General features: G+C 65.7%; 52 protein-coding genes, 1 other RNA gene and 1 riboswitch. Of the genes, 14 read left to right on the top strand and 39 right to left on the bottom strand.

Annotated features, from left to right (window positions below; genetic code table 11):
• Window positions 1-67 precede the first annotated feature (67 nt).
• From KBW95_RS18475 to gyrA, 14 genes are all read right to left on the bottom strand, one after another.
• Entirely contained in the window at window positions 68-418 is a 351-nt protein-coding gene (locus KBW95_RS18475) for a helix-hairpin-helix domain-containing protein (RefSeq protein WP_211526847.1), read from the bottom strand.
• A gap of 97 nt (window positions 419-515) precedes the next feature.
• On the bottom strand, window positions 516-1,493 hold the full coding sequence (gene rfaE1 / locus KBW95_RS18480; RefSeq protein ID WP_267875481.1) for a D-glycero-beta-D-manno-heptose-7-phosphate kinase: 978 nt from the start codon (window positions 1,491-1,493) through the stop codon (window positions 516-518).
• Between the two features lie 12 nt (window positions 1,494-1,505).
• Window positions 1,506-2,681: a lipopolysaccharide assembly protein LapB gene (gene lapB / locus KBW95_RS18485; protein WP_211526846.1), complete on the bottom strand. Its 1,176-nt coding sequence runs from the start codon at window positions 2,679-2,681 to the stop codon at window positions 1,506-1,508.
• A gap of 25 nt (window positions 2,682-2,706) precedes the next feature.
• Window positions 2,707-3,012: a lipopolysaccharide assembly LapA domain-containing protein gene (locus KBW95_RS18490; protein WP_211526845.1), complete on the bottom strand. Its 306-nt coding sequence runs from the start codon at window positions 3,010-3,012 to the stop codon at window positions 2,707-2,709.
• Between the two features lie 240 nt (window positions 3,013-3,252).
• Window positions 3,253-3,558 (bottom strand): integration host factor subunit beta, encoded by a 306-nt coding sequence (locus KBW95_RS18495; protein ID WP_036237327.1) that lies wholly within the window; start codon window positions 3,556-3,558, stop codon window positions 3,253-3,255.
• Window positions 3,559-3,579: 21 nt separating this feature from the next.
• On the bottom strand, window positions 3,580-5,286 hold the full coding sequence (rpsA, locus tag KBW95_RS18500) for a 30S ribosomal protein S1 (protein ID WP_267875482.1): 1,707 nt from the start codon (window positions 5,284-5,286) through the stop codon (window positions 3,580-3,582).
• 266 nt (window positions 5,287-5,552) lie between these two features.
• On the bottom strand, window positions 5,553-6,215 hold the full coding sequence (gene cmk / locus KBW95_RS18505) for a (d)CMP kinase (RefSeq protein ID WP_211526844.1): 663 nt from the start codon (window positions 6,213-6,215) through the stop codon (window positions 5,553-5,555).
• Window positions 6,216-6,221: 6 nt separating this feature from the next.
• A complete protein-coding gene (gene aroA, locus KBW95_RS18510; protein WP_211526843.1) occupies window positions 6,222-7,553 on the bottom strand; it encodes a 3-phosphoshikimate 1-carboxyvinyltransferase in 1,332 nt (443 codons plus the stop codon).
• On the bottom strand, window positions 7,550-8,452 hold the full coding sequence (locus tag KBW95_RS18515) for a prephenate dehydrogenase/arogenate dehydrogenase family protein (RefSeq protein ID WP_211526842.1): 903 nt from the start codon (window positions 8,450-8,452) through the stop codon (window positions 7,550-7,552). Before KBW95_RS18515 ends, aroA begins: the two co-directional genes overlap by 4 nt.
• Window positions 8,453-9,559 carry a histidinol-phosphate transaminase gene (gene hisC / locus KBW95_RS18520; protein WP_211529000.1) on the bottom strand — a complete coding sequence of 369 codons (1,107 nt, stop codon included), beginning with the start codon at window positions 9,557-9,559 and terminating at the stop codon, window positions 8,453-8,455.
• Between the two features lie 20 nt (window positions 9,560-9,579).
• Complete coding sequence (pheA, locus tag KBW95_RS18525; protein ID WP_211526840.1) at window positions 9,580-10,650, bottom strand: prephenate dehydratase; 1,071 nt, start codon at window positions 10,648-10,650, stop codon at window positions 9,580-9,582.
• Window positions 10,651-10,731: 81 nt separating this feature from the next.
• Entirely contained in the window at window positions 10,732-11,820 is a 1,089-nt protein-coding gene (gene serC, locus KBW95_RS18530) for a 3-phosphoserine/phosphohydroxythreonine transaminase (RefSeq protein ID WP_211526839.1), read from the bottom strand.
• Between the two features lie 18 nt (window positions 11,821-11,838).
• Window positions 11,839-12,378: a DUF2059 domain-containing protein gene (locus KBW95_RS18535; RefSeq protein ID WP_211529001.1), complete on the bottom strand. Its 540-nt coding sequence runs from the start codon at window positions 12,376-12,378 to the stop codon at window positions 11,839-11,841.
• Window positions 12,379-12,488: 110 nt separating this feature from the next.
• Complete coding sequence (gene gyrA, locus KBW95_RS18540; protein WP_211526837.1) at window positions 12,489-15,104, bottom strand: DNA gyrase subunit A; 2,616 nt, start codon at window positions 15,102-15,104, stop codon at window positions 12,489-12,491.
• Window positions 15,105-15,480: 376 nt separating this feature from the next.
• Here gyrA and ompA point away from each other — a divergent pair, with 376 nt between their 5' ends.
• The 4 genes from ompA (at window position 15,481) to KBW95_RS24825 (ending at window position 18,587) form a co-directional block, all read left to right on the top strand.
• Entirely contained in the window at window positions 15,481-16,197 is a 717-nt protein-coding gene (ompA, locus tag KBW95_RS18545; RefSeq protein WP_211526836.1) for an outer membrane protein OmpA, read from the top strand.
• A 197-nt stretch (window positions 16,198-16,394) separates the two neighbouring features.
• Complete coding sequence (gene ubiG / locus KBW95_RS18550) at window positions 16,395-17,099, top strand: bifunctional 2-polyprenyl-6-hydroxyphenol methylase/3-demethylubiquinol 3-O-methyltransferase UbiG (RefSeq protein ID WP_211526835.1); 705 nt, start codon at window positions 16,395-16,397, stop codon at window positions 17,097-17,099.
• A 19-nt stretch (window positions 17,100-17,118) separates the two neighbouring features.
• Window positions 17,119-17,826 carry an HAD family hydrolase gene (locus KBW95_RS18555; RefSeq protein WP_211526834.1) on the top strand — a complete coding sequence of 236 codons (708 nt, stop codon included), beginning with the start codon at window positions 17,119-17,121 and terminating at the stop codon, window positions 17,824-17,826.
• Window positions 17,827-17,945: 119 nt separating this feature from the next.
• Entirely contained in the window at window positions 17,946-18,587 is a 642-nt protein-coding gene (locus KBW95_RS24825) for a glycine zipper 2TM domain-containing protein (RefSeq protein ID WP_211529002.1), read from the top strand.
• 37 nt (window positions 18,588-18,624) lie between these two features.
• On the opposite strand, the gene KBW95_RS18565 is transcribed toward KBW95_RS24825, so the two are convergent.
• Both KBW95_RS18565 and KBW95_RS18570 read right to left on the bottom strand, forming a co-directional pair.
• On the bottom strand, window positions 18,625-19,452 hold the full coding sequence (locus KBW95_RS18565) for a bifunctional 2-polyprenyl-6-hydroxyphenol methylase/3-demethylubiquinol 3-O-methyltransferase UbiG (protein WP_229429869.1): 828 nt from the start codon (window positions 19,450-19,452) through the stop codon (window positions 18,625-18,627).
• Between the two features lie 168 nt (window positions 19,453-19,620).
• Window positions 19,621-20,217 (bottom strand): CHRD domain-containing protein, encoded by a 597-nt coding sequence (locus tag KBW95_RS18570; protein WP_211529004.1) that lies wholly within the window; start codon window positions 20,215-20,217, stop codon window positions 19,621-19,623.
• Window positions 20,218-20,584: 367 nt separating this feature from the next.
• Between KBW95_RS18570 and ssrA the strand changes: the two genes are divergently transcribed.
• Window positions 20,585-20,943, top strand: a transfer-messenger RNA (tmRNA) gene (gene ssrA / locus KBW95_RS18575).
• A 234-nt stretch (window positions 20,944-21,177) separates the two neighbouring features.
• On the opposite strand, the gene KBW95_RS18580 is transcribed toward ssrA, so the two are convergent.
• Complete coding sequence (locus KBW95_RS18580) at window positions 21,178-21,876, bottom strand: hypothetical protein (RefSeq protein WP_211529005.1); 699 nt, start codon at window positions 21,874-21,876, stop codon at window positions 21,178-21,180.
• Window positions 21,877-22,162: 286 nt separating this feature from the next.
• A riboswitch (yybP-ykoY riboswitch) is annotated at window positions 22,163-22,333 on the top strand.
• Between KBW95_RS18580 and KBW95_RS18585 the strand changes: the two genes are divergently transcribed.
• Complete coding sequence (locus KBW95_RS18585; protein WP_211529006.1) at window positions 22,334-22,891, top strand: manganese efflux pump MntP family protein; 558 nt, start codon at window positions 22,334-22,336, stop codon at window positions 22,889-22,891.
• A gap of 80 nt (window positions 22,892-22,971) precedes the next feature.
• Here the strand turns inward: KBW95_RS18585 and KBW95_RS18590 are convergent, their stop codons facing one another.
• The 5 genes from KBW95_RS18590 to KBW95_RS18610 form a co-directional block, all read right to left on the bottom strand.
• Window positions 22,972-23,577: a type 1 glutamine amidotransferase domain-containing protein gene (locus KBW95_RS18590; RefSeq protein ID WP_229429870.1), complete on the bottom strand. Its 606-nt coding sequence runs from the start codon at window positions 23,575-23,577 to the stop codon at window positions 22,972-22,974.
• Window positions 23,578-23,659: 82 nt separating this feature from the next.
• Window positions 23,660-24,622: a type VI secretion system baseplate subunit TssG gene (tssG, locus tag KBW95_RS18595; RefSeq protein WP_373888821.1), complete on the bottom strand. Its 963-nt coding sequence runs from the start codon at window positions 24,620-24,622 to the stop codon at window positions 23,660-23,662.
• Window positions 24,619-26,457, bottom strand: coding sequence for a type VI secretion system baseplate subunit TssF (gene tssF / locus KBW95_RS18600; protein ID WP_211529008.1), 1,839 nt, complete (start codon window positions 26,455-26,457; stop codon window positions 24,619-24,621). The genes tssG and tssF overlap by 4 nt, the downstream gene beginning before the upstream one ends.
• A 100-nt stretch (window positions 26,458-26,557) precedes the next feature.
• Entirely contained in the window at window positions 26,558-26,869 is a 312-nt protein-coding gene (locus KBW95_RS18605; protein ID WP_211529009.1) for a chaperone modulator CbpM, read from the bottom strand.
• Window positions 26,870-26,881: 12 nt separating this feature from the next.
• On the bottom strand, window positions 26,882-27,793 hold the full coding sequence (locus KBW95_RS18610; RefSeq protein ID WP_211526855.1) for a DnaJ C-terminal domain-containing protein: 912 nt from the start codon (window positions 27,791-27,793) through the stop codon (window positions 26,882-26,884).
• Window positions 27,794-27,955: 162 nt separating this feature from the next.
• On the opposite strand from KBW95_RS18610, the gene KBW95_RS18615 reads away from it, so the two are divergent.
• Together KBW95_RS18615 and KBW95_RS18620 are read left to right on the top strand one after the other, a co-directional pair.
• Entirely contained in the window at window positions 27,956-29,356 is a 1,401-nt protein-coding gene (locus KBW95_RS18615; RefSeq protein WP_211526856.1) for an MATE family efflux transporter, read from the top strand.
• 76 nt (window positions 29,357-29,432) lie between these two features.
• Window positions 29,433-31,652: a S9 family peptidase gene (locus KBW95_RS18620; RefSeq protein WP_211529010.1), complete on the top strand. Its 2,220-nt coding sequence runs from the start codon at window positions 29,433-29,435 to the stop codon at window positions 31,650-31,652.
• Between the two features lie 145 nt (window positions 31,653-31,797).
• Here KBW95_RS18620 and KBW95_RS18625 read toward each other — a convergent pair whose 3' ends face one another.
• Window positions 31,798-31,983, bottom strand: coding sequence for a CsbD family protein (locus KBW95_RS18625; RefSeq protein WP_211526858.1), 186 nt, complete (start codon window positions 31,981-31,983; stop codon window positions 31,798-31,800).
• 164 nt (window positions 31,984-32,147) lie between these two features.
• On the opposite strand from KBW95_RS18625, the gene KBW95_RS18630 reads away from it, so the two are divergent.
• Window positions 32,148-33,245: an AI-2E family transporter gene (locus KBW95_RS18630; protein ID WP_211526859.1), complete on the top strand. Its 1,098-nt coding sequence runs from the start codon at window positions 32,148-32,150 to the stop codon at window positions 33,243-33,245.
• A gap of 44 nt (window positions 33,246-33,289) precedes the next feature.
• Here the strand turns inward: KBW95_RS18630 and KBW95_RS18635 are convergent, their stop codons facing one another.
• The 4 genes from KBW95_RS18635 to KBW95_RS18650 form a co-directional block, all read right to left on the bottom strand.
• A complete protein-coding gene (locus KBW95_RS18635; RefSeq protein WP_211526860.1) occupies window positions 33,290-33,466 on the bottom strand; it encodes a CsbD family protein in 177 nt (58 codons plus the stop codon).
• 72 nt (window positions 33,467-33,538) lie between these two features.
• Window positions 33,539-34,156 (bottom strand): bifunctional 2-polyprenyl-6-hydroxyphenol methylase/3-demethylubiquinol 3-O-methyltransferase UbiG, encoded by a 618-nt coding sequence (locus KBW95_RS18640; RefSeq protein ID WP_211526861.1) that lies wholly within the window; start codon window positions 34,154-34,156, stop codon window positions 33,539-33,541.
• A 203-nt stretch (window positions 34,157-34,359) separates the two neighbouring features.
• Window positions 34,360-36,414: a M13 family metallopeptidase gene (locus KBW95_RS18645; RefSeq protein WP_211529011.1), complete on the bottom strand. Its 2,055-nt coding sequence runs from the start codon at window positions 36,412-36,414 to the stop codon at window positions 34,360-34,362.
• 32 nt (window positions 36,415-36,446) lie between these two features.
• On the bottom strand, window positions 36,447-39,071 hold the full coding sequence (locus tag KBW95_RS18650; protein WP_211526863.1) for a M1 family metallopeptidase: 2,625 nt from the start codon (window positions 39,069-39,071) through the stop codon (window positions 36,447-36,449).
• A 333-nt stretch (window positions 39,072-39,404) separates the two neighbouring features.
• Here KBW95_RS18650 and KBW95_RS18655 point away from each other — a divergent pair, with 333 nt between their 5' ends.
• Complete coding sequence (locus KBW95_RS18655) at window positions 39,405-39,686, top strand: flagellar protein FliT (protein WP_211526864.1); 282 nt, start codon at window positions 39,405-39,407, stop codon at window positions 39,684-39,686.
• A gap of 348 nt (window positions 39,687-40,034) precedes the next feature.
• On the opposite strand, the gene KBW95_RS18660 is transcribed toward KBW95_RS18655, so the two are convergent.
• On the bottom strand, window positions 40,035-41,018 hold the full coding sequence (locus KBW95_RS18660) for a hypothetical protein (RefSeq protein WP_211529012.1): 984 nt from the start codon (window positions 41,016-41,018) through the stop codon (window positions 40,035-40,037).
• A gap of 204 nt (window positions 41,019-41,222) precedes the next feature.
• Between KBW95_RS18660 and fumC the strand changes: the two genes are divergently transcribed.
• From fumC to KBW95_RS18675, 3 genes are all read left to right on the top strand, one after another.
• Window positions 41,223-42,617 (top strand): class II fumarate hydratase, encoded by a 1,395-nt coding sequence (fumC, locus tag KBW95_RS18665; protein ID WP_211526731.1) that lies wholly within the window; start codon window positions 41,223-41,225, stop codon window positions 42,615-42,617.
• Between the two features lie 55 nt (window positions 42,618-42,672).
• Window positions 42,673-42,885, top strand: a complete 213-nt coding sequence (locus tag KBW95_RS18670) for an RNA-binding S4 domain-containing protein (protein WP_211526732.1) — start codon at window positions 42,673-42,675, stop codon at window positions 42,883-42,885.
• Between the two features lie 126 nt (window positions 42,886-43,011).
• Window positions 43,012-43,296 carry a DUF883 family protein gene (locus tag KBW95_RS18675; protein WP_211526733.1) on the top strand — a complete coding sequence of 95 codons (285 nt, stop codon included), beginning with the start codon at window positions 43,012-43,014 and terminating at the stop codon, window positions 43,294-43,296.
• A gap of 40 nt (window positions 43,297-43,336) precedes the next feature.
• On the opposite strand, the gene KBW95_RS18680 is transcribed toward KBW95_RS18675, so the two are convergent.
• The 7 genes from KBW95_RS18680 to KBW95_RS18710 all read right to left on the bottom strand — a co-directional run bounded on the left by KBW95_RS18680 (window position 43,337) and on the right by KBW95_RS18710 (window position 48,886).
• Window positions 43,337-44,980 (bottom strand): DUF692 family multinuclear iron-containing protein, encoded by a 1,644-nt coding sequence (locus tag KBW95_RS18680; protein ID WP_211529013.1) that lies wholly within the window; start codon window positions 44,978-44,980, stop codon window positions 43,337-43,339.
• A gap of 2 nt (window positions 44,981-44,982) precedes the next feature.
• A complete protein-coding gene (locus KBW95_RS18685) occupies window positions 44,983-45,279 on the bottom strand; it encodes a DUF2282 domain-containing protein (protein WP_211526735.1) in 297 nt (98 codons plus the stop codon).
• 61 nt (window positions 45,280-45,340) lie between these two features.
• Window positions 45,341-45,538 (bottom strand): YjfB family protein, encoded by a 198-nt coding sequence (locus KBW95_RS18690; protein WP_211526736.1) that lies wholly within the window; start codon window positions 45,536-45,538, stop codon window positions 45,341-45,343.
• A gap of 31 nt (window positions 45,539-45,569) precedes the next feature.
• On the bottom strand, window positions 45,570-46,145 hold the full coding sequence (gene mobB / locus KBW95_RS18695; protein WP_373888822.1) for a molybdopterin-guanine dinucleotide biosynthesis protein B: 576 nt from the start codon (window positions 46,143-46,145) through the stop codon (window positions 45,570-45,572).
• Window positions 46,117-46,797: a general secretion pathway protein GspB gene (locus KBW95_RS18700; protein WP_211529014.1), complete on the bottom strand. Its 681-nt coding sequence runs from the start codon at window positions 46,795-46,797 to the stop codon at window positions 46,117-46,119. The genes mobB and KBW95_RS18700 overlap by 29 nt, the downstream gene beginning before the upstream one ends.
• A 1-nt stretch (window position 46,798) precedes the next feature.
• Window positions 46,799-48,394, bottom strand: a complete 1,596-nt coding sequence (locus KBW95_RS18705; RefSeq protein WP_211529015.1) for an ExeA family protein — start codon at window positions 48,392-48,394, stop codon at window positions 46,799-46,801.
• A 6-nt stretch (window positions 48,395-48,400) separates the two neighbouring features.
• Entirely contained in the window at window positions 48,401-48,886 is a 486-nt protein-coding gene (locus KBW95_RS18710) for a hypothetical protein (protein ID WP_373888823.1), read from the bottom strand.
• A gap of 200 nt (window positions 48,887-49,086) precedes the next feature.
• On the opposite strand from KBW95_RS18710, the gene KBW95_RS18715 reads away from it, so the two are divergent.
• Complete coding sequence (locus KBW95_RS18715) at window positions 49,087-50,439, top strand: GIN domain-containing protein (RefSeq protein ID WP_211529016.1); 1,353 nt, start codon at window positions 49,087-49,089, stop codon at window positions 50,437-50,439.
• Between the two features lie 255 nt (window positions 50,440-50,694).
• Here KBW95_RS18715 and KBW95_RS18720 read toward each other — a convergent pair whose 3' ends face one another.
• The 4 genes from KBW95_RS18720 to KBW95_RS18735 form a co-directional block, all read right to left on the bottom strand.
• Entirely contained in the window at window positions 50,695-53,226 is a 2,532-nt protein-coding gene (locus tag KBW95_RS18720; protein WP_211529017.1) for an ATP-binding protein, read from the bottom strand.
• Between the two features lie 86 nt (window positions 53,227-53,312).
• Entirely contained in the window at window positions 53,313-54,152 is an 840-nt protein-coding gene (locus KBW95_RS18725) for a helix-turn-helix domain-containing protein (protein ID WP_211529018.1), read from the bottom strand.
• Between the two features lie 10 nt (window positions 54,153-54,162).
• Window positions 54,163-55,029: an alpha/beta fold hydrolase gene (locus tag KBW95_RS18730; protein WP_211529019.1), complete on the bottom strand. Its 867-nt coding sequence runs from the start codon at window positions 55,027-55,029 to the stop codon at window positions 54,163-54,165.
• An 11-nt stretch (window positions 55,030-55,040) separates the two neighbouring features.
• Window positions 55,041-55,400: a nuclear transport factor 2 family protein gene (locus KBW95_RS18735; protein WP_211529020.1), complete on the bottom strand. Its 360-nt coding sequence runs from the start codon at window positions 55,398-55,400 to the stop codon at window positions 55,041-55,043.
• Window positions 55,401-55,455: the final 55 nt, after the last annotated feature.

Raw genomic sequence — 55,455 nt, forward strand, 5'->3', positions numbered from 1 at the left:
TGACGACAACGTTCGTGGACAGCGCGCACCCAAACAAAAACCCGCGGCACGCCGCGGGTTCGTTTGCTTACATCGCCGATTTGGACTCTTCCGGCTTGGCCTTGGCCTCCTGCTTCGCCGTCGACTTGGCAGGCTTGGCGCTCATCCCTTCCTTGCCCTTGCCATTGACCACCAGCCCCGCCTCGGTCAGCTTGACCGCCTTCTTGTCCCCGATCCCCTTCACGCGATGCTGCAGGTCGGCCCAATCCTTGAACTCCCCTTTCGCACGCTCATCCAGGATCTTCTTGGACATGCTCGGTCCCACTCCTTTCACGCCATCCAGCGCGGCGGCGTCGGCCTTGTTGACGTCGACCTGGGCGAAGGCGAAGCTGCCGGACAAGGCCAGCGTGGCGACTGCGAGCATCAGTTTCTTGATCATGTAAGTCTCCGTTGGTTGATGCTGGACGGCGGCTGCCGCCCAACGCACAACTAACGGCCCGGCCCCATCGGCGTTGACGGTCCGGGATTGACCAGGATCAACCGGGGAACAGCTCCTCGCGGGTCACGGTGGCCGTGCCCAGCTTGCCCACCACGATGCCGCCGGCGCGGTTGGCCGTGGCCAGCGCCTCGGCCATCGGCGCGCCTGCGCCCAGCATCGCGGCCAGGGTCGCGATCACGGTGTCGCCCGCGCCCGAGACGTCGAACACCTCGCGCGCATCCGCATGCACGTGCAGCACTTCGGTGGCGGTGAACAGGCTCATGCCCTCTTCCGACCGGGTCAGCAGCAGCGCTTCCAGGCCCAGTTCCTCGCGCAGGCGCTGGGCCTTCTGGAGCAGTTGCTCCTCGGTCTTCCAGCCGCCCACCACGCGCTGCAGCTCCGAGCGGTTCGGGGTCAGGATCGAGGCGCCCTTGTAGGGCGTGAAATCGTCGCCCTTCGGGTCGACCAGCACGATCTTGCCGGCTTCGCGCGCCGACTTGACCATCTCGGCCACGTTGACCAGCGCGCCCTTGTTATAGTCCGACAGGATCACCACGTCGTAGTCCGGCAGCAGGGCCTTGAACTGGTCCAGCTTGTCGCGCAGGACGGTCTCGGTCGGCGCGTCCTCGAAGTCGATGCGCACCATCTGCTGCTGGCGCCCGATGACGCGCAGCTTGATGATGGTGGAGATCGCGTCGTCGCGCTTGAGGTAGCTGTGGATGCGCGAATCGCGCAGCAGCTTCTCGACCTCGTCGCCCGCCTCGTCGTTGCCGGTCACGCCCAGCAGGCCCGTGTGGGCGCCCAGCGCGGCCGCGTTGCGCGCCACGTTGGCGGCGCCGCCCAGGCGCTCCTCGCGGCGTTCGATGCGCACCACGGGCACCGGCGCTTCCGGCGAGATGCGCGAGACGTCGCCGAACCAGTAGCGGTCGAGCATCACGTCGCCCACCACCAGCAGGCGCACGGCGGACAATTGCGGGGCCGCCTGGTGGCGGAAGCTGTCTGCCGCCAGCAGGCGGCTCGGGGTCAGGTCATTCATGGCGTTGCGAAATCAGTTCATCACGTTCAGTTCTTCGGTGCGGCGCGGCGGATAGGTCTCCCAGCGGCTGCAGCCCGGGCACTGCCAGTAGAACTGACGCGCCTTGAATCCGCAGTGGCTGCACTGGTAGCGCGCCAGCTTCTGGGTGTAGCGCTGCACCAGGTTCTTGACCATCGACAGCTCTTCCCACACGTGCGCCGGGGCGTCCATCAGGCGCGCTTCCAGCAGCTTGTCCAGGCCCAGCAGGGTCGGGTTGCGGCGCAGCTCCTCGATCACCAGCTGCTTGGCCGCTTCCACGCCGTCCAGTTCGATGACGGCCTTGAACACGACCTCGATCAAGTCGATCGACGAGGCCTCGGCCAGGTAGGCGCGCAGCAGGTTGACGCCTTCCTGCGGGCGGCCGACCTTGCGGTAGCCGTCCATCAGGCGCTGGGCCACCAGGGCCACATGCGGCACGCTCTGGTGCTCCACGCGGCGCCAGGTCACCAGGGCGCCCTCGGTGTCGCCCTGGGCCAGCAGCGCGTCGCCATGCAGGATGGTGGCGCGCACGCTGCTGCGGTCGGCCTGGAGGGCCTTGTCCAGAAGCGCCATGGCGTCGCTCGGCTGCAGGTGCACCAGGGCGTCCTGGGCCAGCTCGCAATAGAACTGGGCGATTTCCTTCTGGCGCGCGCCGGCGCCGGATTCCTGCAGGCCGGTGGCGACGTCGATGGCGCGCTTCCATTCCTTCTCGCGCTGGTAGATCTCGAGCAGCGCACGACGTGCCTGCACCGCGAACGGGGTGTCGGTCAGCAGGTTGAAGGTTTCCTCGGCGCGGTCCAGCAGGCCGGCCTTGAGGTAGTCCATGCCGAGTTCGTACTGGGCGTGGGCCTTTTGCTCGCTCGGCAGGTCCGGGCGCGCCAGCAGGTTCTGGTGGACGCGGATGGCGCGCTCGGTCTCGCCGCGGCGGCGGAACAGGTTACCGAGGGCAAAGTGCATGTCGGCCGATTCCGGGTCGAGCTTGACGATCTCGATGAAGGAATCGATGGCCTTGTCCGGCTGCTCGTTGAGCAGGTGGTTCAGGCCCTTGAAGTAGCCGCGCGGCAGGGTGCGCGATTCGGAGACCAGTTCGTTGATGTCGACGCGGGCGGCGAGCCAGCCCAGGCCGAAGAAGAATGGGATGCCGAGCAGCATCCAGAGTTCGAATTCCATATGTTCTTATTGTGTTGTGTAGCGGTTAGCGCACGGGCGGCACGCTGTCGGGCTGCGGCGGCGCGGCGCCGGTGCCGGCGGCGCTCTGCAGGGCCTGGATGGTGTTCTTGTGCTGCGAGCTCTGGCGGCGCTGGCGGAACACGGTCGGCGTCAGCGCCAGGATGCCCAGCGCCGCCCCGGCCACGAAGAAGGCCAGCAGCATGAGCACGAGCGGGCCGCGCAATTCATAGTCGAGGAAGAAATGCAGGTCGACTTCCTGTGTGTTCTTGAGGGCGAAGCCGAAGAACAGGATGAACAGGACGATGCCGGCGATGGTCGAGACGAATCTCATCGGGTGGTTCCGCTGGTGGAGTGGGCAAAGGCGCAGTGTCGCATATCCGGCATGATATTTCAAAACGGTTGAGGGTGCTCTTCGATAGGGTGATTGCTGAGCTTCGTGGTGCGCGTCGAACTTGGCTCCCCGCCAAGGGCGGCCCAAGTTTGCATGCGTACCACTACCTCAAACAGCACCGACGAAAAAAAAACGGCATCCTCACGGACGCCGTTCTTGTCTGCAAGCCAGCAGACGACTTCAGTCTTCAATGATGGGCTGCCCCACCATCGCGTCCACCCGCTCGCGCAACTGCTTGCCCGGCTTGAAGTGGGGCACCCGTTTTTCGGGCACCATCACCTTGTCGCCGGACTTCGGATTGCGTCCGATGCGCGGGGGCCGGCTGTTCAGTGCGAAGCTGCCGAAACCACGGATCTCGATGCGCTGGCCACTCGCCAGGGCGTTCGTCATCGCATCGAGGATGGTCTTGACCGCGAACTCCGCATCCTTCGCCACCAGCTGGGAATAACGCTCAGCCAGGCGATTGATCAGCTCGGACTTGGTCATCTGCTCGCTCCAGGTAAGGAATTAACCCTTGTTGTCGAACTTGGCTTTCAGCAGTGCGCCCAGGCTGGTGGTGCCCGATGCTGCGCTGTTGTCCGAAGCCAGCTTGTTCATTGCTTCCTGGGTGTCGGCGCTATCTTTCGCCTTGATCGACAGCTGGATGCTGCGAGCCTTGCGATCGATGTTGATGACCAGGGCTTCGACCTTGTCGCCCACCTTCAGGTGGGTGCCGGCGTCTTCCACGCGGTCACGCGAGATTTCCGAAGCGCGCAGGTAGCCTTCGACTTCGTCGTTCAGCGCGATCACGGCGCCTTTCGGCTCAACCGACTTCACGGTGCCGGTGACCAGGGTGCCCTTGTCGTTCAGCGAAGCGAAGTTGTTGAACGGGTCGCCTTCCAGCTGCTTCACGCCCAGCGAGACACGCTCGCGCTCGACGTCGATTGCCAGGACCACGGCTTCCAGCTCGTCGCCCTTCTTGAACTTGCGCACGGCTTCTTCGCCGGCTTCGGTCCACGACAGGTCCGACAGGTGCACCAGGCCGTCGATGTTGCCCGGCAGGCCGATGAACACGCCGAAGTCGGTGATCGACTTGATCAGGCCCTTGACCTTGTCGCCCTTCTTGTGGGTCATGCCGAAGTCGTCCCACGGATTCGCCTTGCACTGCTTCATGCCCAGCGAGATACGGCGACGCTCTTCGTCGATTTCCAGGACCATGACTTCGACTTCGTCGCCCAGCTGGACAACCTTGTTCGGAGCCACGTTCTTGTTGGTCCAGTCCATTTCCGAGACGTGCACCAGGCCTTCGATGCCCTGCTCGACTTCCACGAACGCACCGTAGTCGGTCAGGTTGGTGACCTTGCCGAACAGGCGGGTGCCTTGCGGGTAGCGACGCGACAGACCGGTCCACGGATCGTCGCCCAGCTGCTTGACGCCCAGCGAGACGCGGTTCTTTTCCTGGTCGTACTTGAGGACCTTGGCGGTGATTTCCTGGCCAACCGACAGCACTTCCGACGGGTGACGCACGCGACGCCATGCCAGGTCGGTGATGTGCAGCAGGCCGTCGATGCCGCCCAGGTCGACGAACGCACCGTAGTCGGTGATGTTCTTGACGACGCCGGTAACCACGGTGCCTTCTTTCAGGGTTTCCATCAGCTTCGCACGCTCTTCGCCCATCGATGCTTCGATGACGGCGCGGCGCGACAGCACGACGTTGTTACGCTTGCGGTCCAGCTTGATGACCTTGAATTCCAGGGTCTTGCCTTCGAACGGGGTGGTGTCCTTGACCGGACGGGTGTCGACCAGCGAACCCGGCAGGAATGCGCGGATGCCGTTGGTCAGGACGGTCAGGCCGCCTTTGACTTTACCGTTGACGGTACCGGTGACGATCTCGCCCGATTCCATTGCTTTTTCCAGAGCCAGCCACGATGCCAGGCGCTTGGCCTTGTCGCGCGACAGGATGGTGTCGCCGAAGCCGTTTTCCAGCGACTCGATGGCCACGGAAACGAAGTCGCCGATCTGGACTTCCAGTTCGCCCTGGTCATTCTTGAATTCGTCGACCGGAATGAAAGCTTCCGACTTCAGGCCGGCGTTGACGATCACGAAGTTGTGATCCAGGCGCACGACTTCAGCCGAAATGACTTCGCCCGAACGCATGTCTTGACGCGACAGCGATTCTTCGAAGAGGGCGGCGAAGCTTTCCATGCCGGTTTCGTTGGTGGTTGCAGTAGACATAAAAGAGGTTACTCAGGTTAGCCAGCAGCCCGTCGATATTGCGGACTGAACTGGGTCAGGTTGAAACACACCTGCGGCGGCGAAATTGCCGTACAGGCACCAAAGGACGACAGCCGGGAGACCGTCGTCCCCGCGAAGGCGGGGACCCAAGTTATATGCGGTCAAGCGGCGATGACTCAAGCCAACAATTACGCAAAGGACTTGGATTCCCGCCTGCGCGGGAATGACGTTTTTTAGGCTAACTAAAAAACGCCAATCAATTCTTCTTATGCATGCGCATACCAGGCCAGCACCTGTTCGATCGCCTGTTCGGCCGTCATCTCCGAGGTATCCAGGATATGCGCATCCTCCGCCGGCACCAGCGGGGCCACGGCGCGCTTGGTATCGCGCTCGTCCCTCGCCTGCAAATCCGCCAGCAGACCGTCCATATTAGCAGAAAACCCTTTGTCAATCAATTGCTTATACCGGCGCTGCGCACGCGCCTCAACACTTGCGGTCAAGAACACTTTTAGCTTGGCGGTCGGAAAAATCACGGTCCCCATGTCGCGCCCGTCCGCCACCAGGCCCGGCGCCTCGCGGAAGCCCAGTTGCAAGGCGAACAAGGCCTGGCGCACGGTCGGCAGCGCGGCGATCTTCGATGCCATGTTGCCAACCTCTTCCGCCCGGATCGCCTGGGTGACGTTCTCGCTGGCCAGGAACACGTCATGGCCCACGAAGCGCGCCGGCAGGTGCTCGGCCAGCTTGGCGATGCCGTGCTCGTCGCGCAATTCAAGGCCGCGGCGCATCGCCTGCAGCGCCGTCAGGCGGTACAGCGCGCCCGAGTCGAGCAGGTGGAAGCTCAGCCTGTCGGCGACCTTGGCCGCCACCGTGCCCTTGCCGGAAGCGGTCGGGCCGTCGATGGTGATGACTGGAACGTTGGAATTCGGCATAAGGATTTAGAACAGTTCGTTGCGGGCGATGCTGGCGAACGCCTCGAAATAATCCGGGAAGGTCTTGGCGACGCATTTCGGATCGTTGATGCGCATGGCGTTGCCGCGGCGCGCCTTGCCGTCGAGCGAGGCGAGCGAGAAGCACATGGCCATGCGGTGGTCGTCGTAGGTGTCGATGGTGGCCGGCTTGAGCTGCTCCGGCGGGGTGATGCGGATGTAGTCCGGGCCCTCTTCCACCTCGGCGCCCACCTTGCGCAGCTCGGTCGCCATGGCCGACAGGCGGTCGGTTTCCTTCACGCGCCAGCTGGCGATGTTGCGCAGCGTGGAGGTGCCGTCCGCATACAGCGCCGCCACGGCGATGGTCATGGCCGCGTCCGGAATGTGGTTGAAGTCGGCGTCGATGGCCTTCAGCACGCCGTTCGAACGCGCCTCGATCCAGTTCTCGCCGCGCGTGACGATGGCGCCCATGCGCTCCAGCGCGTCGGCGAAGCGCACGTCGCCCTGGATGCTGTTCTCCCCTACCCCTTCCACGCGCACCGGGCCGCCGGCAATCGCGCCCGCCGCCAGGAAGTAGGACGCCGACGAGGCGTCGCCTTCGACGTGGATGGTGCCCGGACTCTGGTAGCGCTGGCCCGGATGCACGGTGAACGAGGCCCAGCCGTTCTGCTCGACCGTCACGCCGAAACGGCGCATCAGGTTCAGGGTGATCTCGATGTAGGGCTTGGAAATCAGCTCGCCGACCACGTCGATGGACACCGCGTGGGTCTTGGCCATCAGCGGTGCGCTCATCAGGAGCGCGGTCAGGAACTGGCTCGACACATTGCCGCGCACCGAAATGCGGTTGGCGTGAATGTGGCCGCGCTTGACTCGCAGCGGTGGGAAGCCCTGCTCGCCTGTGTACTCGATCTGGGCGCCGACTTCGTTGAGCGCGTCGACCAGGTCGCCGATCGGGCGCTCGTGCATGCGCGACACGCCGTGCAGAGTGTAGTCGCCGCCGATCACGGCCAGGGCCGCGGTCAGCGGGCGGATCGCGGTGCCGGCGTTGCCCATGAACAGGTCGGCTTCGTGATTGGGCAGCACGCCGCCCTGGCCGTGGACGACCACGGTGCGTTCGTCGACTTCATCCCACTGGATGCCGAGCGAGCGCAGCGCGCCCAGCATCACCATGGTGTCGTCCGAGGCCAGCAGGTCGTGGATCGTGGTCGTGTCTTCCGACAGCGCAGCCAGCAGCAGGGTGCGATTCGAAATGCTTTTGGAACCCGGCAGGCGCACCGTCCCCGCCGTGTGCAGCACGGGTTCGAGGTCGATATGCTGGGGGTAGTGTTTTTGCTGCGTCATTCTGGTTCCTGGTTGGGCGGGGGCGGCGGAGAGCCGGCTTCGATGGCTTCGATCCACTCGCGCCGGGCGCGCTGCGCATTCGCGTAGACAGCTTCCAAGGCGGCGCCGTCGGACGCGGCCAATCGCGCGCGCAATGTAGTCAATTGTGCCAGATAAGCATCCAGCTCGGTGAGCAAGGCTGCCTGGTTGGCCAGGCTGATGTCGCGCCACATCTCGGGCGAGGAGCCGGCGATGCGGGTGAAGTCGCGGAAACCGCTGGCGGCGTACTGGAACAGCAGGTCGGCATGGGGCTTGGCCGCGATGTCGTCCACCAGGGCGTAGGCCAGCAGGTGCGGCAGGTGGCTGACGGCGGCGAACACGCGGTCGTGCTCAAGCGGGCTCAGCATATGGATGAGCGCCCCGCAGGCGCGCCAGGCTTCGGCCACCAGCTCGACCGCGTCGTCGGCATTCTCCGGCAGCGGCGTCAGCACCGCCTTCTTGCCGCGGTAGAGCGTGGCAATGGCCGCATCCGGGCCGTTCGATTCGCTGCCCGCGATCGGATGGCCGGGCACGAACTGGTGGATGCGTTCGCCCAGCACTTCGCGCGCCGCGGCGACCACGTCGCTCTTGGTGCTGCCGGCGTCGGTGACGACGGTGCGCGCGCCGAGATGCGGCAGCAGCGCGGCCAGGATGCGCCCGGTCTGGGCCACCGGCGCGGCCAGCAGCACCAGGTCGGCATCCCTCGCCGTGTCGAACGAGGCAGCGACTTCGTCGACGATCCCCAGCTCCAGCGCACGCGCCATCGCCTGCGGCTCGCGGCCGATGCCGACCACGCGGCGCACCGCGCCGGCGGCCTTGAGCCCCAGCGCGAACGAGCCGCCGATCAGGCCGACGCCGACGATGACGACCTTATCCAGCATTCAGCCGAGCGCCTTCTTGAGCGCCGCGATGAAGGTCGCGTTCTCTTCCGGCAAGCCGATCGAGATGCGCAGCCATTGCGGCAGGCCGTAGTTGCCGACCGGACGCACGATCACACCCTGCTTGAGCAGCGCCAGGTTGACGCGCGCGCCGGCGCCATCGTCGTTGCCGACCTTGACCAGCACGAAGTTGCCGAAGGACGGCACGTATTCCAGGCCCAGCTCATCGAAGGCGGCGATCATCTGCTGGTAGCCTTCGAAGTTGTTCTTCGCGCCCTTCTCCAGGAATTCCTTGTCGTTCAGCGCGGCCACGGCGGCCGCCTGGGCCAGCGAGTTCACGTTGAAGGGCTGGCGGATGCGGTTCATCAGGTCGGTCACTTCCGGCTGGGCGATGGCGTAGCCCACGCGCAGGCCGGCCAGGCCGTAGGCCTTGGAGAAGGTGCGCGAGACGATCAGGTTCGGGTACTTGCGCACCCACTGGCTCGACTCGAACTGGTGCTCGGGAGCCAGGTATTCGTTATAGGCCTCGTCCAGCACCACGATCACGTTGGCCGGGACTTTTTGCAGGAAGGCTTCGACTTGCGGCGCCGGGAAGAAGGTGCCGGTCGGGTTGTTCGGGTTGGCGACATAGACCAGGCGAGTCTCAAGGTCGATGGCGGCCGCCATGGCGTCGAGGTCGTGGCCGAAGTCCTTGGCCGGGACCACGATGGCGCGGCCGCCCACGCCCTGGGTGGCCAGCGCGTACACGGCGAACGAGTACTGCGAGTACACCACCGCCTCGCCCTTTTGCACGAAGGCGTGCGCGGCGATTTCCAGGATGTCGTTGCTGCCGTTGCCCAGCGTGATCCAGTCGGCCGGCACGTCGTAGCGGCTGGACAGCGCGGCCTTCAGGTCGAAGCCGTTGGCGTCCGGATAGCGGCCCAGCTCAGCGGCGGCGGCCAGCATCGCCTGGCGGCTCGATTCCGGCAGGCCGAAGGGATTCTCGTTGGAGGCCAGCTTGACGATGTCGGCTTCGTTCAGGCCGAATTCGCGCGCGACTTCCGCGATCGGTTTGCCGGCTTGATAGGGAGCGATGGCGCGAACGTACTCGGGTCCGAATTGGTGGTGCATGGTCAGTCTCTCGAAATGGATTAAAGGCTTTGCGGATAAGACCCCAGCACCTTGAAGAAGGCGGCGTTGTCTTTCAGTTCTTCGAGGGCGCGGGCGACGGCGGCGTCATGCACATGGCCCTCGATGTCGACGTAGAAGTAGTATTCCCAGGTGCCGATGCGCGCCGGGCGCGACTCGAAGCGCGTCATCGACACGCCGTGCTTGGACAGCGGCGCCAGCAGGTTGTAGACGGCGCCGGCCTTGTTCGGCACGGCCAGCACCAGCGCGGTGCGGTCGCGTCCCGACGGGCCGGTCTGCAGGGAACCGATCACCACGAAGCGGGTGCGGTTGTGCGGGTCGTCCTGGATGTGGGCCTGGACCACGCCGAGCTGGTACTGCTCGCCCGCCATCTCGCTGGCGATGGCGGCCACGCTCGGGTCCTGGCTGGCCAGCACGGCCGCCTCGGCGTTCGAGGCCACGGCGCGGCGCTCGATGCCGGGATAGTGCTGGTTGAGCCAGACCTGGCACTGGGCCAGGGCCTGCGAATGGGCGCACACGGTCTTGACGCCGTCCATCGAGCCGGTCTTGGTCATCAGGCTGTGGTGGACCGGGATCGAGACTTCGCCGCTGATGATGGTGGTGGTGGCCAACAGCAGGTCCAGGGTGCGGTTGATCGCGCCCTCGGACGAGTTCTCGACCGGGACCACGCCGAAGTCGGCGGTGCCGGCCTCGGTGGCGCGGAACACCTCGTCGATGGACACGCACGGCAGCGTTTCGATGGCGCTGCCGAACTGCTGGAACACGGCCTGCTCGCTGAAGGTGCCCGAGGGGCCGAGATAGGCGACCGTGACGCGCTTTTCCAGCGCGCGGCAGGACGACATGATTTCGCGGAAGATGGTCTGGACGTCGCGGTCCTTGAGCGGGCCGGGATTGCGCTCGGCCACGCCGCGCAGCACCTGCGCTTCGCGCTCGGGGCGGAACACCGGGGCGTCGGTCTCGGCCTTGACGTGGCCGACTTCCTGCGCGACCTTGCCGCGGCGGCTCAGGAGCTCCAGGATTTGCGCGTCGATCGCATCGATCTGTTCGCGCAGGGGTTTGAGTTTGTCTGTCATCGTTATGCTTAATCGGTCGATTTGTTCGTTGGCGCGAAGCTGCGCCGTGCACTGGATGCACGGCCACGCGCCACAGCGGCGTTAGCGGCCGGCGAACTCGTTCAAATAATCGACGAGGGCTTGTACACCCTCGATCGGCATCGCGTTGTAGATCGATGCCCGCATGCCGCCGACGGACTTGTGGCCCTTCAGTTGCAGCAGCCCGCGCGCCTTCGCGCCGGCCAGGAATTGTTCGTTCAGGGATTCGTCGCGCAGGTAGAACGGCACGTTCATGCGCGAACGGTATTCGGGCGCCACGCGATTCTGGTAGAAGTCGTCGGCATCCAGCGCGGCGTACAGCAGGCGCGCTTTCTCGATATTACGCTGCTCCATCGCCGCCACGCCGCCATTGCGCTTGAGCCAGGCGAACACCAGGCCGGCGATGTAGATCGAATAGGTCGGCGGCGTGTTGAACATCGATTCGTGCTCGGCCACGGTCTTCCAGTGGAAGGCGGACGGGCAGATGTTCAGCGCCTCGTTCAGCAGGTCGTCGCGCACGATCGCGAGCGTCAGGCCGGCCGGGCCGATGTTCTTCTGGGCGCCGGCGAAGATCACGCCGTATTTCGACACGTCGATTGAGCGCGACAGGATGTGCGAGGACATGTCGGCCACGATCGGCGTGCGGGCGTCGACCTGGGGCACGAAGTTGAACTCCAGGCCGTCGATGGTTTCGTTGGTGCAGATGTGCAGGTAGGCCGCGCCGGGGGTGAGGCGCCAGGTGTCCTGCGGCGGAATGCTGGTGAAGCCGTTGGCTTCCGCGGAGGCCGCCACGTTGGCGTTGGCGTAGCGCTTGGCTTCCTTGATCGACTTGCCCGACCACGAACCCGTGTGGACGAAATCGATGGTGCCGGGCTGCGGGCAGCAGCCGAGCATGTTCATCGGGATGATGGCGTTCTGGCCCAGTCCACCGCCCTGCATGAACAGGATCTTGTAGTTGGCCGGGACGGCCAGCAGTTCGCGCAGGTCGGCTTCGGCCTGCTTGTAGATGGAGATGAATTCCGGACCGCGGTGGCTCATCTCCATCACCGACATGCCGCTGCCATGCCAGTCGAGCATCTCGGCGGCCGCCTGCTGCAGCACTTCTTTCGGGAGGACGGCCGGGCCGGCCGAAAAGTTGAAGATCTGGGTCATGCGGTCCTTTCTTGCCGATTACTGTTTCTGAGCTTCTTGCAACGCCTGCTGCATCAGATTGCCGATGCGCGGCAGGACGATCTTCTGGCTCAGCGCCATGCTTTCCGCGGACAGCTTCGGCATCATCGTCATCATCTTGCGGCCCAGCGGCGTGGTGTAGAAGGCGGTGAGTTCCCTGATTTCGGCAGCCGTGAAATTGTTGGCGTAGATGGGCACCATCTCGGCCAGCATCTCGTCGACCAGGACCGGATCGCGGAACATCTGGTTCATTGCCTTCGCCACACCGGGGAGGACCTTGTCGACCTTCGCCATCGCATCGCGCTTCTGCTCGGCGCTCAGGCTCGTATCGCTCTGGATCATGCTGGCCGCCTGCGCACGCATCATGGCCGGCATCGCCTTTTCCATTTCAGCGAAGGAGCCGAGCATGGCCTTGCGCGCGTCCATCACCTCGAGCAGCTTCTTCGCCGCCGCGGTCGTTTGTGCATCGGCAGCGTGGGCGATGGTCGGCAGGCCGGCGAAGGCGGCGGCAGCGGCGAGGACGAGAGCGATTTTTTTCATTGAGACTCCGGGCGGGCCGGTGCGCCCGTTGAGAACTGCGTGTGGACAGCCGGCTTACCAGGCCGGCCGGCGGCGGGAGCGCCGCTCCCGCCGTGTTGCTGCTGTGCGCCTTACTGCGGCGCCGGCTCGAGCTCGACTTCTTCGAGGTCGGTCTCGACGATACGCTGCAGGCCCGACAGCTTGGTGCCGTCTTCGACCGCGATCAGGGTCACACCCTGGGTCGCGCGGCCCATCTCGCGGATCTCGGCCACGCGGGTACGGATCAGCACGCCGCCGGTCGTGATCAGCATGATCTCGTCGGTTTCGTCGACCAGGGTCGCGGCCACCACCTTGCCGTTACGCTCGGAGGTCTGGATCGCGATCATGCCCTTGGTGCCGCGGCCGTGGCGGGTGTACTCGGTGATCGGAGTACGTTTGCCGAAGCCGTTCTCGGTGGCCGTGAGCACCGACTGCTGCTCGTTCTCGGCCACCAGCAGGGCGATGACTTGCTGGCCCTCTTCCAGGTTCATGCCGCGCACGCCGCGCGCGGTACGGCCCATCGGACGCACATCGTTCTCGTCGAAGCGCACCGCCTTGCCGCCGTCCGAGAACAGCATCACGTCGTGCTTGCCGTCGGTCAGGGCGGCGCCCACCAGCACGTCGCCTTCGTCCAGGTCGACGGCGATGATGCCGGCCTTGCGCGGGTTGCTGAAGTCCTTCAGCGGGGTCTTCTTGACGGTGCCCAGCGAGGTCGACATGAACACGTAGTGGTCTTCCGGGAAGGTCCGGTTCTCGCCCGACAGCGGCAGGATCACGGTGATCTTCTCGTTCTCCTGCAGCGGGAACATGTTCACGATCGGCTTGCCGCGCGAGTTGCGCGAGCCCTGCGGCACTTCCCACACCTTCAGCCAGTACATGCGGCCGCGGTTAGAGAAGCACAGGATGTAGTCGTGGGTGTTGGCGATGAACAGCTGGTCGATCCAGTCCTCGTCCTTGGTCGCCATCGCCTGCTTGCCGCGCCCGCCGCGCTTCTGGGCGCGGTATTCCGAGATCGGCTGCGACTTCATGTAGCCGGTGTGCGACAGGGTCACCACCATGTCCTGCGGGGTGATCAGGTCTTCGGTTTCCAGGTCGCTGGCGTTGTGCTCGATGGCCGAACGGCGGGTGTCCTTGCCGTTGTCGGCGTATTCGGCCTTGATCGCCACCATCTCGTCCGAGATGATGGTGGTCACGCGCTCGGGCTTGGCCAGGATGTCGAGCAGGTCGGCGATGTGGGCCATCACTTCCTTGTACTCGTTGACGATCTTGTCCTGCTCCAGGCCGGTCAGGCGCTGCAGGCGCATCTGCAGGATTTCCTGGGCCTGCTCGTCCGACAGCTTGTACAGGCCATCAAGCTGCATGCCGTAGTGCTTCGGCAGGTGCTCCGGACGGAAGGCTTCGATGCCGCCGGCCGCGCCGGTTTCGGTACGGTTCAGCATTTCGCGCACCAGGGACGAATCCCAGGCGCGCGCCATCAGTTCGGTCTTCGCGATCGGCGGCGTCGGCGCGGCCTTGATGATCGCGATGAAGTCGTCGATGTTGGCCAATGCGACAGCCAGGCCTTCCAGCATGTGGCCGCGGTCGCGCGCCTTGCGCAGTTCGAACACGGTGCGGCGGGTGACCACTTCGCGGCGGTGCGACAGGAAGCACTCCAGCATCTGCTTGAGGTTCAGCAGCTTCGGCTGGCCGTTGACCAGCGCCACCATGTTCATGCCGAAGGTGTCTTGCAGCTGGGTCTGCTTGTACAGGTTGTTCAGCACTACTTCCGGCACTTCACCGCGCTTGAGCTCGATGACCACGCGCATGCCCGATTTGTCGGACTCGTCGCGGATGTCGGAGATGCCTTCCAGCTTCTTGTCGCGCACGTTCTCGGCGATACGCTCGAGCAGCGACTTCTTGTTCACCTGGTAGGGCAGCTCGTCGATGATGATCGCGGTGCGGCCGCCATCCTTGCCATATTCTTCGAAGTGGGTCTTGGCGCGCATCACCACGCGGCCGCGGCCGGTGCGGTAGCCGTCGCGCACGCCCGAGACGCCGTAGATGATGCCGGCGGTCGGGAAGTCCGGCGCCGGGATCAGTTCGATCAGCTCGTCGATCGTGCATTCCGGGTTGCGCAGCACGTGCAGCGCGCCGTTGATGACTTCCGACAGGTTGTGCGGCGGGATGTTGGTGGCCATGCCGACCGCGATGCCCGAGGAACCGTTGATGAGCAGGTTCGGGATGCGGGTCGGCAGGACGGTCGGTTCCTTTTCCTTGCCGTCGTAGTTCGGCTGGAAGTCGACGGTGTCCTTGTCGATATCGGCCAGGATCTCGCTCGCGATGCGGTCCAGGCGGCACTCGGTGTAACGCATCGCCGCGGCGCTGTCGCCGTCGATGGAGCCGAAGTTGCCCTGTCCGTCCACCAGGGTGTAGCGCAGGGAGAAGTCCTGCGCCATGCGCACCAGGGTGTCGTAAATGGAGGCGTCGCCGTGCGGGTGGTATTTACCCATCGTGTCGCCGACCACGCGCGCGCACTTCACGTACGGACGGTTGTGTACGTAGTTACTCTCGTGCATGGAGTACAGCACGCGGCGGTGCACCGGCTTCAGGCCGTCGCGCACGTCCGGCAGAGCTCGCCCCACGATCACGCTCATGGCGTAGTCGAGGTAGCTCTTGCGCATCTCTTCTTCGAGGGAAATTGGGACTGTTTCTTTTGCGAATTGATCCATGGGGCGGGTCGGCTGCTTTTCAGCGTTTGGTTATGAGTTGCAACGGACGATTCTACCACGCGCGCCTTAGCTGCTGCGCAATTCCTCCGAGGCTTTTCAGCGCCCGTTTCGAGGGTGAGTCAAGCGCGAAATGTCGAGGATGGTCAACGGAGCGTAAATTTGCTTGCCGAAACGTTGCATATAAACAACGTCAAGCAAATAATGCTTGAAGTTTGATTTAGGTGTAGTCGTGCGATTTTTGCGCGTATGGCAAAATGGGCAGGAAGTTAATTGCTCGTTTCACAATACGAAACAGACTGCTCGGCCGCTGTGTTATCATCCTGACTACACGGAGCCTGTCTGCTTCGCTAGGAATCTACCGAAAGGAAAAAACAACATGAATAAATTGGCCACCTTCTTGCTCGCAGCGTCGGCCGCGATCGCGGGCAACGCATTTGCGCAGAGCGCACCGCCGTACGCACCGCTGACCACCGACATCCAGGCGCGCACCCCGTACAGCGCCTACGTCCAGGACAGCCGCGGCGTGATCGCCCGTAATCCTTTCGGCCTGTGCTGGCGTACCGGCTACTGGACCCCGGCCGACGCGGTCCCGGGCTGCGACGCACCGCTGTGCGTCCCGCCTGAAAAGCTCGAAAACGGCAAGTGCGTCGCTCCGCCGCCACCGCCGGCACCTGCCCCGGCTCCGGTTGCCGAACCGGCACCTGCCCCGGCACCGGCTCCGGTCCCGACCTCGGAAAAGGTGAGCTACTCGGCTGACGCCTTCTTCGACTTCGACAAGGCTGTGCTGAAGCCGGCCGGCAAGAAGTCGCTGGACGACCTGGTCTCGAAGCTGAGCGACATGAACCTGGAAGTCATCATCGCCGTCGGCCACACCGACTCGATCGGCACCGATGCCTACAACCAGAAGCTGTCGATCCGCCGCGCCGAAGCCGTCAAGGCTTACCTGAAGGGCAAGGGCGTGGAAGAGAACCGCATCTACACCGAAGGCAAGGGCGAGAAGCAGCCTGAAGCGTCGAACAAGACCTCGGCCGGCCGCGCCAAGAACCGCCGCGTGGAAATCGAAGTCGTCGGTACCCGTACCGTCAACAAGTAATCCACGAAGTGCCCATGAACCCCGCTTCGGCGGGGTTTTTTTTCGTATGTGCATCGGGACTCGCGCAGGGTTCAAGCCGCCTACTTATCACAACGTCACTCCGGCGAAGGCCGGAATCCAAGTTTCCACGCAACACTACCGACATTTTTCCTGCCGCGAACTTGTCCCCCACCCCATTTCCGCTATTATTCCGAGCTATGACGACGACCAACGCCGACCCCTTAGAAATCCAGAAATTCAGCGAACTGGCCCACCGCTGGTGGGACCCGACTTCTGAATTCCGTCCGCTGCACGAGATCAACCCCCTGCGCCTCGAGTGGATCAACGCGCGCGCCCCCCTGGCCGGCAAGAACGTGATCGACATCGGCTGCGGCGGCGGCGTGCTGTCCGAATCCATGGCGCGCAAGGGCGCCAAGGTGACCGGCATCGACCTGTCCAAGAAGGCCCTGAAGGTGGCCGACTTGCACAGCCTGGAATCTGGCGTCGAGGTGCGCTACAAGCACATCGCCGCCGAAGAGATGGCGGCGGCCGAGGCGGGCCAGTTCGACGTCGTCACCTGCATGGAGATGCTCGAGCACGTGCCGGACCCGGCATCGATCGTCCAGGCCGCAGCAAGCCTGGTGAAACCGGGCGGCCACGTGTTCTTCTCGACCCTGAACCGCAATCCCAAGTCCTATCTGTTCGCCGTGATCGGCGCCGAATACATCCTGCGCATGCTGCCGCGCGGCACGCACGACTACGGCAAGTTCATCACGCCGTCCGAGCTGGCGCATTACGCGCGCCAGGCCGGCCTGCAGGTGGATAGCATGAAGGGCCTGACCTACAACCCGATCACCAAGATCTATTCGCTGAACAACGACACCGATGTGAACTACATGGTGGCGTGCAGCAAGCCGCTTTAAACCTGTTTCCTGATCCCTCATGACTTTCCCGACCGTTCTGCCGGCACCGCGTGCCATCCTGTTCGATCTCGACGGCACCCTGGCCGACACGGCGCCCGACCTGGCGGCGGCCGTCAACTGGCTGCGCACCGAGCGCGGCCTGTCTCCGACGCCCTACGACATCCTGCGCCCGACCGCCTCGGCCGGCGCGCGCGGCATGATCGGCGCCGCCTTCGGCCTGGCGCCGGGCGACGAGGGTTATGAGGAGTTGCGCCTGGCCTGGTTCGACCGCTACCAGTCGGCCATGTGGCTGCATACCAGCCTGTTCGAGGGCATCCAGGAACTGCTGGACGGTATCGAACAAGCCGGCATGAGCTGGGGCATCGTCACCAACAAACCGGCCCGCTTCACCGATCCGCTGGTGCCGAACATCGGCCTGGCGCACGCCGGCTGCATCGTCTCGGGCGACACCACCCCACACGCCAAGCCCCACCCTGCCCCGCTACTGGAAGGCGCGCGCCGCCTGGGCCTGGCGCCGGAGCAGTGCTGGTACGTGGGTGACGACCTGCGCGACATCGAAGCTGGCCGCGCCGCCGGCATGGTCACCGTGGCCTGCGGCTGGGGCTATTGCGGTTCGATCGAACCATCGACCTGGGGCGCCGACTACCTGCTCGACTCGCCGGCCCACCTGATGCAGACCCTGCGCGAAGTGATCGATGCCGTCCGCCAGGCCGAAGGCGTTGCCTGACCCGGCGACATTGCTGGGTTACATCTATTTACGATTGATACAGGCTACCGTCTATCTCTGAGTCAGGCCTGCCATTAATCTACTCCTGCACGACAACAAAACGTCTTAGGGAGCAGAACATGGAAACGACTCAGACCACCAACCGCATCCACCCGATCATGGCAGCCGCTGCCGCCTCGGTCATCATCGTCAGTCTGACCGGCGCCGCCGCCATCACCGGCCTGCTGCCGAGCTCGAAAAGCGCGCCTGAGCCGATGGCGAACCAGCAGCAGCTCGCCGCCATGGCAGCCGCTTCGCCCTACGCCATGCAGAGCAGCGTGACGCCGGCCGCCGGTGTCCAGGGCCAGGCGCAAGTGGCCATGCCGCAGATGGCGATGCCTGCAGCACCGCAGATGGTGCCGGCGATGGCCGCGGCGCAACCGGTTCCGGTCGCCTATGCCCAGCCGCAGCCTGCTCCTCAGCCGACCGTGATCGTCAAGGAACGCGTGGTCGAGAAGCCGGTGGTGAGGGTGGTCGAGAAGACCCGCGTGGTGCACGCCGCGCCGAAGCAGACCCACTATCACGAGCCGCGCTACCAGCCGGCCCCGGCGCCCGCTCCGGCCCAGCCGAACTATGTCGGCATCGGCACCGGCGCAGTGATCGGCGGCCTGATCGGCAACCAGATCGGCGGCGGCAACGGCAAGAAGCTGGCCACCGTGGCCGGCGTGATCGGCGGCGGCATCATCGGCAACCAGATTGCCAACGCGAACGCCAACCGCTGATTCGTCTCCAGCGCAATGAAATGAAAGCCGCAGGCACTCAGCCTGCGGCTTTTTTTCTGAATACGCCGACGATGATATCGCTCGGGAACATGCGCAGCACCGGGATGGCGGCCATGATCGCCACGTACTGCGCGTAGAGCGACAGGGTCGGCACGTTGCCGGCGCAGCGCAGCCGCTCCAGCAATCCCCTGGCGCGCAGGGCGGGCAGCTCGGCGGCCTCGGCCAGTTCGAAGCCCTGCCCCGCCACCAGCTGGCACAGGTTGCGCGCATTGAAGTAGTGGACATGCGGCGACGGCAGGTCTTTCTGCCACAGGCGCTCGAAAGGCGCGCGCCAGCCCAGGCGGGCGATCAGTTTCGACAGGCGGTAGAAGAAGCCGCGGCTGTTGGGCAGGTTGAGGATGAGGATGCCGCCCTCGTCGAGCCGCTCGCGGCAGGCGGCCAGCGCGCTGCGGATGTCGGGGATATGCTCGATGACGTCGTTGAACACGATCACGTCGAAGCGCTCTCCTTCCGCCAGCACGTCGGGGAAATAACCGGAGCGCACCGGCAGCCCGCGCGCAGCGGCACGGCTGCCGACCACGGCGTCGGGCTCGACGCCGAGCACGTCGAAATCCGCGCGCGCCGTTTCCAGGAACCAGCCATGGGCGCTGCCGACGTCCAGCAGCCGGCGCGCGTTCGGCCGCGCATGCTTCTTCGCGTAGTGGACGATGGTCTTGAAGTTCTCCAGGCGCAGCGCCTTGAGCCCCGCTTCGCGCTCGGCCTCATTGACCTCGGGCCCGGTGTGGGCGTTGATCGCGGGAGTGAGGGCGGCGCTTTCGTAGCAGCAGGCGGGACAGGTTGCGTGCCAACCGGCGAGCCCGGCCATTTGAGGATTACCACACACGATGCATGCCATACGGGGAGCCTCTCGATGTGTCATGGAGAGCCCTAGCATATTGCAATTCAGGCATGCATTGTCAACTTTCTTTAACCGTGTCGCGCCGATGTGGCGCAGGCTGCGGGAGCCTGCCGCCACACGATCGCGGCCGCCGGCCTAGCGGACGTACGCGCGCCGGCGCCGCAGCATGGCCAGGCTGGCCACGCCAATCCCGAACACCATCACGCTGCCCGGCTCCGGCACCTCGGTGAGGAAGCCGCGTATTTCCCCGGCCCGGACAGCGGAAGTATGGATGTTCAGGTAGGCCCGGCCAGAGGCGAGCCCGGCCAGCAAGGCCAGGCGGGCGCTGTCCACGCTTCCGCCGTTGGCATTGATGAAATTGATGTTGTAGGTGCTTGCGTTCAGCAGGTCGAACACCTCCGTGTAGCTCCCCGAGGTAACGCCGAGCGGGAAGGCGGGGAAGGTCGGCAGCGAGGTCGCAACGCCGGCAGTACCGTCGAATGGATCCACCGTGCAGCAATGGATGTGCGAAGCCGTTGTCGGCCCCATTAAACCGGAAAAGCTCGCGTTCACGGTCATCATGTTGGTCGCATCGTCGATGAATACCGTCGTGAAGCCGGTGGCGGGCGATGCGTTTGGCGGGTCTTCGGCCGCACCGCTCAGGGCCGCCTCGTAGCGGATGATGTCCGCGTGCGCGGCGCCGGCACACAACAGTAGCAAGGATGCACACAAGCTGAGGGCAAGACGTTTCATGACTTCTCCTTCCGCAGGGTTTGCTATTCATTCAGCATAAAGCGTGCCTGTACGTACGGCAGAGGCTAAGGCCGCAAAAACTGCTCAGCTCCTAGCGCATATGTAAAGCTGGCCGACATTGAAATCGATGCTGGCGATCAACGCATTCTCGAATGCCGCCGGGATAGAATTACTGATGAGAGTGACCGGAGTCTGGCGCGCGATGCTCTTGCTTTTGTTTATGCGACATCGACCCAATTTCGCCTGTAAAGATCGCTGACAAGGGCGAAGCCGTACGGCTGGGGAGTTCGGCTGGCGTTCTAAGCCTGATCTAAGCAAAACCGCTGTACATCCATGCAGCTTGGGGTACAATGGAGGTTCTCTCGTTGGGGGCGACCTGGTTTCGACGTGGGTTGCAAAGCAGCGCAGGGCATACCGAGGGCTGGTTACCTCGTAAATACACCCAGAAATCAATAACTGCAAACGATAACTCGTACGCACTCGCAGCTTAATTGCTGCTAGCTCCACACCACCTCGCCTCTGGGGTGTACCGCAAGGTTCGTGGAGTCATTTACAGAGGCTCGCAGTAGGCCGGGTTACTTGGTCGACTGCTAAATAATAGGTAACTCGCTTAGTCAAAGGGTGCACATCCCCGTTGCCTAAGTTAAATTAATTGATAGTGCTAAGTATGTAGAACTGTCTGTAGAGTGCTTGCGGACGCGGGTTCAATTCCCGCCGCCTCCACCAACCTCTTCCAAAAGCCGCTGATTCTTCAGCGGCTTTTCTTTTTCAACAGTTATTTCATCCTCGGTCCCGAAGTGCGAACCGAGCCGCATGACCTATCAAGTTACTTTCGTCTGCAGCGTGACTGATGAGCGAAATACCTCAACCCTGTCCTAAGCAAGCAGAAACCAAAGAGACCTGATTTCTGGATAGGTGAGGCCGTGCTCACAGCCTCATAATTTCCCGCGCTAGAGACAATTATCTAAATTTATTTTTGCAATGATTTGCCAACGCAATCATTAAATCGACGCACCCTTCACGAACCGAATGAAGATACTCGTGATCTATAGATAAAAAATCTTCCGTAGTCGGCACCACTCCCACCTCCCGCACTTTGCTCCTATAAATATCATTTACAACCCAGCCGTTATGCACTCCGAGATCCCGTCGGCATTTCGCCTCGACGAAAATAGGCCACGTTTTTTTAAAAAGTGCCTCATCAGCAGATAAAACAGTCATCAGATCTTTTTTGTAATCGTTGGGCCTTTTGAACAGCATATCACTGGCAAACCGCTCCGCAGCAAGCATCTTGACATCATCAATCGATGATAATTCGAGCAAAATTTTGAGATCAAACGAGGTTTTTCCCGCTTTCTCTGGATGTTTAAGCAATACGGCCACGATCAAATCTTGGAAGTACGCCTCCACCTCTGAAATCGTTGCAATAAGGGTTAACCCATCCAAAAAGGATACAACTCTGAACTCAGGGATGTTAATGTCCGGATGATTTTGATGACCCTCCGGGATATGTGCCGCCATTTTCTTAAACATAGGCGCAAATGGCGATTCCGAATTTTTCGAAATTTGCCCCAATCCCTCTAACGCAATTTGACTTATTTGTGAAAGGGCGACAATACGGTTCGCACGCTCGCTAAATATTTCTCTAAAAGATTTCATGCATTCAACGCAAAGAGTGGATCAAATGTGATCATTATATATCGTCTCAGCCATAGGGTAGGCAAGGCCATGGCCTAGGAAGAGCTTCGGCCAGTAATAGATGTGGCGTGGATTGTCCTAAATAGCGCTTAAGAATATTGGCATTACTTATGACGCGATTTTCCTTACGCCATCGATAACATCGCGTCGACCAAGCGATCAATAATCTGAGTCTTTAGAGTTCAATCATTTCTTGACCGCTTCAAATTTTTCGTTGCTTGCTCAGCGGTTCTCCCTACGGTACTATAAGCCACCCTTTGGGGAGTAGCCTGCTTCCGTTATGGAAGTTTCCGCATCAACATACTTGACGTTCTGACGTCATGGTGCGGAAGCCGACCGGTTGGCAAGACCATGGGCATGCATGCGTGAGGTTCGGGCCACGCTTGCGTGCCTTTGTCATGCCCGATCGGAACGCTTTATGACTCTCACCGCCATCTTCATCCTGGGCCTTGCCATGTCGACCGACGCCTTCGCCGTCGCGATTGCCATGGGCGCCCGCCGCAATCATATCCCCTTCAGCGAAGCGCTCCGCACCGGCTTGCTGTTCGGCCTGATCGAAGGCATCACGCCCGTCCTTGGGTGGATGCTCGGCAGTTTCGCCGCGTCGTATGTCGCGGCATGGGACCACTGGATTGCTTTCGTGCTGCTGTCCGGACTGGGACTGCGCATGATTCATGAAGGCATGGGCGAGCCGGAAGATGCCGAGGACGTGGCCAAGCGCCCCTTCTGGCTGCTGGTGCTGACGGGATTTGCCACCAGTATCGATGCGATGGTGGTAGGCTTCGGCCTGGCCTTCGCGGATACGAGCATCGTCACTCCTGCCGTCGCGATTGGCGTGGCGACGCTGTCGATGGTGACGCTGGGCCTCTTGATCGGGCACCGTATCGGCGCCATTGTCGGCAAGCGCGCGGAAATCTTCGGCGGCCTGGTCCTGATCGCGGTAGGCGGCCTGACCCTGTGGGAGCATTTGCGCTGACCGCGTGGACGGCAAAGCCGTCCACCCTACGGTGACCAGGCGCCGCTGAGACCGGGCTTGTATGGCTTGCGCGGCAGTACTCAGGAGGTCGGTCCCGGATCGGTCCCGGCCTGCTGGATCACCATCAGCTCTTTCATCAGCGCATTGTTGAACGCCGGAATATCATCCGGCTTGCGGCTCGTGATGAGCTTGCCGTCAACGACGACTTCCTCATCCGTCCATTCCGCTCCCGCCTTGCGCAGGTCGTCCTGGATTTCCGGCCAGCTGCTCAGGTGCTTCGATTCCGCGATCCCCGCTTCGATCAGCGCCCACGGACCGTGGCAGATGGCGGCGATCGGCTTGTCCTCATCGCCGAATTCCTTGATGAAACGGATCGCTTCCGCGTTCTTGCGCAGCTCCGCCGGATTGCGTTCGCCGCCCGGCAGCAGCAGCGCGTCGAAGTCGGCGGGCCGCGCCTCGCTCACGCTCATCTCCACCTTGAACTTGTCGCCCGGCTGGTCGTGATTGAAACCCTGGACGTCCTCGCCCGCGCGCTTGGGCGACACCAGGGTCACCTGCACGCCCAGCTGCTCCAGGTATTTGCGCGGTTCCGTGTATTCGACCTGTTCGACGCCGTCGGTCATCAGGACGGCGACCCGCCTTCCCTTCAGATCCTGCATCGTGGCCTGCTCGAGTTCTTCGCCCATATGCCCTCCTTGCTGATTCGTTTGGTTGTCCAGAACGATTGTAGGGCCGTGGCCGGCCGCACGTCGCGCGGATGGTCCGGGCTCAATCGAGCAGGTAGCAGAGGTCTTCGCGGTCGCACCGGCCGGCCGAAGTGGAAAGAAATCCGTCCAGTCCCAGCCGCGTCGTGCCGTCCAGGCTGGCGCCGTCGACGTCCTCGCGGCGCAGCACCACCTGCAGTTCGCGGTAGGGCAGCTCGATGGCGAACCGGTCCAGCAGCGCGGCCACGACACGGGCGCCGCTGCCGCCGGGCAGGAAGCGTTCGAAGTCCAGGCTGGACAAGGGGCCCAGGCGGAGTCGGATGCCGAGATCGGGCCGCACGAGGCGCGCACCGACGGTGCTGCCGGCGCCGAGCGTGCAGTTGCTCGCGGCCAGCCGGGTGCGCAGCGACGTGTCCAGCACGTCCCAGCGCCCGGTGAACTGCAGCACTTGCACCGGCACGCCAAGATACTCGGCCAGCACGCCGGCGACCATCTTCCCGGGCACGACGCGGCAGCGCAAGGGGGCCGCGAAGCGGGCCAGGCTCTCCGCAGGCAGGGCGTCTCCCTCGCGCCGCGCCGCGCCTGCGATAGCGAGCAGCAGCGGCAGGAAGCGGTCCTGCCCATCTTCCGTCCCGTAGCGCACGCGGTATTTGCACCAGGCGCGGTAGAACAGCGCCAGCTGTCGCCCCGAGAACATGTCGAAGAAGGCGCGCGCGCTGGCGTCGTCGGTCGCCGCCTCCCAGGCCGCAATGCGCTCGGTGTAGTGCAGCGGCAGCGTGCCGGCCACGCCGAGCAAGCCCATCAGCAATGGCTGCACCTCCACGGCCGTCTCGCCCTGGTCCACCCTGCACGCGATGGCTTCGATGTCGCTCGAAGGAAATCCAAGGCCGAGGCTGTTCCTGAAGCGGATCACGCCGCCCAGCGCGCGCTCCGGCGCGATGCCATGGCGAGCGAGCCAGCGCAGCAGCAGCCGGATGGCCTGGAAGAACTCGACCCGTTGCGGCGCCTTGAACAGCCGGCCGATCACACCAGGCTCAGGTCGCCATTGCGCGCTTCGCATAGCAACAATTCCTTGTCACCGTGGCTCGAGACCAACACCAGGCGCGTGAAGCTGTTCAGGTGAACGGAAAGTCCGAAAAAGCGGCTGACGACCTGGCCGAATACCGCCAGGCTGCTGCCGGCGAAGGCCTCTTCGTCGACCGTCATCGTGATCTCGGTGCCGTGCACCAGGCTGGTCCCGTAGCGGTTGCGCAGCCAGGCCGTCGCGGGATGGGCGCGCAGGGCGAGCACTCCGGCGATCTGGCGCTGGGTGGCGGCGGTGCGCGGCAGGTCGTACAGCGACAACGCTTCGCGAAAGGCATCGAGGTCGGCCAGCGAGCGGTGGTTCAGCGCCAGCTGGGTCACCAGGCGCCAATGCGTGCCGCCACGGCTGGCGAAGCGCAGCGGCGCAGTTGGTTTACGCAGCATCCGGATCGGCAGGCCGTTGGTGGCGGTCTCGCTCATCAGGTCGCCCCCGGGCGCGCCGAATCCGGCCGTGCAGGCGTGCGGACCATTGGTGCAGGTGAGGTCGATGGACGCGACGCTCGATTCGTCGTCCGGCAGCAAGGCCTCGTCGTCCGTGAAGGCGATCTTCATGCGATGCCGCCGGTCGCCGCCATCGTCGCGCCGCGCGAACCAGTAGCGCTGGCTGCGCCCTCCTCCCTCCCCGTGCCGCAAGCCGTAATAGGGCCGGTATTCGACGCTGTTCGCCTTGCCGCCTTCCGTCTTGAGCACGTGCACCGAATCGATGCTGTAGACCTCGATGCCGTCTTCATGCTTGCCCGGGATGACGTCGTACATCGTGGCGCGCTGGGTAATGCGGACCGGGCTGGCCGGCTGCGCGAACAGGTTCACGACCGGGGCACAGCCTGGCAACAAGTTCGCTGCCGACAGCGACTTGAGGATGCGGGCGGCGTTGGCGTCGGCGTGCAGTCCGGCCAATACGACATGCAGGGTGAAGCGGCGCGCCCCGGCCGGCAAGGCGCCGGCCAGGGCGGCCAGGTCGATATCGACGAAATGAAATTTCTCCGGGAAGGCGAAGTATTCGCTCAGGAGGCGGTAGGCGGCGTGCTCGTAGGGCTGGGCAGGCACGAGCGCCTCGTCGTCGTCGAGTCCGCCGAGCGCGAGCGGAAAGCGCTCCAGCTTGCGCCACGATTCCAGGCCGTCCGCCTCCACATACGCGCCCGCCGCCTGCATGAACAGCGTATCGAGCAGCGCCGAACTCAGCAGGTTATCGGCTTCCACATAGAGCCGCAGGCGCGGCAGGCCGAGCTGGTGCAGCATGCGCGCCGGCATGGCGCTCTCCAGGGTGATGCTGATGCGGGCGCTGGCCCGCGCCGGCAGGCGCATTTTCGGCGGCGCGTGCAGGGTCGGCTCGAAGCAGGCCCGCGCCACCGTGACCGGAGCGATGGCCAGAGCGCTGGTAGTGCGGAAGCGGCACAGCGTCCCCTTGCCGTGTAGCGAGCTCATCTCGGTGCCGCGCGGGACGATGTGGACGTGTTCCAGCTTGAGCTCGCGTCCCGCCGGACCGGGGCCGGTGTCCACGCGCACGATGGAGCAGGATGGAATGCCGTGCAGGAAGTGGGGATAGAGGGTGCCAAGCAGGGCCTCGGTCAGTTCGGGATAGTCGTCGTCGAGCTTCCTGGCGGTGCGGGCGTTGAGCAGCGCACAGGCCTGGATCAGGCGGCGGATGTGCGGGTCTTCGCTGCCTTCGACGCCGAGACTAAGGGCGTCGGCCAGCTTGGGATACTGCTGAGCAAGCTCGCGGCCGACCGTGTTCAGGTAGACGAGTTCGCGTTCGTAGTAAGGCAGCAGCTCTTCCATCTCGGCCCCCTCTGTGCTGACTCTTTAAGGTCGGACAGATTGGCCGTGGAAGTTTTGCGGTGACGCAAGGGTTGGTTGGGCGCGGGGGCCCATGCAAGCTTCAAGACTTCAGTCCAAGCGCATGCAGGCGTCCGCGCAGCCTCCGGATTTCATCTGCCAGGTCGAGCACCAGCGCCGCCAGTTCTTCGTTGGCGTCGAAGTCGCGTTCCAGGTGCAGCAGGCGGCGCGCCCGCGCCAGGTCATTGCTGCGAAAGCGCCATTCGGTCACCTCGACCGTCACGTCGCCCAGTACGCCCGCCTCCACATGCCGCACCACCCAGGAGGGTTCCACGTTGCAGGCGCACGCCAGCTCGTCCAGGGTCAGCGCGGTATCGTCCAGCAGCACGCCGCTCAAGGAATCATGTCGTTGCATCGTTCTCGCTCCTCACGCAGTTCTGGGATTGAACGCAAGATCCCGCGCCATGGCCTGGTACAGCTCTCGCGCGCGGTCGTTGTTCGCGGGCGGCAACACCACATCGAGGATCAGGTACAGGTCGCCCGGCTGGGCCGCCGGAATACCCCTGCCTTTCAGGCGCAGCTTGCGTCCGCTCTGCGAGCCGGGCGGCACCGTGACCTCCACCGCACCGGACGGCGTCGGCACCGACACCTTGGCGCCGAGCGCGGCTTCCCAGGGCGTCACCGGCACGTTCTCGTACACGTGCACGCCTTCGATGCGGTAGCGCGGATCGGGATTGAACTGGATCTCCAAATAGAGGTCTCCCGCCTTCGCGCCGCCGGCGCCCGGGTGCCCCTGCCCCGTCAGCCGCAGCTGCTGGCCGGGCGTGACGCCCTTCGGAATCGTGACGTTCAGCGTCTTCTCCTGCCTCGTCACGCGCCCGTGCGCGTCGTGCTGGGGCACGCGCAGGCTGACGGTGCGGCTGCCGCCCTGGTAGGCGTCGCGCAGGTCGATGGCGATCGCGGCGTGGATGTCCTCGCCGCGCATCTGGAAGCCGCCGCGCCGCGCGTGCCGGCCACGGCCCATGTGGGCGAACAGGTCGGCGAAGATGTCGTCGCCCCCGGCGCCGCCGAAGTCGAACTGCTCGCTCCAGTCGGGCGGCGGGCGGAACTGCTCGCCAGCGTGGTGGCCGCGGCCGAGCTGATCGTAGGCGGCGCGCTTCTCGGCGTCGCCCAGTACGTCGTAGGCCTCGTTGATTTCCTTGGTCCTGTGGTCGGCGTCGGCCTCCTTGCTCACGTCGGGATGGTACTTGCGCACCAGCTTGCGGTAGGCCTTCTTGATCTCGTCCGCCGAGGCGCCGCGTTCGACGCCGAGGGTCTGGTAATAATCCTTGTATTCCACGAGCTTGCTCCTGGATCAGATTGGATGGGTGAGATGCGCCATATGTGATGGTCGACGGCTTGCATTTCAACCAGAAGCGGCCGCAGCACGCTCCCCAATATCACGCGGACTTAGCAATAAGACAGTAGAATCGGAGGTTTTCCCCCGCGCACCTGAATTGCCATGACCGCCACCGTTTCCGTCGCGACCTCGTCGCCCGTCCGCACCGAAATCGCCACCCTGTGGCGCCTGTCCTGGCCGATGCTGGTCGGCCAGCTGGCGACCGTGGGCATGGGTGTGGCGGACGTGGCCATGACCGGGCACGTCAGCGCGGAAGAGCTGGCCGCCGTGTCCCTCGGCACCTCGGTCTGGTCCATCGTGCTCGTCACCGTGATGGGCACCATGATGGCGATCAATACCGTGGTCGCCCACGAGATCGGCGCCGCGCGCTACGACCAGGTCCCGCATTCGGTGCGCCAGTCGATGTGGAAAGGCCTGCTGGTCGGTATCGTCGCCTGCCTGTTCGCCAACCTGTGCACCTTGCTGTTCGACCATGTCGGCCTGGAAGCCGCCGTAGCCGACCGCGCCTCGCTGTTCTTGCACGTCATCAGCATCGGCATGCCGGCTTTCGCCTGCTACCGGGCGCTGTACGGCTACACGACCAGCATCAACCAGACCATGCCCATCATGTGGATCGCCATCTTCGGCCTGGTCTACAACGTGGTGATGAACTGGCTGCTGGTGTTCGGCAACCTGGGCTTTCCCGCGCTGGGCGCGGTCGGCTGCGCGGTGTCGACGGCGAGCGGCATGTGGCTGATGCTGGGCTTGATGGTGTGGTGGGTGAAGCTGTCGCCCGCGTATCGCATGACCTATCCCTTCGACCGCTGGGAGGGTCCCGAAAGCAAGACCATCGCTTCGATGCTGCGCCTCGGCCTGCCGATCGGCGTCACCTATTTCGCCGAGGTCAGCGCCTTTGGCCTGATCAGCCTGCTGGTGGCGCGCTTCGGCGTGGTGCAGGTGTCCTCGCACCAGGTGGCGCTCAACTTTTCCTCGCTGGTGTTCATGGTGCCGCTGAGCTTTGCGATCGGCATGCTGACCCGCGTCGGCCAGGCCATGGGCGAAGGCAATCCGGTGCGCGCCCGCTTCGTGGGCTGGGTCGGCGTGGGCATGTCGGTCGCCTTCGGTGCGCTCTCGGCCCTGGGCATTGCCATCTTCCGCTGGGAAATCGCGGCTGCCTACACTTCGGACCCGGCGGTCCAGGCCGCCACCGCCCACCTGCTGCTGTTCGCCGCCCTGTTCCAGCTGTCGGACGCCACCCAGGTGGCCACCGCCTCTGCCATCCGCGGCTACCACGTGACGCGTCCGCCCATGATCATCCAGCTGCTGGCCTTCTGGGGCGTGTCGCTGCCGGTCGGCTCCATCCTGGGCCTGGCGCCGCAATGGTTCCCGTGGGCGCCCGCCGCACCGATGGAATCGACCGGCTTCTGGATCGGCCTGGTGATGGGCCTGACGGTGGCGGCGGTGCTGCTCACCTGGTCGTTCGAGAAGCTGGCGCGCCAGCGGATCCGCGAGGGGCGTGCATAGGCATATTTACAGCGTTTCCAGCCCGACTCTGGTATCGTCTCGCCGTTGCACTAAATTAACTAGATCCAGAGACTCTATGCGCCCTCTCCTCCTTCTCCTGGCCGCTCTCGCGGCCGCTCCCGCTTCGGCCGAACGCCTGACGCTGGACCGCATCTACGGTGAACCGGCCCTGGCCGGCCCCGGCGTGCGCACGCTGCGCGTGTCGCCCGATGGCGAACGCGTGACCTTCCTGCGCGGCCGCAGCGACAACCAGTACCAGCTGGACCTGTGGGAGTACAACACCAAGAGCAAGAAAACCCAGCGCCTGATCGATTCCAAGCGCCTGGTGCCGAACGAGGAGCTGTCGCTGGAAGAGAAGGCGCGCCGCGAGCGCGCCCGTACCGCCGGCCTGTCGGGCATCCTGAACTATTTCTGGTCCCCGGACGGCCGCCAGCTGCTGGTGCCGATCGCCGGCGACCTCTACCTGGTCGATGCCGACAAGCCTGAGGCCGCGCGCAAGATCGCCTCGGGCAACGTGATCGATCCGAAGATCTCGCCGAAGGGCCGCTATGTGTCCTTCGTGCGCAACCAGAACCTGGTGGTGGTCGACCTGGGCAGCGGCGCCGAGCGCCAGCTGACCACCGACGGCAAGGGCACCGTGCACAACGGCGAGGCCGAGTTCGTGGCGCAGGAAGAGATGGACCAGCACACCGGCTACTACTGGGCGCCGGACGATTCCTTCATCGCTTACCGCCGCTATGACGAAGCACCGGTGCCGGTGGCGCGCCGCTTCGAGATCTTCGCCGACCGCACCGAAGTGATCGACCAGCACTACCCGGCCGCGGGCGACCCGAACGTCCTGATCGACCTGATGATCGTCAACCCGGTCAGCGGCGAGCAGCGCAAGATCGACCTGGGCGCCGAGAAGGACATCTACCTGGTGCGCGCCGACTTCAGCGCCGACGCCAAGACCCTGGTCTACCAGCGCCAGACGCGCGACCAGAAGCGCCTCGACCTGTTGGCCGTGGACGTCGCCACCCTGGCCCAGCGCCCGCTGTTCTCCGAGACCTCGAAGACCTGGGTCAGCATCCACAACGACCTGCGCTTCCTGAAGAAAAAGAATGCCTTCATCTGGGCGTCGGAACGCAGCGGCCGCAACCACCTCTACCTGTACGGCCTGGACGGCAAGCTGCTGCACCCGATCTCGTCCGGCGAATGGGGCGTGGACAGCGTCCTGGCGGTCGACGAGAACGCCGGCAAGGTGTACGTGGCCTCGAACCGCGACGCCGTGATCGACAAGCAGACCTATGCCCTGAACCTGGACGGCAGCAACGCCGCCAAGCCGGCGCGCATCACCACCGGCGACGGCTGGCATGACGCTTCGTTCGCGGGCAACGGCAAGATCTTCGTCGACACCTACTCGAACCCGCGCACCCCGCCGCAGGTGTCGATCCGCCGCGCCGACGGTTCGATGGTCGAGTGGCTGGAAAAGAACGAGCTGAACGCGAACCACCCGTACGCCAAGTACCTGCCGGACCACCTGCCGACCGAGTACGGCACGATCAAGGCCAAGGATGGCCAGACCCTGCACTACTCGATCATCAAGCCGGCCAACTTCGATGCGAGCAAGCGCTATCCGGTGTTCCTGTTCACCTACGGCGGCCCGCACTCGCAGCGCGTGACCCGCGCCTGGGGCAACTACTTCGACCAGTACATGGCGCAGCAGGGCTTCGTGGTGTTCCGCCTGGATAACCGCGGCTCGAGCCGCCGCGAGCGCCAGTTCACCGACGTCATCTACAACAACCTGGGCAAGCACGAAGTCGAAGACCAGCTGACCGGCATCGAATGGCTGGGCCAGCAGAGCTTCGTCGATCCGAAGCGCGTGGGCGTGTTCGGCTGGAGCTATGGCGGCTTCATGACCCTGCGCCTGCTGGCGGCGGCGTCGGACAAGATCGCAATGGGCGTGTCGGTGGCGCCGGTAACCGACTGGGCGCTGTACGACACCCACTACACCGAGCAGTTCGTGGGCGGCACGCCGAAGGGCGATCCGGAAGCCTACAAGCGCAGCGGCGTGTTCGCGCACCTGGATGGGCTGAAGTCGCCGCTGCTATTGATCCACGGCATGGCGGATGACAACGTGCTGTTCACCAACACCACCCGCCTGATCGACGAGCTGGTGAAGCGTAATGTGCAGTTCGACCTGATGACCTATCCGGGCGCCAAGCATGGCATTTCGGGCAAGGTGAACCAGCGCCATGTGTATGGGATGATCGAGGCGTTCTTCAAGAAGAACCTGGGCGGGACGCAGGCGAAGTAAACTGCGCTTTTCCCCGGAGACGGCCGCGTGATCGCGGCCGTTTCTATTTGTGCGCTTACTCATGCAAACCTGGCTTCCCCAGCACACCCCAAAATGACAACAGCCGCCTCCCGGCGGCTGTTCCCCAACTCACCCAAGCAAACGCTCAACGACGACGCGTCGCTTCATCCAGCGCTTCGCGTGCATCGCCCAGCTTCTCCTGGGTCTTGCCCTCGACCTGGTTCTTCAGGCCTTTCACCTGCTGCTCAGGGCTATCCACCAGCTTGCCGGCTTCTTCCTGAATCTTTCCGCCGATATCCTGCAGTTTGCCTTCGACTTGATCCTTGTTCATGGCTTTCTCCTTTCATTCACACGGTGATATCAGAATAGCAATCCACATACAGCTCTTCTGTTCGCGTCCGCACACAGTCGCGTCAGCTCATCCGCGCGACGTTTGATCAAGGTAAATGCTAATCTTTTGTCAACGCGGCGCTGCCGCTCACCGAGGTATCGGCCATGCATGACGACCACCCGACCGCTTCGCATCCACCGCCCGAACCGCCGCAGGCGCAGCGCCGGCTAGCGCGCCGCGCCACGCTCATCAACGGCATCGCGGTGCTGTTCCTGTTCGGCGTCGCCGCCATCGTCATGGCCGCCGACGCCCTGCTGCTGACCTTCGCCTGCATCCTGTGCGCCGTGCTGCTCTACAAGCTGAGCGACATCCTGCACCGCCGTTTCGGCCTGAACCGCAAAGTGGCGCTCACCGTGATCGTGCTGCTCCTGCTCGCCATCATCGGCCTGGGCGGCTGGGCCATGGCGCCGCAGATCTCGGAACAATCGAACAAGCTCGCCAAAGAAATCCCGGCCGCCGTGGAGCGGCTGCAGAACGAAGTGGCCCAGCATCCGCTGCTCAAGCGGATCGCCTCCGAACTGCCGCCGCCGGAAACCATCGTCAAGCAGCTGGGCAACCTGGTGCCGAACGCCGGCCTGTTCTTCACGGGCGTGCTGGGCGCCGTCGGCAACGTGATCATCATCTTGTTCGTCGGCATTTACTTCGCAGCGACACCCCATCTCTACACCAGCGGCGCCGTGCGCCTGATTCCGCAGACCCGGCGCGACCGCGCCCGCCAGGTGCTGCAGGAGCTCGGCCATACACTGGCCAGCTGGCTGATGGGCAAGGCGGCGTCGATGCTGATCGTCGGTATCGCGACCTCGGTCGGCCTGAGCATGCTGGGTGTGCCGCTGGCGCTGATCCTCGGCATCATTGCCGGCCTGCTCGACTTCATTCCCTATCTCGGCCCGATCATGGCGGGCGTGCCGGCCGTGCTGCTGGCGCTGTCGATCAGCCCCGAACTCGCGCTCTACACGGTGCTGCTGTTCGTCGGCGTCCAGTTGGTCGAAGGCTATCTGCTGCAGCCGCTGATCGAAGCGCGCGCGGTGGACTTGCCTCCGGCCCTGGTGATCGTGATGCAACTGATCTTCGGCACCCTGTTCGGCTTTGCCGGGGTGGCGCTGGCGACGCCGCTGGCGGCGGTCCTGTCGGTGCTGGTCAAGATGCTCTATATCGAAGACGTGCTGGGCGACCGGACGCCTGCCCGCAAGGACTCGGGATGAAAAAAGCCGCGCACTGCGCGGCTTTTGTTTGAGAAGGCTGGGAATCAGCGGTTGCCCTTGACGATGTCTTTCACATCGCCCACTTTTTCCTGGACCTTGCCCTCGGCCTGGTTCGACAGGCCTTCGCGCTGCTGCTGGCGGCTGCCGACGGCCTCGCCGACTTTCTGCTGAATCTTGCCGCCGATGTTCTTGGCCTGGCCTTTGATTTGGTCGTCGTTCATCCTGGTCACCTCATGCTGTAGTGAATCGAAGCTTCACCTTAGGCGCGATTGCCGGGCCACTCTGTACGCTGGTTAACGCTCAGGCCTGCGCCAGACGCTGGCCAGCCAGGGCTGCTGTTCGCGCGGCAATCCTGCCGGACGGTAATAGTGATGCAGCGGCGTGAAGCCGGCGGTGGTCAGGAAGCGTTCCCATGTTTCATAGTCGTAATAGCTGCCGTAGCGCGGGCCGTTCCAGCCTTCCTCGTTGTGGCCGCGCGGATTGGAGCTGAACAGGACGCCGCCGGGCTTGAGGGTGTTGAACAGGTGTTGCAGGACGTCCGGCAAGTTGGCGCTGGGCACGTGGAACAAGGCGGCGTTGGCAAAGATGCCATCGAACATCGAAGACGGCAGGTCGAGGTGCAGGAAGTCCTGGCGCCAGACTTCGCAGCCGCTGTAGGCGCGGGCCATGTCGGCGAATTTTTCGCTGCCGTCCAGGCCGATGGCGCGGTGGCCGAGGGCGGTGAAGGTCTTCAGGTCGCGGCCGGGGCCGCAGCCGAGGTCCAGGATCGTGTACGGGGCCGGGGCGGTGATGGCGGACAGCAGCGCATCGATGTTCTGGCTGACGTCGTGCTCGATGGTGCCGGCGAAGAAGGCCTCGGCGCTGCGGTTGTAGTGCTCGAGGGTGCGGCGGGTGATGTCGTCGGGGGTCATGGGGTGAATCGTAACGCGTTGCCGGCTTATGTGGCGAGCGCTAATGCAGTCGCTACGCTTGGGAATTGGGTTCCGGCCTTCGCCGGAACGACGGTTTTTAAGCTGGCAACAGAGATAAACACGCTGTTGGCCCGCTCCTTTTGAATCGTCGTACCGGCCTCGTTTGCACGCACACCATTAGCGCATGATGTGCACCCAAGCACTTACCAAACGCGCACCCGCTCCTGCGGCGCCAGATACAGCTTCTGCCCCGGCTTCACCCCAAACGCGTCATACCACGCATCCAGGTTACGCACGGTATAGGTGCGATACTGCGCCGGCGCATGCCCATCGGTCAGCACCGTGCGGCGCAGGCTGGCTTCGCGCATCTTGGTGCGCCATGCGCGGCCGTAGCCGGTGAAGAACTCGCGGTCCGCCTCCTGGGTCGCCGCCTTCTCGCCGCCTTTCAGCTTGTACGCATCGTAGGCCGCCGCCAGGCCCGCCAGGTCGGACAGGTTCTCGCTCAGGGTCAGCTGGCCGTTCAGCGCCAGGTCCTCGAAGGGCTTATAGGACGAATACTGCTCCACCAGCTTCTGCGAGGCGGCCTTGAAGTGGGCCAGGTCTTCCTTGGTCCACCAGTCGCGCAGGCGGCCCTGGGCGTCGAACTGGGCGCCCATGTCGTCGAAGCTGTGGCTGATCTCGTGGCCGATTACCGAGCCGATCGCGCCGTAGTTCGCCGCATCCGATGCCTGCGGATCGAAGAACGGCGGCTGCAGGATCGCGGCCGGGAAGTTGAGCGCGTTCTGCATCGGCAGGTTCACCGCATTGACCAGCTGCGGCGGCATGCACCATTCGCTGCGGTCTGGCTTCTGGCTCAGCTTGGCCAGCTGCTGCCGGTAGTGGAACTGCTGCGCGCGGATCACGTTGCCGAAGGCGTCTGTCGGCGAAACCTGCAGGCCCTCGTACGACTTGAACTTGTCCGGGTAGCCGATGCCCACGTACATGGTGCGGACCTTTTCCTTGGCCTGGGCGCGGGTGGCCGGAGCCATCCAGTCGAGCTTGTCGATGCGGCGCGCGAAGGCGTCCTTGATGTTGCCCACCATCTGCTGGATGCGGGCCTTGTTCTCGGCCGGGAAGTACTTGCCGACATAGAGCTTGCCGACCGCGTCGTCCATGGCGCCGTTGGTGGCCGACAGCGCGCGCTTCCAGCGCAGCGACTGCTGCGGGGTGCCGCCCAGGGCCTTGCCGTAGAAGGCGAAGCGCTGGTCGCCGAAAGCCTTCGGCAAGGTGTTGGCGTACTGGTTCACCAGGTGGAAGGCCAGGTAGTCCTTCCAGGTTCCGATGTCGGTCGCCATGACCTGGCGCGCCGCGCCCGTCACCGCGCCCGGATGATAGACCTGGAAGCGGTCCTGCTTGCCCAGGCCGGCGGCCGACAGGAAGGTCTTCCAGTCCATGCCCGGCGCCTTGCTGGCGAAGTCCTTGGCGGTCCAGACATTGTTGGCCTTCTGGATGTCGGCGGATTCTTCGCGCGAGGCGTGGCTCTGCGCCAGCTCCGATTCGAGCGCGAAAATCTTCAGGGCGCGTTCCTCGGCCTTGTCGAAGCCGGCCAGGGTCAGCATGGCGGCGATGTGCTGCTGGTACTTGGTGCGCAGCTCGGCCATCTTGGGATTGTTGTCGAGGTAGTAGGCGCGGTCCGGCATGCCCAGGCCGCCCTGCAGCAGCCAGGGCACGTTGCGGCCGGGTTCGTTCAGGCCCTGGTTGATCCACACGCCGAACAGGTTCTCGGTCTCGAAGTTGGTGGCGTTCAGCGGATCGACGTCGGCGCGCAGCGAGGCGCCCAGCACGCGCGCCAGGTCGGTGCGCGACTTGATCGCCTCGATCCTGGCCAGGTGCGGCTTGAGCGGCGCGGCGCCGGCGGCTTCGATCGCCGCTTCGTTCATGTAGGCGTTGTAGAAGTCGGCCACCTTGCGCGCTTCGGCGCCGGCGGCCTTGTCGGCGCCCGCGGCTTCGATCAGCTTGACGATGCGCTGGTTGGTCTCGTCGGCCAGGGCGTGCATCGAGCTCCAGGCGCCGCGGTCGGCCGGAATCTCGGTGCTGGCCAGCCATTCGCTGTTGGCCCAGGCGAAGAAGTCGTCGCCCGGCAGCATGGTGGCGGCGGCCGGCTTGGCCTGGGTGGCGGCTGCGCCCTGCTCCGCTGCAAAGCCGGGGGTCATGGCGAACGTGGCGCCGCACAGGGCCAGGGCGATGGCGGTTTTAACTGGTGTCCAGCGGGTCTTCATGGCTTTCTTGTCTCCTGGTGAAGTCATTGTTGTCATTTCAAAGCTGCGCGCACCTGGGGCAGCAGGCGCTCCTTCTGAGCGGCGCGGATGCGCACGCCATTGCCGATGCGTTCGGCTTCGACCACGGCGTCCGGGCCGAAGTTCTTGCGCACGTAGGCTTCCATCATGTCGGCATGGCGCGGGTCGGACGAGGAGCCGACGATGCCGGCGAACATGGCGTAGCGCCCCAGGGCTTCCATGTTCTGCAGCAGCGCGTCGCGGTTGGCGGTGGCGAAGGCCCAGGTCTGGTCGAGGTGCTCGCCGGCCACGCCGAACAGCATGTAGGGAATGATGTCCGGCGGGGTGTCCGGCGAAATCAGCGCCTTCATGGTGCGCGCCGCCAATGCCGGGTCCTGGGCGCTGGTGAGCGCCTTGCCGAAGCGGTTGCGTTCTTCGCTGTTGGGCGCGGCCGCGGCGCGCGCCGCCAGCGCCTCATAGGTGGCGGCGTCGGCGTAGCGGCCGGCGGTGCTCATGACGAAGTCGATCATGGCCGGCGAGACCGAAGACGGATTCTCCAGGTAGCGCGCAAAGCGCGCCTTGCCCTCGGCGATGGCCTGCGGATCGGCTGCGCGCGCCAGCGCGGTGGCCAGCATCCCGCGCAGTTCGCCGTCCTCGACCGGTTCGCCCGGCTTTTCTTCCCATCCCAGCTTGTCGAACTTCGGGCGCGCGAAGCCGATCAGGAAGCGCCGGATCAGGGCCTGTTCCGGCTCGCCGCGCGCCAGGGTGTCGAGGGTGCGCAGGTTGGACAGGATCGAATCCCACACGGCCAGGCGCGGCTCGTCGCGGTAGCTCTCGACCAGTTTCAGGTAGCCGTCCAGCTGCATGCGGCCGCCGGACACCAGGCTCCAGGCATCGGTCAGCAGTTTCAAACGGGTGGAGTCGCGCAACTGCGGCGCCTGGGCCGCCAGGGCCTGGAAGCTGGCCGGATCGTACTGCACGCGGAAGTAGCCCACGCTGTACGGGTCGACCACCAGCGTGCCTTCGCAGCTGGCCTGGGTAAAGCTCTGGCTCGGGCCCGAGAGCAGCATGGTCCAGGCCTTGCCGTTGACGGTGCCCACCTGCACGGGGATGTTCCACAGGCGTTTTTCCGTCGCCGGTTCGTCGAGGCGGTACTGTTCCTGCGACAGGGTCACCTTGCGCTTGCCGTTCTCACAGGCCTGTTCCACCTTCACCAGCGGGAAGCCCGGCTGCAGGGTCCAGTCGGAGGCGAGCTTCTCGACCGGCTTGCCGGTGGCCTTTTCCAGCGCCTGCCACAGGTCGGCCGAGGTGGTGTTCGAGTACTGGTGCTTCGCCATGTAGGCGCGGATGCCCTTGCGGAAGGATTCCTCGCCCAGGTAGGCCTCGAGCATGCGCAGGAAGGCCTCGCCCTTGCGGTAGGTGATGGCGTCGAAGGCGGCGGCGGCCTGCTCTTCGTTGTCGACCGGGGTCTGGATCGGGTGGGTGGTCTTGCGCGCGTCGAGGTTGAGCACGTACTCGCGCTCGGCGATGCCGCTCAGGTAGGGACGCCATTCGGGGTGGAAGTGCTGGGTCGCCTTGGCCGCCATCCAGGAGGCGAAGCCTTCGTTGAGCCACAGGTTGTCCCACCAGGCCATGGTCACCAGGTTGCCGAACCACTGGTGGGCCAGTTCGTGCGCATTGATGGCGAAGGACAGCTTCTTGACCCGCTCCGGGCTGCGTTTCGGGTCGACCAGCAGGGTCGGCTCGTTGTAGACGATGGCGCCCCAGTTTTCCATCGCGCCGTTGAAACCGCCCGGGATCGCGATCTGGTCCAGCTTGGGCAGCGGATACGGCACGCCGAAGTAGTCGTTGAAGTAGTGCAGCAGGTCGCGCGAGGCGGCCAGCGGGAAGGCGGCCGAGCCCAGCTTGCCCTCGGTGGTGACGATGCCGATGTCGACGCCGTCCTGCTTTCCGGCCAGGCGCTCCATCTCGCCCGCCACCAGCACCACCAGGTAGCTCGGCATCCTGGGCGTGTTGCCGAAGGAGATGCGCTGCATGCCGCCGCCGAGGCTTTCCTGTTTCTCGATGGGGGTGGTGGAATAGGCCTTGAAGTTGCCCGGCACGTCGACCGTCAGCTTGAAACGGGCGCGGAAGGCCGGTTCGTCCCAGGTCGGCAGCACGCGCCGCGCGTCGGTCGGCGCCATGGTGGTGGCGATCAGCTTCTTGTCCGCCCCGCCCGCCTTGTAGTTGACATAGAACAGGCCGCGCGCCTCGCGCGTGATCTGGCCGCGGAACTGCAGCGCCAGCTGGTATTTACCGGGGGCCAGCGGCTGGGCCAGCTCGAAGCGCAGGGTCTGCTGTTTGCGGTCCAGGATCGGCGTCAATTTCAGCTGGCTCAGGCCCTTGCCGGACAGGCTGGCGCCGTCGATCTCCATGTTGTCGGCATTGAGCATGATGACCGAGGTGGTCTTCAGGACTTCGATGTCGACCGTCTGGGTGCCGCGGAAGGTGTTGCCGGGGACGTCGGCCACCAGGTGGGCGGCGTACTGGGTGGGCACCACGTCCTTGGGCAGCTTGCCCGGGGTGGCGGCAAACGAATAAGGCGCTTCTGCCTGGGCAGCGGCGGCCGTGACTGCAAGCGCAAGGGCAGCCGCCTTGCGCATGACCGGCATATGTCTCATGGTGTCTCTCTCGTTCTTGTTCGGGCGTCCGGACTCGTGCCGGACTGCGCAACTTCTCAGGCTGCACTCTATGCAAGCCTGCTCCCGCATGCGCCCCGAATGCGACAGACTGCAAAAAACGGGGCCAAACTGCCGAATACGGGGAATAGCGCGCATTGTAGGGCACATCGGCTGAAACACGGCGTAGCGATTTGCCATGCTTGAATGACAACTTTCCTTGCCTATAAAAATTTTTCAAATTTTTTTGAAAAAACCCTAAAGTTCCCGAAAGTGCATCCGATAACGATGTAGACAACCGGCAATCCGGCCGGAGTTTTCAGCCTTGGTGCACTCATGACCGCGAACGAAGTCCTCTCGATGTACGAAAACCTGGCCACCCTCACCGGCCAGATGGCGAGCGCGGCCCAGACCGGGGATTGGAAGAATTTCGACCAGCTCGGCAGCGAAGCCAAGGTGGAAGCGCGCGCCGCCGCGACCGGCGTGCCGGCCCTGGACGGCGCCAAGCGCCTGCGCAAGATCGACCTGCTCAAGCAGCTGATGGCCAACGACCGCGCGATCCGCGACGTGACCGACCCGTGGATGGGCCAGCTGGACCGTGCGATGCAAGCGCACTGAGCAGTAACTTGCGAAAATGACAAAGGCGCCTCGTGCGCCTTTTTTACTTCCCGCCCTGCAGCTCGAACACAATCCCGGAAATGAAAAAAGCGCCCTCGGGCGCTTTTGGTGCAGCCAAGCCATTGGCTCAGCCGCGGAATGTGGAGAGCGAGCACCAGGTATCTCCTGGTGTCGCCTCTTGCCGGTTGCTTCCGGCGCCCACCGCCGCTGCAGGCTAGTGGACTGCTTCCGGACACAGGCGTTTATTCAACGGTTGCCTGCTTATCGCGCCACGCTATCGGTGGTGGCTGCGCCAGACCCTGCGCCGTCTGTGATCTCGTCGACCACGGAATTAGTATAACGCAAATTTTAAGCTTGTGTAGACGTGTCGTGCGCATCCTCTTCCAAGGTCGGTTCGGCCGCTTTCGGAGCGGATTTCTTGCGAGGAAAACGCTGGCGCAAGCGTGCCATCAGGGGCGCTTTCGGCGCGGCGGCGGCACGCGGCTTGACCGGTTTCCCCCGCCGCTTCGCCACCACGATCCCGCCGGCCAGCGCCAGCAAGGCCGCGATGCCGCCGCCGATCCAGCCCCAGGGCGTCTCGTCCACCGGCTCCGGGACCGGCTTCCTGCGCGGCTTGGCCTTCGCGGGCTTCGGCGCCGTCACCGCCGCCGGGCTGGCGCCCATCGCCACCTGCAGCACCTTCACCTTCTCTTCCAGCTGGCCGATCTGTTCGCGCAGCTGGGTGTTCTTGTAGTCGAGCGCCGCGCAGACCTTGGACGGCGCGCTCTGCGGCGCCGGGGCGCAGGCGCCGGGCGCCGGTGCGGGCGGCGGCAGCACGATCGGCGGCGCCGGTTTCTCCGCCTTCGGCGCCGGAGCGGGTTTGGCCGGCTTCGGCGCAGGAGCAGGAGCGGGTTCGGCCGGCTTCGGCGTGGGCTTGGGCGCCGCCGTGGCCACAGGCGCAGGCTCGACCGCCTTGGGCGCCGGCTTCGGCGCCGGGGCGACGACAGGCGGCGGAACGGGAACCGGCGCCGGGGCGGCCACGGCCGCCGGCGGCGCCGCCGGGGTCGGGTCCGGCGTCAGCCACAGGGTTGCCAGGCGCACGCTGCGCTGGCCGCCATCGCTGAGCTCCAGATACAAATGCAGGTGGCTTGATTCAACCGGTGCGCGCGAGGTGACGTGCAGGAACTGGCGGCCGTCGCGCTGCATCACAGACATGTTCAAGGTCGACAGCACCTGCGGCATGCCGATATTCGCGCCGCGATAGACATTCGGATGCGCGAGGCGCACCTCGACCTTGGCGGCCGGGTGCTCGACCAGCGTCAGTTCGATGTCGGCCACCAGCGGCTGGCCCATATGGGAACTGACACGCTGGTCGCCCAGTTCGGCAGCGCCGGCAGCGCTCGCCAGGAGCGCGCAAGAGAATAACAGTGGAAGGCGGCTGGCCATAGGGAAGACGAAAAGAGGTACCTGAACGTAAATAACGGACATTGCGCTAAACTCTTTAATCCCAGCGGTGCATTAGAGAAGTTGACTAGGACTCAATACACAGGACCTCCTATGGAAAACAGGATTGAGAAGGACAGTTTCGGCCCGATCGAGGTGCCGGCGGACCATCTGTGGGGCGCGCAGACCCAGCGCTCGCTGCACCACTTCCATATCTCCACCGAGCGCATGGCGCCCGAGCTGGTGGCCGCGCTGGCCCAGGTCAAGCGCGCCGCGGCGGCCGTCAACCGCTCGCTCGGCAAGCTGCCGGCCGACAAGGCCAACGCCATCATCCAGGCGGCCGACGAGGTCCTGGAGGGCCGCCACCCGGACGAATTCCCCCTCGCCGTCTGGCAGACCGGTTCCGGCACCCAGAGCAACATGAACATGAACGAGGTGCTGGCCAACCGCGGCTCGGAGCTGATGGGCGGCGAGCGCGGCGAGGCGCGCCAGCTGCATCCGAACGACCACGTCAACATGGGCCAGTCCTCGAACGACATCTTCCCGACCGCCATGCACGTGGCGGCCGCGACCGCGGTCGCCAAGGACGTGCTGCCGGCCCTGGCCAGGCTGCGCCAGACCCTGGAGATCAAGTCGCGCGACTTCGCCGACATCGTCAAGATCGGCCGTACCCACCTGCAGGACGCCACGCCGCTGACCCTGGGCCAGGAATTCTCCGGCTACGTGGCCCAGCTCGAGTATTCGGAACAGGCGATCAAGGCTTCCCTGCCCGGCCTGCTGCTGCTGGCCGCCGGCGGCACCGCCGTGGGCACCGGCCTGAACGCCCACCCGGATTTCGCACCGCGCATCGCCGCCGAACTGGGCTCGCGCACCGGCCTCAGCTTCAAGAGCGCGCCCAACAAGTTCATGGCCCTGGCCGGCCACGACGCCATGGTCGCCGCCCACGGCGCGCTCAAGACCCTGGCCACCGCCCTGATGAAGATCGCCAACGATGTGCGCTGGATGGCTTCCGGCCCGCGCTCCGGCCTGGGCGAGATCACGATTCCCGAGAACGAGCCGGGCAGCTCGATCATGCCGGGCAAGGTCAACCCGACCCAGTGCGAGGCGCTCACCATGCTGTGCTGCCAGGTGTTCGGCAACGACGTGGCGATCACGGTCGGCGGCTCGCAGGGCAACTTCGAGCTGAACGTGTTCAAGCCCATGATTGCGCACAATTTCCTGCAAAGCGCGCGGCTGCTGGCCGACGGCATGCGCTCCTTCGACGAGCACTGCGCCAAGGGGATAGCGCCGAACCACGCCCGCATCGGCGAGCTGATGGAAAAATCGCTGATGCTGGTAACCGCGCTGGCGCCGCATATCGGGTATGATCGCGCCGCGCAGATCGCCAAGAAGGCCTCCAGCGAAGGCCTGACCTTGCGCCAAGCCGCGCTGCAGACCGGTTTTGTCGACGAGCAGCAGTTCGACCAGTGGATCGTCCCCATCGAGATGACCCGTCCGGACCGCGTCTGAACACCTACAGGCGGCCTCGGCTATCGTACGCCGCCCTTACCACCCCGAGGATAGAATGCAAAAAATAGTTTTCGATTTGACATCAGAATTCGTCGAGGTCAACCAGCTGCTGAAGCTGGTCGGCCTGGTCGACAGCGGCGGCGCCGGCAAGAACATGGTCGCCAGCGGCGCGGTGTCGGTCGACGGCAAACAGGAGCTGCGCAAGACCGCCAAGATCCGCAGCGGGCAGACCGTCTCGGTCGGCGACCTGCAGATTCGCGTGCAATAAGCCGGCAAAAAAAGCGCAAAAAGCGCGCTGCCGCTGTGTCGGCTATGTTTGCGCGCTAACAAACAAAGCGGGGCTTCCTTGTTTATATTTTAAGACGTCATCAATCGGGCTTAAAAGGTGAAGGCGATGGAAACCCCGGAACAGCATCAGCAGTCGCAAGAGCAGCTGATCGGCGACCTGCGGCTCGTGATCGAGAACGCGGAAGAACTGCTCAAGAATACCGATCACTACACCAGCACGCTGTACCAGAACGCGCGCGCGAAACTGGCGCTGGCGCTGGAAGCGGCCAACGAGGAACTGGCGCGCTTCGAGGACGCCCAGCTGGAGCGCATGATGGCCGCCACCCGCGCCGCCAACGAGCGTTTCCGCGACCGCACCGGCGAAGACCGCATCCTGCGCGCCTTCCACTGATCCAGTCCCCCAGAATTCGCCAGCCTTCCTTCGGCCACGCCTAGCGGACGCCGTCCGCCGCAATCGCGGCCACGGCGCCCAGGCCGAACCAGCGGCGCAGCATTGCGCCCACCTCCGGCAGATCCTCTCCACGTTCTTCCGCATCGGCCAGGGCCGCGTCCAGCGCCGCGGCGATACTATCTCCCGCCGCCAGCCTGCTCAAGGCCAGGTAGTCGGCCCGGCTGATGGCGGTCACCTCCCCTTGCCAGCCCCTGCGCGTGAGCAGCGCATGGCAAGGCGCGTCCAGCGTCTCCGGGAAGGCCGGGCCATTCTCCTGGTGCGCCAGCCACAGTTGCGCCACCTCCCAGCGGCTGTGCAGCAGCGAACAGCCCGGGTGCAGGACCAGCCGCGCATCGGCCAGCCGGGCCGGGTCCCAGCCGGCCAGCGCCTCCACGGCCAGCGGCGTCACGTCGGGCACCTGCCAGGCCAGGTGCAAGGCCCATTCCAGGCGCGCCATGTCGGCCAGCCAGGGCAAGTCGGCGACCGGCGCGAAGCCGTCGAGGAAGACCGCGAACCGGGCGCCGAAGCGGTTCAGGTCAGGGTCTTGCGAAGGATGCGCCTTGCCATAGGCGCGCGCCAGGCCGCCGAAGAATTCCGCGCCGACCAGCTGTTCGACGACGGGATAGGCGTTGGCCAGGGCCCGGCGCCAGTTTTCCGCCAGGTTGCCGCGATAGACGGCCAGCCGCGCCGCATCCACGACCATGTCCGGCGCCGTGGCGGCGGGATCGGCCAGCGCCCTGCCGAAGCCTTCCTGCAGCTCGGCCAGGTCCGGCGCGCCGGCCTGCCCGGCGAGGGTGGCGAGGACTGGGGCGGGCGCTTGTTCCGCCACATCGAACTGCGCTGCGATGGCGCGCGCCTTGTCCGCCTCTTCCAGCAGCACCTCCAGCGGCGGCAGGCCGGTATCCCATTCGATCAGGGAGGGCACTTGCCCGAAGCGCTCCAGCGCCGCGCGGTACAGCGCCCACACCGGCGGCGCGATGGCGGCGCCGTGGTGGTCGATCACTGCCTCCGGCGTCTCGAGGTGGCCGCCCAGGTGGATTTCGCCCACGCTCCCCACGGGCAAGGCGGCGATGGCCGCCAGCGCATCCTCGCCGTGGTTGCGCTGGTTCACATACAGGTTGTTCACGTCGAGCAGGATGCCGCAGCCGGTGCGGCGCGCCAGTTCGGCCAGGAATGCGGCTTCGCTCATGGTGTCGTCCCGGAAGCGCACGTAGCGCGAGACGTTTTCGACCAGGATGCGGCGGCGCAGCAGCTCCTGCACGCGCTGGACGCGGGCGCACAGCAGGCCCAGGGAAGCGGCGTCGAGCCGCAGCGGCAGCAGGTCGTTCAGCTGGCGGTCGGCCAGCGCGCCCCAGCACAGATGCTCGGACACCAGGAAGGGATCGACCGCCTCGACCAGTTCGCGCACCCGCGCCAGGTGGTCCTCGGAAAAGCCGCGCGCCGAGCCGAGCCCCAGGCCGACGCCGTGCAGGCTGAGCGGATAATCCTCGCGCAGGCGGCGCAGCACGTGCCAGTCCCAGCCCGCGCGGGCGAGATAGTTTTCGGAGTGGACTTCGAGCCAGCCGACCGGCTGGCGCTGCGCGAGGAAGGCGCGGACATGCGGCGGGCGCAGCCCGATGCCGACACCCGCCTGCGGCAGGGACATGCTTACTTGGTGTCTGGGGCCGGCTCGGCCTTCGCCTTGCCCGGCTTGAGCGAGCCGCCCAGCTTGGTGCAGCTGCCCTTGGCGACGAATTTCCATTCGCCCGGATCGTTGTCGGTGGCGGCGGCGCCCATGCAGCCGTGGGTGGCGGTGCCGCAGTCGTTCTGGCCGGCCTTGGCCACGCCGTAGCACATTTCCTGGTCGGCCTTGGGCGTACCCATTTCCTCCTGGCCGGTGGCGTGAACCGGGGCGGTGCAAACGCCGGCCAGGGCGGCGGCGATCAGGGCGTGGCGGTGCGACATGAATATCTCCGGTGGACGAGGCAACACGCCAGTGTCGCCCCGCCGCGCGGGAAAATCAAGCTCAGGCGGTGGTGTTGATCTTGTTGCCCAGGTGCGGCGGCAGGTTGGCGGACGACGTCGCCTGCACCGCTTCGATCAGCTGGGTGGCCGACGACATCTCAATCTGCTGCGCGCGCTTGAGCACGGCGAGCGCCACTTCCTGGCGGTTGCCGGTTTCGGCGACGCTGGTTGCCAGCTTGGCAATTCCGGTGACATCCATGCTGTTCTCCTGATTCGCCCAATGAGGCGTATCAGCCGTTAACGGCAGCCTGGACCGGAACTTGAGGGCTGGCGTGCAAGAAGTCGCGCAGCCACGCCAGGACTTGATCCGGCGCATTCAGGTCCAGCCAGGCGACACCCTGCCCCGCGTCCGGCGGACGGGGCACGTCGGACACGACCACGGCGATATCGGCATCCTGCGGATAGAGCGCCGGCTTGCCCAGCGCCGGGCGGAATACTTCCAGCTTGGGCAGCATCTCCCATTTGTAGCCCTCGACCAGGGTCAGGTCGGCCGGCGCCAGGCGCGCCAGGTGCTCGGCCAGCGAGGGCTCCTCGGCGCCGCGCAGCTCGCGCAGGATCGCCACCCGGTAGGGCGAGGCGATCATGACCTCGGCCGCGCCGGCCATGCGCAGGCGGGCGCTGTCCTTGCGCGGCGGCTCCAGTTCGATGTCGTGGTGGCTGTGCTTGACCACGTTCACGCGGACGCCCTCGGCGGCCAGCCGGCCGACCAGGAATTCCAGCAAGGTGGTCTTGCCGCTGCCGGACCAGCCGACCACGGCCAGCACCCTGCCGCCGCCCTCAATAGCCGACACGGTAGCGGTTGCCACGGTAGTTCATCACGGCCGCCTTGGGCAGGATGCGTTCCAGCACCAGGCCCGGCGCCACCTCCTCGCCTTCGCGGCGCAGCATCTTGTCGACCAGCAGCAGGCGCTCGGCCGCGTTGGGCGAGTAGATGTAGCCGCCGAAGGCGACCTTCGGGATCTCGCGCTGCAGCGCTTCCGGAAGTTCCTGCAGGCTGCGCACATTGTCTTCCGGCGCGGGCGCCGGCGCCACCCGGGCCGGTTCCGGCTGTGGCGCTGGTGCGGCCGGCGCCGGTTCAGGCTTGCGCTCGGGCTTGGGCGGAGTGGGCTCGCGTACCGGCTTCGCCGCCGCGCGCGGTTCCGGATTCGCCGGTGGCGGCGCGATCACTGGCGGCGGCGCGATCGTCACCGGCGGCGCGGCCGCAGGCGCGGCCGGTTGAGCGCTCACCGCCGGCGCAGCCGCCAGCTTGACCGGCTGCTCGGCCGGCGCGCGCAGCCACAGGACGGCGGCGCTTGCCACGACGGCGCCCGCGCCCAGTCCGATCAGGAGGGTACGGTGCTTGCCGCCCGCCGTGCCGGCCGGCGCCGCATAGCTCGGGGCCGGCGCATGGATGGTCGGCGCGTTGCCGAGCTGGCGCTCGGCCTGGGCTTTCTTGAGGGCTTCGAGGATATAGGACATATCAGGGGGTCTTCCCAGCGGCGGCGAGCAGGTGCGGTTCCGGCACGCCGGACAGCTGGTTGAGACGCATGTAGGTGCGCGGCCCGGCGACGCCGTCCGCCTTCAGGTTCTGGGCCGCCTGGAAGGCGCGCAGCCATTCCCTGGTGCGCGCGTCGAAAGGCTGGTCGGCGCCGGGCGAATCAGCCTTGTTCAGGGTAGCCAGGCTGGTGGCGAGCCAGTCGACGTCCGGCCCGCGGTCGCCTTCGGCCACCTGATCGCGGAAAGCGCGCGGCACGCGCCAGAAGGTCGTGAACTCGCCGCCGAAGCGGTTGATGAAGGTGGCCAGGTCGACGCGCTCGCGCTTGCCGTCCGCCTCCAGCGTGACGCTGGCGGCATCCATGCCGACCAGCACCGCATAGCCGGTGCGCGGCCCCTCGTGCAGGGTCACCACGGCCGGCCGGTCGAGCAGGCGCAGTTCGTACAGGCCTCCCCTGCCCTGGTGGCAGCGCAGGTTCAGGCGCAACGCCGCTTCGCAGGGCTGGCCGCCCGCGAGCGGCTCGCCCCACAACGCGGCCAGCGCGCGCAAGGCATCGTGTTCGCTCTCCTGGACCGGGACGGCGACAGCGGCGGGCGAGGAGGTTTTCACAGGCACGGCCCGCGCCGGCGGAGCGGCGGCCACGGCCGGATTCACCTCTGGCTGCGGCAGCATCTGCCAGGCGGCTGCCGCGCTCAAGGCGGCGCCCGCCAGCAGGCCGCCCGCCAGCATCGGCCAGCGCGCAGCGGGACGCGGCGCCGGCGCCTCGCCGGCAAACACTTCCTGCGCCGACTTCTGCAGGATGCGGCGCGTGACCTGCGGGCTGTTCTCGACATAGGCGCCGAGCAGCGCGCGGTCGCACAGCAGGTTGATCCGGCGCGGCACGCCCTGCGTCAGGCGGTGGATCTGCGGCGTCAATGCCGAGGGAATCGGCGCGCCGACGGCCCCCGCCACCGCCAGGCGGTGCGCGATGTAGGCGCCGGTTTCCTGTTCCGACAGCGGGCCGAGGTGATAGCGCGCGATCACGCGCTGGGCCAGCTGCTCGAGTTCCGGGCGCGCCAGCATGCTGCGCAGTTCCGGCTGGCCGATCAGGATAATCTGCAGCAGCTTGCGCTCGCTGGTTTCCAAGTTGGTCAGGAGGCGCAGCTGCTCCAGCACCTCGGGCGACAGGTTCTGGGCCTCGTCGATCACCAGCACGTTATTCAGGCCCTGGGCGTGCGCCTCCAGCAGGTAGCGGTTGATGGCGTCGACATAGCCCTTCACGCCGAAGGGCGACGGCCCGGCCGGCGGCAGCGCGATGTGGAATTCGTCGCACACCGTGAGGAGCAGCTCTTCCACCGTCAGCTTCGGGTTGAAGATATAGGCCAGGCGGCAGTTCTCGGGAATCTGCTCGATGAAGCAGCGGCACACCGTGGTCTTGCCGGCGCCGATCTCGCCGGTGAGCAGCACGAAGCCGCCGCCGCTGCCGATGCCGTACAGGAGGTGGGCCAGCGCCTCGCGGTGGCGCTCGCTCATGAACAGGTAGCGCGGGTCGGGCGCGATCGAGAAGGGGTCCTGCTTCAGCTGGAAGAAATGTTGGTACATGCGTCGCTAGCGTCCTGGCGGCTGCGGTTTGAACTTTGCGCAGTATATTTTGCTTTTGTCATTCATGTACGCGATCGTGCTGCCGGGATTCGACTTGCGCAAGGGGAAAGGCGAACCGTCCTGGGCGCGGAAAGGGATGCCGGCCCGGGCGCGCACCGACTTTTCCAGCTCTTCCGGAGTGCTGTCGGTGATGGCGCCGACGAACACGATCTCGCTGCTGTCGTCGCTGACCATCACCTCGCGCACCTTCGCGCCCCACAGGGTGGCGTCGGTGCGGAACCAGTACGCCCCGCCTTCGCGCTTGTAGGAAGGGCCGAAGGCCTGGGTCAGGTAGGAACGGAAATACGCATTGTCGAGCTGGCTGCGGCACAGCAGCGCGCTGCCGATCACGGGGCCGAAGGTCGAGGGCGCCGCCTGCGCGTGCGCACACGCCAGCCCGACGGCGGCGCATGCAACATGGGTAAGAACAGCTCGGACCTGGTGGCGGATCACGGGAAGACACTCGTTCGACAATCCATCCATTATGGGCCAAGCGCAGGCCAATGGCGACAGGCGGCCGCAACGGCCCAGCAGCTCATCCCGAAAATTTGCGTTTTACACCACGTTTTTGTGCGTCTGTCGTTTTCTCCGGGCGGTGTCGCCCGCCCTGCCCTATCGTTCAACCTCCCCTCGATCCTGTCGCCCACAACACGATGAACACCGCCCTCAAGCACACTCTCCTGGCCGCCGCCATCGGCGCCGGCTTCCTTGCCACCCGGGTCAGCTACGCCGAGCAGCCGCCCGCAGGCGCGGTCACCGAACAGCGCACGGTCGGCGCCTTCAGCGCGATCGAGCTGTCCGGCCCCTACCACGTGGTGGTGCGCGCCCAGGGCCGTCCGGGCATCGAGCTGAGCGGCGAGCGCAAGCAGCTCGACGAGGTCGAGACCGTCCTGCGCGGCGACACCCTGGTGGTGCGCCCGGTACAGCGCAACGGCTTCCAGTTCAGCTTCGGCAAACGCCGTGACAGCGTGGTCATCCACATCACCGCCGGCCAGCTGAACAGCCTCAAGATGTCCGGCAGCGGCGACGTCGAGCTCGACCACGTGAGCGGCGACCGCTTCGCCCTCAGCGTCGACGGTCCGGGCGACCTGGAAGCCTCCGGCGCGGTGCGCGAGCTGAGCGTGCGCGTGAGCGGCAGCGGCGACGCCGACCTGCACCGGATCAAGGCGGCCAACGTCGAGCTGACCATGTCCGGTCCCGGCGACGTGCACCTGTCCGGCGTCGGCAACGAATTGGTGGCCAACCTGAGCGGCTCGGGCGACCTCGAAGGCGACGACCTGCGCCTGGCGCGCCTGCAGGCCCGCCTCAGCGGTCCGGGCGGCATGAAACTGAACGGCAGCAGCCGCGAAGTACGCGCCGAAGTCAGCGGTTCGGGCGACTTCCAGGCCTGCTCGCTGGCGGCGGAGACCGTAAGCACGGTGCAGCACGGGCCGGGCAACGCCTGCGTGGGCGGCGCCATCCGCAAGCTCGACGCCCTGATCACCGGCTCGGGTGAACTGAACGCGGCCGGCCTGCAGGCCAGGACGGCCGTGGTGCGCATGGACGGACCGGGCAACGCCACCCTCAGCGGCAGCGTGGGCGAGCTGAACGCGATCCTTACCGGTTCGGGCGACCTGGACGGCGAAGGCCTGAAGGTCAGGAAGGCCGTGGTCAAGAGCCAGGGTCCCGGCACGGTGGAGCTGGCCCAGGTGGAAGACACCCTGGACGGCGAGCTGCGCGGCTCGGGCGACCTGACCGCGACCATGTCGGGCAAGCGCCTGCTGCTCAGGATGAGCGGCCCGGGCAGCGCCCATATCGACGGCAAGGTCGACCTGGTGCGCGCCCAGAGCAGCGGCTCGGGCAGCCTGGAAGGCCGCAAGCTGTTGGCCGGCCGCGCCGACATCGCGGTGCGCGGTCCGGGCACGGCGGCCGTCAACGTCGCCGGCCGCGAGCGCCACCAGAACGCCCAGCTGCTGGTGGTCGACCGCAGCGGCAGCCGGCAGTCGGCGCAATACGCGCCGCAGTAAGCTAACGGCAGGGTCGGCGGCAATCGGGCGAAAGGCGGTTTATGGGCTGTCGTCGGAGATGTGTCTTAGTACTTCTTCCAGTTCTCTCTCGAAGGCCGTGCGATCGTTTGCATTGATCCAGAGGACCCAGCCTAAGGCGAGAAGTGGAAGGATTGAGCAAATCAATATAGTAATCATGGCGCCGCCTGTTGGAATCGGACCTGCTGCTGGACCCTCGAGCAGGACTTCGGAGCGAACGTCCTGCACTCTTTAACCTCAGGCCGCAGCCGCTTCGGCCAATACCGCCTGCACCTCCGCCGGTTGCGCCGGCTTGAGCAGGTGATGATCGAAGCCGGCCTCGCGCGAGCGCGCCCGGTCCTCGGCCGCGCCCCACCCCGTTAGCGCCGCCAGCAGAACGTCCCGCATGCCAGGCAGTTCGCGCATGCGGCGCGCCGCCTCGTAGCCATCCATGCGCGGCATGCCGATGTCCAGGAACACCAGCTCCGGATGGAAGCCGGCCGCCACTTCCAGCGCGTTGACGCCGTCGTAGGCGGTACGCGTCTCGTGTCCCGCGATCTGCAGCAGCGAGCAGAGCGAATCGGCCGCATCGGCGTTGTCGTCCGCCACCAGCACGCGCAGGCGCCGGCCCGCCCCTGCCGCTTGCGGCAGCTCCGTGCGATGACCCGCATCGGCCGCCTGCCCCGCCAATGGCAGGCGCACCGTGAAGAGGCTGCCCTGCCCCGGCCCCGCGCTGACCGCCGTCACCGAGCCGCCATGCAGTTCCACCAGGCGGCGCACCAGCGACAGCCCGATGCCCAGGCCGCCGGCAGAGCGGTCGATGCTGCGCGCCACCTGCGAGAACATCTCGAACACCGCCCCCAGCGATTCCGGCGCGATGCCGATGCCGTTGTCCGCCACCTCCACCTCGGCCACGCCATCCAGCACGCGCGCCGTGATGGCGATGTGCCCGCCGGCCGGCGTGTACTTGGCCGCGTTCGACAGCAGGTTGCTGAGCACCTGGCTGATGCGCACCGCATCGGCCTCGATCGGCATCGGCGCGCCGGGCAGCTCCAGGTCCAGCGTATGGCCGGCGCCGTCGATCAGCGGCTGGCTGGTCTCGACCGCGGTGCCGATCACCTCGCGCAGGTCGACCAGGCTCTTTTGCAGCACCAGCTTGCCGCTCGAGACGCGCGCGATATCCAATAGATCGTTGATCAGGTGGACCATGTGGTTCACCTGGCGCTCCATCATCTCGCGCACGCGCAAGCTCACCGCCGGGCTGGCGCTCATGCGCAGGATCTCCAGGCCGTTCCTCACCGGCGCCAGCGGATTGCGCAGCTCGTGCGCGAGCGTGGCCAGGAATTCCGACTTGCGCCGGTCGGCGTCGCGCAGGGCCTCGGTCGAGCGCACCCGCTCGATGTGGGCCCAGCAGCGCTCCACCACCGCCTCGACCAGCGCGATCTCGCCCGCCGTCCAGGCGCGCGGCGTGTCCTGGTGCACGGCCATCATGGCCACCAGCTTGCCGCCCTTCACCAAGGGGCAGCAGATGATGGCCTTGATGCCGATCTGGTTGAACATCTCGTAGCCGTCGCCCGAGGCCAGCTCGGTGTCGACGTCGCCGATCAGGAGCGTGCGGCCGACCCGCAGGTTGTCGCGGGCGCGCGAGCCGAACAGGTCGAGCGAGTACACGCCGGCGGTCGAGATGGCGCCCGGCACGGTCCAGTCGTGGCGGATGGTGAAGCGGTCGTTGTCCGCCTCCAGGTCGGCATAGGCCACGCGCGTGACCCCCAGGTGCTCGCCCAGCAGCCGGGTGGCTTCTTGCATGATGGCTTTCGGCTCGGCCGCGATGCGGGTCGCCTCGCCGATCGCGTCCAACAGGCGCAGGCGCTCCTCGACCTGGCGCCGCTCGGTGATATCGGCGCCGGTGGCCGCGACCGACAGCAGCTCGCCGCGCGAACCGGTGACCGGCGTGAACACGACATCGGTCCAGCGCCGGCTGCCGTCGGCGATGAAGTAAGGCAGCTCGTGGCGCACGGTGGCGCCCTGCGCCGCGCTGGCCATGCTCGCGCGCACGGTGTCCATCAGCGCCGCCGAGCCGTTCCACCAGCCGCATTCCCAGAACGGCCGGCCCAGCACGTCCTCGCGCCGGTAGCCGCAGGCGTCCAGGGCGACCTGGTTGACCTCGAGCACCCGGCCGTCCAGCGACATCAGTGCCGCGTAATGGGTGCCCTGCTCGAAGAAGGTGCGGAACAGCGCGTTGGCCTCGGCCGTCACGAGCGCGGCGTCGCGCTCCTGCAGCGACACCATCTTGCTGGTGGTCTCGGCGCAGACGCAGAATACGCCCGCCACCGCTCCGGCCTCGTCGCGCAAGGGCGTGGCCGAGAACGAGGCGTACATCTCTTCCGCGTAGCCGTTGCGGCGCAGGACGAACAGGCGGTCTTCTCCATGGCTGGGGCGGCCCTGCAGCACACCTTCCAGCAGGGGACCGACCGTGTCCCAGACCTCGTGCCAGACCTCGGCGAAGGGCTTGCCCAGCACCTGTCCGGGGTCCGCGGCGCGGGCGCCGAGGATGTCGCGGTAGCCGTCGTTGAACAGCAGATGCAATCCGGCGCCCCAGGCAATGTACATCGGCTGGATGGAGCCGAGCATGATGCCGACCGCGGTGCGCAGCGGCTGCGGCCACTGCTCCAGGGGGCCGAGCGGCGTCGCGCTCCAGTCCCTGGCGCGCAGCAGCGCGCCCATCGCGCCGCCGCCGGCGGCAAAGTCGAGACGCGGGTCGGGTTCGCTCGCGGACTGGTGGTTCTGCATCGTGTTCTGGTTCCGTCAATCAATGCCTGCTGGGTAGCGCAGACGCCCGGAACGATAACACTTTCACCAGAAACGCGTTGCCAGCCTTAGCTCGCCTGGTGCTGGAACCAGCGGCGGCTGGACTCGTCCGCGGGGAAGAAGGTTTCCAGGCGCAGCTCGTGCACGGTGACGTCGTGCGGCGTGCCGAGGGTGGTGATGGCCGTGAACAGGTTCAGCTCCACCCCGTCCTTGCACAGCGTCAGGGGCAGGAAGGGCAGCGCGAGCCGGTCCAGGTTGGGCAGCGCCGCCGCTTCGGCGATGCCGGGCAGCGCCGTCAGCTGGTCCAGCAGCTGCGCCGCCTCGCTGCCCGGGCCGTCGCCCATGGCTTCGCGCTGCACCCAGTGCAGCAGGTCGCCGCACACCAGCTGCCAGTTGGCCAGCGCGGGCCGCAGGCCGTTCGGGTCGAGCGTCGTCCGCAGCACGTTGATCGACCCGTCGCGCGGGATCGGCGCGTGCTCCGGCATGCCGAGGAAGAAGCGCAGCATGCGCGCCGCGGGATCGTTGAGCATGACCAGGTTCCACAAGCGGTCGACCACCAGGGCCGGGTAAGGCGATTGCTGCTGCAGCATGAAGTCGAGGGCCTGCTTGACCGCGTTCAGGTCCGGGTCCGACAGGCTGCGCTCGCGGTAGGCCGGCGCGAAGCCGGCCGCCAGCAGCATCGCGTTGCGCTGGCGCAGCGGGATATCCAGCACCAGCCCGAGCTTGAGGATCAGGTCCTTGCCGGGCTGGGCGCGGCCGGTTTCGAGAAAGCTCAGGTGGCGCTGCGAGATGCCGCTGTCCGCCGATAGGCGCAGCTGGCTGATGCCGCGCTTGCCGCGCCAGTAGCGCAGGGCTGCCGCGAAATCGCTGAAGTACTGCGCGCCTGCCGGGCTGGCGACGGTGTCCATGCTGTCTCCTTTATTGATCCAGCCGATTGTGGCCGATCGACCGGATGAACTCAAGCAGGTCGGCATTGACCTGGTCGCGGTGGGTGATGAACATGCCGTGCGGCCCGTCCTCGTACAGCTTGAGGGTGGCGTCCGGCAGCAGGCGCGCGGTCGGGTGCGCGGTCAGGCCTGGCGGCGCGCTGGCGTCGCGGCCGCCGGCGATCAGGAGCACCGGGACATCGACCCGCGCCAGGTCCGGGCGGAAGTCCTCCTGCGCCAGCGCGCGGTTGCATTCGCACAGCGCGTGCAGCGAAGCGCTCATGGCCATGGTGCGCAGCCAGGCCCGGGTGCTTTCGCCCGCTCCCGGGACGAAAGGCTCCATGTTCTCGTCGATCCAGCCGGCGAAGTCGCGCACCAGCTGGCGCCGCACCGCCGCGCACACCTCGCCGGCCATGCCGTCCGGGTTGTCCGGGGTCTGCAGGAGGAAGGGCGTCATCGGCGCCAGCAGGGCCGCGCCACGGATGCGAGCGCCGCCATGGCGGCTGAGGTAGCGCACGATCTCGCCGCAGGCCATCGAGTGGCCGACCAGGGTCACGCCCGAGAGATCGAGGGCGTCGATCACGGCCGCGATGTCGTCGGCCAGGGTGTCGAAGTCGTAGCCGCGCCCCGGGTCGGACGAGCGGCCATGGCCGCGGCGATCGAAAGCGATGACGCGGAAGCCAGCATCCAGCAGGGCCATCATCTGGATGCTCCACGAATCGGAAGGCAGCGCCCAGCTGGCGACGAACAGCACCGGCTTACCCGCGCCCCAGTCGCGGTAGAACAGGTCGGCGCCGGACTTGGTGCGCACGATATTCGGGATGCCGCACAGGGCGCCGTAAGGAACGAGCGGATTCATGGCGCGCTCCTTCAGGCGACGTGGTCGAGGAAGCCGGTGACGGTGGCCAGGCGGCCGTCGGCACTCAGTGTCGCGACATCGGTACCGCGGGCCGCCACCTTGCCCTCCGGCCCGTTCAGGCTCCAGGAAAAGCGCACTACATCGTTGTGGCCGTCCGGCGTGCCGCTCAGTTCGAAGCGGTGGCCGGGGAAGTGCTGCTGGGCGCCGGCGATCAGGCCGTCGATGCCGTCGTGGCCGGCGCCCTGCATCATCGGATCGAGGTAGCGTGCGTGGGGAGCGAACAGTGCGGCCACCAGGGCGCGGCGCGCGGCGGCGTCGCGTTCGTTCCAGGCGCTGAGGTAGTGCTGGGCGATCGAGTGTGCGTGTTCCATGGTCTTCTCCGGTTGCTTGAGTGGTGTGCTGCAATGGGTCCCATTCTCGGCAAAC

Origin of the sequence: Massilia sp. ZL223 (assembly GCF_018119395.1) — a bacterium.
In the GTDB taxonomy this organism is placed as follows: Bacteria; Pseudomonadota; Gammaproteobacteria; order Burkholderiales; family Burkholderiaceae_D; genus Telluria.

Excerpts from the sequence above, each read along its gene's own strand:
- KBW95_RS18640 (WP_211526861.1), bottom strand. The coding sequence starts at position 34,156 with ATGACCCCCGACGACATCACCCGCCGCACCCTCGAGCACTACAACCGC.
- gyrA (WP_211526837.1), bottom strand. The coding sequence starts at position 15,104 with ATGGATCAATTCGCAAAAGAAACAGTCCCAATTTCCCTCGAAGAAGAG.
- KBW95_RS18515 (WP_211526842.1), bottom strand. The coding sequence starts at position 8,452 with ATGCTGGATAAGGTCGTCATCGTCGGCGTCGGCCTGATCGGCGGCTCG.
- KBW95_RS18685 (WP_211526735.1), bottom strand. The coding sequence starts at position 45,279 with ATGTCGCACCGCCACGCCCTGATCGCCGCCGCCCTGGCCGGCGTTTGC.
- aroA (WP_211526843.1), bottom strand. The coding sequence starts at position 7,553 with ATGACGCAGCAAAAACACTACCCCCAGCATATCGACCTCGAACCCGTG.
- KBW95_RS18580 (WP_211529005.1), bottom strand. The coding sequence starts at position 21,876 with ATGAAATCTTTTAGAGAAATATTTAGCGAGCGTGCGAACCGTATTGTC.
- KBW95_RS18490 (WP_211526845.1), bottom strand. The coding sequence starts at position 3,012 with ATGAGATTCGTCTCGACCATCGCCGGCATCGTCCTGTTCATCCTGTTC.
- KBW95_RS18495 (WP_036237327.1), bottom strand. The coding sequence starts at position 3,558 with ATGACCAAGTCCGAGCTGATCAATCGCCTGGCTGAGCGTTATTCCCAG.
- KBW95_RS18720 (WP_211529017.1), bottom strand. The coding sequence starts at position 53,226 with ATGCAGAACCACCAGTCCGCGAGCGAACCCGACCCGCGTCTCGACTTT.
- KBW95_RS18635 (WP_211526860.1), bottom strand. The coding sequence starts at position 33,466 with ATGAACGACGACCAAATCAAAGGCCAGGCCAAGAACATCGGCGGCAAG.
- KBW95_RS18655 (WP_211526864.1), top strand. The coding sequence starts at position 39,405 with ATGACCGCGAACGAAGTCCTCTCGATGTACGAAAACCTGGCCACCCTC.
- KBW95_RS18625 (WP_211526858.1), bottom strand. The coding sequence starts at position 31,983 with ATGAACAAGGATCAAGTCGAAGGCAAACTGCAGGATATCGGCGGAAAG.
- cmk (WP_211526844.1), bottom strand. The coding sequence starts at position 6,215 with ATGCCGAATTCCAACGTTCCAGTCATCACCATCGACGGCCCGACCGCT.
- KBW95_RS18585 (WP_211529006.1), top strand. The coding sequence starts at position 22,334 with ATGACTCTCACCGCCATCTTCATCCTGGGCCTTGCCATGTCGACCGAC.
- KBW95_RS18700 (WP_211529014.1), bottom strand. The coding sequence starts at position 46,797 with ATGTCCTATATCCTCGAAGCCCTCAAGAAAGCCCAGGCCGAGCGCCAG.
- KBW95_RS18680 (WP_211529013.1), bottom strand. The coding sequence starts at position 44,980 with ATGTCCCTGCCGCAGGCGGGTGTCGGCATCGGGCTGCGCCCGCCGCAT.
- KBW95_RS18590 (WP_229429870.1), bottom strand. The coding sequence starts at position 23,577 with ATGGGCGAAGAACTCGAGCAGGCCACGATGCAGGATCTGAAGGGAAGG.
- KBW95_RS18650 (WP_211526863.1), bottom strand. The coding sequence starts at position 39,071 with ATGAGACATATGCCGGTCATGCGCAAGGCGGCTGCCCTTGCGCTTGCA.
- rpsA (WP_267875482.1), bottom strand. The coding sequence starts at position 5,286 with ATGTCTACTGCAACCACCAACGAAACCGGCATGGAAAGCTTCGCCGCC.
- KBW95_RS18535 (WP_211529001.1), bottom strand. The coding sequence starts at position 12,378 with ATGAAAAAAATCGCTCTCGTCCTCGCCGCTGCCGCCGCCTTCGCCGGC.
- hisC (WP_211529000.1), bottom strand. The coding sequence starts at position 9,559 with ATGCACCACCAATTCGGACCCGAGTACGTTCGCGCCATCGCTCCCTAT.
- KBW95_RS18615 (WP_211526856.1), top strand. The coding sequence starts at position 27,956 with ATGACCGCCACCGTTTCCGTCGCGACCTCGTCGCCCGTCCGCACCGAA.
- KBW95_RS24825 (WP_211529002.1), top strand. The coding sequence starts at position 17,946 with ATGGAAACGACTCAGACCACCAACCGCATCCACCCGATCATGGCAGCC.
- KBW95_RS18630 (WP_211526859.1), top strand. The coding sequence starts at position 32,148 with ATGCATGACGACCACCCGACCGCTTCGCATCCACCGCCCGAACCGCCG.
- KBW95_RS18605 (WP_211529009.1), bottom strand. The coding sequence starts at position 26,869 with ATGCAACGACATGATTCCTTGAGCGGCGTGCTGCTGGACGATACCGCG.
- KBW95_RS18645 (WP_211529011.1), bottom strand. The coding sequence starts at position 36,414 with ATGAAGACCCGCTGGACACCAGTTAAAACCGCCATCGCCCTGGCCCTG.
- serC (WP_211526839.1), bottom strand. The coding sequence starts at position 11,820 with ATGACCCAGATCTTCAACTTTTCGGCCGGCCCGGCCGTCCTCCCGAAA.
- KBW95_RS18660 (WP_211529012.1), bottom strand. The coding sequence starts at position 41,018 with ATGGGCCAGCCGCTGGTGGCCGACATCGAACTGACGCTGGTCGAGCAC.
- fumC (WP_211526731.1), top strand. The coding sequence starts at position 41,223 with ATGGAAAACAGGATTGAGAAGGACAGTTTCGGCCCGATCGAGGTGCCG.
- KBW95_RS18620 (WP_211529010.1), top strand. The coding sequence starts at position 29,433 with ATGCGCCCTCTCCTCCTTCTCCTGGCCGCTCTCGCGGCCGCTCCCGCT.
- ubiG (WP_211526835.1), top strand. The coding sequence starts at position 16,395 with ATGACGACGACCAACGCCGACCCCTTAGAAATCCAGAAATTCAGCGAA.
- KBW95_RS18570 (WP_211529004.1), bottom strand. The coding sequence starts at position 20,217 with ATGAAACGTCTTGCCCTCAGCTTGTGTGCATCCTTGCTACTGTTGTGT.
- KBW95_RS18670 (WP_211526732.1), top strand. The coding sequence starts at position 42,673 with ATGCAAAAAATAGTTTTCGATTTGACATCAGAATTCGTCGAGGTCAAC.
- tssF (WP_211529008.1), bottom strand. The coding sequence starts at position 26,457 with ATGGAAGAGCTGCTGCCTTACTACGAACGCGAACTCGTCTACCTGAAC.
- KBW95_RS18725 (WP_211529018.1), bottom strand. The coding sequence starts at position 54,152 with ATGGACACCGTCGCCAGCCCGGCAGGCGCGCAGTACTTCAGCGATTTC.
- pheA (WP_211526840.1), bottom strand. The coding sequence starts at position 10,650 with ATGACAGACAAACTCAAACCCCTGCGCGAACAGATCGATGCGATCGAC.
- KBW95_RS18565 (WP_229429869.1), bottom strand. The coding sequence starts at position 19,452 with ATGGCCGGGCTCGCCGGTTGGCACGCAACCTGTCCCGCCTGCTGCTAC.
- KBW95_RS18730 (WP_211529019.1), bottom strand. The coding sequence starts at position 55,029 with ATGAATCCGCTCGTTCCTTACGGCGCCCTGTGCGGCATCCCGAATATC.
- KBW95_RS18735 (WP_211529020.1), bottom strand. The coding sequence starts at position 55,400 with ATGGAACACGCACACTCGATCGCCCAGCACTACCTCAGCGCCTGGAAC.
- KBW95_RS18705 (WP_211529015.1), bottom strand. The coding sequence starts at position 48,394 with ATGTACCAACATTTCTTCCAGCTGAAGCAGGACCCCTTCTCGATCGCG.
- KBW95_RS18475 (WP_211526847.1), bottom strand. The coding sequence starts at position 418 with ATGATCAAGAAACTGATGCTCGCAGTCGCCACGCTGGCCTTGTCCGGC.
- ompA (WP_211526836.1), top strand. The coding sequence starts at position 15,481 with ATGAATAAATTGGCCACCTTCTTGCTCGCAGCGTCGGCCGCGATCGCG.
- KBW95_RS18690 (WP_211526736.1), bottom strand. The coding sequence starts at position 45,538 with ATGGATGTCACCGGAATTGCCAAGCTGGCAACCAGCGTCGCCGAAACC.
- KBW95_RS18675 (WP_211526733.1), top strand. The coding sequence starts at position 43,012 with ATGGAAACCCCGGAACAGCATCAGCAGTCGCAAGAGCAGCTGATCGGC.
- lapB (WP_211526846.1), bottom strand. The coding sequence starts at position 2,681 with ATGGAATTCGAACTCTGGATGCTGCTCGGCATCCCATTCTTCTTCGGC.
- KBW95_RS18555 (WP_211526834.1), top strand. The coding sequence starts at position 17,119 with ATGACTTTCCCGACCGTTCTGCCGGCACCGCGTGCCATCCTGTTCGAT.
- KBW95_RS18715 (WP_211529016.1), top strand. The coding sequence starts at position 49,087 with ATGAACACCGCCCTCAAGCACACTCTCCTGGCCGCCGCCATCGGCGCC.
- rfaE1 (WP_267875481.1), bottom strand. The coding sequence starts at position 1,493 with ATGAATGACCTGACCCCGAGCCGCCTGCTGGCGGCAGACAGCTTCCGC.